Below are 57,671 nucleotides of genomic sequence, written 5' to 3'. Positions count from 1 at the left end.
CATTTCCACCAGCCTATCAGCATGGGCGAGCTGACCCGTATCGCTGGCATTTCCGTGGCCCAGCTGGAGCGCTACTGCAAGCGGGTGTTCCACCTCACGCCACGGCAGATGATCCACAAGGCACGCCTGGAGCACGCCCACCGTTTGCTGCATTCGGAACTGCCGATCACTGAAGTGGCGATGTGCTGCGGCTATACCGACCACAGTGCCTTCAGCCGCCAGTTCAAGCAACTGACCGGCTTCACTCCGCGCCAGTACCGCCAGGCAACCAGCGCTCAGTTGGCCTGAAACAGCGCCCGCGCCTCATCGAAGCACTGCTCGGCAATTGCCGAACGCGGTTCGCTGCGGCGCAGCAGCAGGCCGACCGGGCTGTGGATGGCGGCGTCGGCCACCGGCAGGATGCGCAGGTGCTCGCTCAGGTCTTCCAGCCCGCAGTCCAGTGGCATGACCGCACAGCACATGCCGGTGTTGATGGCCTGGATCAGCTGGAAGCTCGAGTCGCTTTCCAGTACCGCATTCGGCTCCAGGCCACGGCTGCGAAAACTCAGGTCCAGCGACTGGCGGTAGTGCATGCCCTTGCTCAGCAGGCCCAGCGGAATGTCGCCCAGCTCGTCCCAGCGCAGGGTGTCGCTGGCGAACTGGAAGTGCCGGGTATCGTGCAGCAGGCCCATGGTGGTGGTGCCAAGTTCGATCACTTCAAAGAAGCTGGTGTTGACCTGGTCCAGGTAGCAGATGCCCAGGTCGAGCTGGTTGCGGCTGAGCCCGTCGATCACCTGTTCCGAGCTTAGCGAGCTGATCTGGAAGTGCAGTTCGGGGTATTTTTCACGCAGCGGCAGCAGCAGGTGCATGGGGTTGAAGCTGGCCAGCGGCACCGTGCCCAGGCGCAGGCTGCCGACCACCTGGCCGCGGCAACTGGCGGCTTCGGCCTGCAAGCCATCGTGCGCGGCGAGCAGGGTACGGGCCCAGGCCAGGATTCGCTCGCCCGCTTCGGTGAAACCTTCGAAGCGCTGGCCGCGCTTGACCAGTACCAGGTCCAGCTCGTCCTCCAGGTTGCGCAGGCGCATGGACAGCGTCGGCTGGGTGATATGGCACAGCGCCGCCGCCTGGCCGAAGTGGCGGGTCTGGTCGAGGGCGATGAGGAATTTGAGCTGCTTGATGTCCATGGAGGTGCCTGGTATCGGGTTATGCAGACCTTAACCCACGTCTGCGATAGATGTCATTGATGAGTCGGTACGCCATATCGATTGGACGCCCCCGGGCCATGCCTCTAGCGTGGCGGCAATGCCACTCGAGGAGCCCCACCGTGCGCGTCCAACCCGATGCGGTCTTCGTACCGCTCAACATCGCCGTGCTGACAGTCAGCGATACCCGTACCTACGACAACGATACTTCCGGTGAGCTGCTGGCCAGCCGCTCGGTGGAGATCGGTCACCGCCTGGTGGCGCGGGCGTTGCTCAAGGACGACCTTTACAAGATCCGCGCCCAGGTCGCCACCTGGATTGCCGACGAACAGGTGCAGGTGGTGCTGATCACCGGCGGTACCGGTTTTACCGGGCGTGACAGCACGCCGGAAGCGGTCGAGTGCCTGCTGGACAAGCGCATCGATGGCTTTGGCGAACTGTTCCGGGCCCTGTCGATTCTCGATATCGGCACCTCGACCGTGCAGAGCCGGGCGCTGGCCGGGCTGTCCAACCGCACGTTGGTGTGCTGCCTGCCGGGCTCCACCGGGGCCTGCCGTACGGCGTGGGAGGGCATCCTGGCGGAGCAGCTGGATGCGCGGCACCGGCCGTGCAACTTCGTCAAGCACCTGAAACCGATCGAGGCCTGTGCAAGCCGGGGCTGAGTTTTCTCCTGTACCGGCCTCTTCGCGGGTAAACCCGCTCCCACAGGTATCGCGCAGGGTTCGAAACCTGTGGGGGCCCTGTAGGAGCGGGTTACCCGCGAAAGGGCCGGCACAGGCCACTGCATTCAGTCAGCTCAATACATGGTCCACCGGCAACAACACCGGCGGTAGCTGTTGTTCCCCCAACCCCGCCAGCACATCGCGCTCCACGGTCCGCACCATGGCATCGGTCGGCAGGTCGTTCTCATCGCGCCCGAACGGGTCTTCCAGTTCGTTGCCTATCGCATCCAGCCCGAAGAACGTGTACCCCACGATGGTGGTGAACAGCGGCGCCAGCCATCCCAGCGGCTCGGCCAGGGCAAACGGCAGCAGCAGGCAGAAGATGTAGATGGTGCGGTGCAGCAACAGCGTGTAGGGGAACGGCAACGGCGTGCCCTTGATCCGCTCGCAGGTAGCCTGCACTTCGGTCAGCCCCACCAGCCGCTGTTCCAGTAGGCTGTAGCGCCAGTCACTGATCTGCTGCTGTGTTGCCAGCCGCGAGCAGTGCCCGCCGATTTCGCGCAGGATGGCGTCGCACACGTTGTGCGGGCTGATCGCATCGGGCCGGGCCAGCCAGGGCCGGGCGGCGGCCAGTTCGTCCTCGCTGCGCAGCCGTGCATTCAGCGCATGGGCAAAGCCGCACAGGCTGCGCAACAGTTCGGCACGCAGGGTTTCGTCGGTGATCACCAGGCTTTCGCGCACGAACGAACGGGTCTCGATGATCAGCTTGCCCCAGGCCTTGCGCCCCTCCCACCAGCGGTCATAGCAGGCGTTGTTGCGAAAACTCATGAAAATCGACAGCGACAGGCCCAGCAAGGTGAACGGGGTGGCGCTGACCGGGTAGAAAAACGCCGGGAAATGCCGCTCGACCAACACGATCAGCGCGGCCAGCAGGGTGATCGTCAGGCAACGCAGGGCGATGCGCTTGACGATCGAACCCTTGAGGGTGAACAGCACACGCAGCACATCGGGGGTGGGGTGGACGATCATGGAAATCCAGAGACGGCTGCCTAGCCGCCGGTCATGTTCATGAAACGCAGGATCTGCACGTCGCCACCGACCTCGAAATGATGGCGGTAGGGCTTGAGGTGCAAGGAATCACGAATGGCCTTTTCCAGGCGTTCGGGGTTGCCGGGGTGGGCGCGCAGAACCTGCTTCAGGTCCACCGAGTGTTCATTGCCCAGGCACAGCAGCAGGCGGCCTTCGACGGTGAGGCGCACGCGGTTGCAGGTGGCGCAGAAGTTGTGGCTGTGTGGCGAAATGAAGCCGACCCGAGTATTGGCGGCTTCGGCCAGGCGCCAGTAGCGGGCGGGGCCCTGGGACGACTCGGTCGATTCGACCAATGTGAACTGCTCGGCCAGCAGCGCACGTACTTCGTCACTGGAGCAGAACGACTCGCCGCGTTCATGTTCGCTGATCACGCCCAAGGGCATTTCTTCGATGAAGGTGATGTCCAGTTCGCGGTCGATGGCAAAGCGCACTAGGTCGACCAGTTCGTGGTCGTTGCGGCCTTTGAGGACTACACAGTTGAGCTTGGTGCGCTTGAAACCGGCCTGGCGGGCGGCGTCGATGCCGGCGATCACCTGGTGCAAGTCGCCGGTGCGGGTCAGTTGCTTGAAGCGCTCGGCGTCCAGGCTGTCGAGGCTGATGTTCAGGCGCGTGACACCGGCGTCGAACAGCGGTTGGGCCAGGCGCCCGAGTTGCGAGCCGTTGCTGGTCAGGCACAACTCGCGCAGGCCGGGCAGGGCGGCGATGCGCCCGCACAGGTCGACGATGCCCTGGCGCACCAGCGGCTCGCCGCCGGTCAGGCGGATCTTGCGGGTACCAAGGGCGACGAAGCGCTCGGCCACCTGGAGCAGTTCCTCGAGGCTGAGGATTTGCTGGCGCGGCAGGAACTGCATGTCTTCGGCCATGCAGTACACGCAACGGAAGTCGCAGCGGTCGGTGACCGACATCCGCAGGTAGTCGATTTTCCGGTTGAAGCCGTCGATCAGGGCCCGGCTGTTCTGTTCCACGTTCGCGCTCGAATGGATTGGGACTCGATCCAAGCTATAACTTGGGCGCAGGGCCGTCAAATTGCTTTGTCCGACCGATTGATCGATGGCCTCTATCATGGCTGCAGGCCACGTATTTCAAAGTGTTGACCGCGTCGCCCAATTCGCGGGTAAACCCGCTCCCACAGGTAAAGCGCAGGGCTCGAAACCTGCGGGGGCCCTGTGGGAGCGGGTTCACCCGCGAAGGCCGTGGCGCGGTTCCAGCCCATGATCGAAACCGCCTATCACCCCGTAAGATCTTTCGATTGGACGGCTCTACCCCACGCTCCATAGGCTGAAAAAAAGCATCGAAGCGTGAGGATTCACCGCATGAGCCAGGACCAACATATCAGGGACTACAAGGGCGCCGCCGCTGGCTGGGGGGCGCTCAAGAGCGTGACCAAGAGCTGGCTGGGCAGCGACAATGCCTTCAAGAACCTGCGGGCCATGCTCAAGACCAACCAGAACGGCGGCTTCGACTGCCCCGGCTGCGCCTGGGGCGAGTCGCCGGAAAACGACATGGTCAAGTTCTGCGAGAACGGCGCCAAGGCGGTCAACTGGGAAGCCACCGGCCGCTCGGTGGACCCGGCATTCTTCGCCAGGTACAGCGTCAGTGCGCTGGCCGAGCAGACCGATTACTGGCTGGAGTACCAGGGCCGCCTGACCCACCCGATGCGCTACGACGCGGCCACCGACCACTATGTCGAAACCAGCTGGGAAGAAGCCTTTGCGCTGGTTGCGCAACACTTGCGCGCACTCGAATCGCCCGACCAGGCCGAGTTCTACACCTCGGGCCGGGCCAGCAACGAGGCGGCGTTCCTCTACCAGCTGTTCGTCCGCGCCTACGGCACCAACAACTTCCCCGACTGCTCGAACATGTGCCATGAAGCCAGCGGCGTGGGCATGTCGGAGACCCTCGGCGTTGGCAAGGGCACCGTGGTGTTCCACGATCTGGAACTGGCCGATGCCATCTTCGTCATCGGCCAGAACCCCGGCACCAACCACCCGCGCATGCTCGAACCGCTGCGTGAAGCGGTGAAGCGTGGTGCCCAGGTGGTCTGTTTCAACCCGCTCAAGGAGCGCGGCCTGGAGCGCTTCCAGCACCCGCAGCACCCGTTCGAGATGCTCAGCAATGGCTCCGAACCAACCAACACGGCCTACTTCCGCCCGGCCCTGGGCGGCGACATGGCAGTGATGCGCGGCATTGCCAAGTACCTGCTGCAGTGGGAACGCGAAGCCCAGGCCAATGGCGAACCGGCGGTGTTCGACCATGCCTTCATCGCCGAGCACACCAGTGGCATCGACGCATACCTGGAAACCGTGGATGCCACGCCTTGGGCGCACATCGTCGAGCAATCGGGCCTGACCCAGGCCGAGATCGAACTGGCAGCGCGCATGTACCGCAAGGCCGAACGAGTGATCATGTGCTGGGCCATGGGCGTCACCCAGCATCGCCACTCGGTGCCGACCGTTCAGGAAATCGTCAACCTGCAGCTGCTGCGCGGTAACGTCGGCAAGCCCGGTGCCGGCCTGTCACCGGTGCGCGGCCACAGCAACGTGCAGGGCGACCGCACCATGGGCATCGACGAGAAGCCCGGGGCGGCCCTGCTCGATGCCATCGAAAAACGCTTCCGGTTCCGCGTGCCGCGTGCCCACGGGCACAACGCCGTGCTGGCGATCAAGGCCATGGAAGAGGGGCGGGCCAAGGTGTTCATCGGCCTGGGTGGCAACTTTGCCCAAGCCACGCCGGATACGCCGCGCACCCATGCGGCCATGCGCAATTGCGCGCTGACCGTGCAGATTTCCACCAAGCTCAACCGCTCGCACCTGGTCACCGGCCGCGATGCGTTGATCCTGCCGTGCCTGGGCCGTACCGAAATCGACATGCAGGCCAGCGGGCCGCAAGGCGTGACCGTGGAGGACACCTTCAGCATGGTGCACATCTCCCACGGCCAGCTGCGCCCGCGCTCGCCGCACCTGCGCTCGGAGCCGTGGATCATCGCCGGCATGGCCCAGGCGACCCTGGGCAAGCAGCCGATCGACTGGGAGTACGCTGTTGCCGACTACGGCCGCATCCGCAGCATGATTGCCGATGTGATCCCCGGCTTTGCCGCTTTCAACGAGCGCCTGCAGCACCCGGGCGGCTTCCACCTGGGCAACAATGCCGCCGACCGTACCTGGCGCACGGCCACAGGCAAGGCGCGCTTCAGCCCGCACCGGCTGCCGGAGCAACTGGTGAATGCCAAGGTGCTGGCGCGCGGTGACAAGCCCGACCTGATCCTGCAGACCCTGCGCTCGCACGACCAGTACAACACCACTCTGTATGGCCTGGATGACCGTTATCGTGGGGTGTTCGGTCTGCGTGAAGTGGTGTTCGTCAACGAGGTGGACATCCGCCGGATGGGCTTCGAGCCGGGCGAGCATGTGGACTTGGTGTCGCTGTGGGAGGATGGCGTGGAGCGGCGCGTGTCGGGCTTCCGCCTGGTGGCGTATGACGTACCCGAGGGGCAGGCGGCGGCGTACTACCCTGAGACCAACCCGCTGGTGCCGCTGGAAAGCTATGGCGAGGGGACCTATACCCCGACCTCGAAGTTCGTGGCGATCAAGTTCGAGAAGGCCAAGGCCGGCAACCGGATTGCGGCGGTGCTTGCCGCGGATTGATCGGTTGCCTGTGCTGGCCTCTTCGCGGGCTTGCCCGCTCCCACAGGGAGCCCACAGTTTTCAGCACCTGTGGTACTCCTGTGGGAGCGGGCAAGCCCGCGAAGAATCCAGCACCGATCAGGAACGATGCACCGGGTAGGCCGTGGTGTACTTCATCTGCTCCATGGCAAAACTGGAAGTGATGTTCGACAGCCCATCAGTACTGGTGATCAGCTTTTTATAAAACCGGTCATACGCCGCAATATCCCCCACCACCACCCGCAGCATGTAATCCCAGTCCCCCGACATGCGGTAGAACTCCATCACTTCCTCGAACCCGGTCACGGTCGCGGCAAACTGCTCCAGCCAGGCGCTGTCGTGGCGCTGGGTCTTGAGCTGGACGAACACCGTCAGCCCCAGCCCCAGCCGTTCCGGGTCGAGCAAGGCGACACGGCCGACAATGTAGCCGTCTTCCTCCAGGCGTTTGACCCGCTTCCAGCACGGCGTGGTGGAGAGGTTGACTGCCTCGGCCAGGTCCTTGAGCGAGATCGAGGCGTCGCGCTGAAGCAGGGTGAGAATGTGCTGGTCGAAGCTGTCCATATCGCGCGTGGGCCGTGGAGAAAAATATTTCACAGATTACCCCAAGGCTAGAAGATTTGGGTTGTGCGATAGTGGCGACTTTCACTCTGCCAATGGGCCTGACCATGTCCGACAAGCCGCGCAATTTCGCCACCCGTACCATTCACGCCGGTGAGCAGTTCAGCGTCGCCGATAACGCTATTTTCCCGGCGATCGTCACCGCCAGCTCGTTCACCAAGCGCAGCCTTGACGACAAACCGGAATACTCCTACAGCCGCGTCGGCAACCCCACCCGGCATGCCTATGAAACCTGTGTCGCCGCCCTGGAAGAGGGCGTTGGCGCGGTCGCCTGCGCCTCGGGCGTGAACGCCACCGCCACCGTGCTGGAGCTGCTGCCCAAGGATGCCCACGTGGTGGTGATGAACGGCGTGTACGGCGGTACCTTCCGCATCATGGAAGACTACCGCAGCCGCACCTCGGGCCTGACCACCACCTACGTCGACCTCAACGACCTCGAGGCGGTGGCCGCCGCCATCAAGCCGGAAACCCAGCTGATCTGGATCGAATCGCCGACCAACCCGTTGCTGCACCTGGTCGACATCAAGGCGGTGTGCGACCTGGCCAAGGCACGGGGCATCCTCACTTGCATCGACAACACCTTCTGCTCGCCGTGGAACCAGCGCCCGATCTCCCTGGGCGTGGACCTGGTGATGCACTCGGCCAGCAAGTACATCGGCGGCCACTCCGACCTCACCGGTGGCGTGGTCGTAGCTGCCAATGATGCGCTGTTGGCGCGCCTGCGCCGCATCAGCATGGCGATTGGCGCAGTGCAGGGGCCGTTCGACTGCTACCTGGCCCTGCGCGGTCTGAAGACCCTGGATGTGCGCATGGAGCGCCAGTGTGCCAATGCCCTGCAGGTGGCGCGCTTCCTCGAAAGCCACGCGCAGATCGAGCAGGTGTATTACCCGGGGCTGGAGAGCCACCCGCAGCATGAGCTGTGCAAACGGCAGATGCGCAGTGGCGGGGCGGTGGTGGCGATGAAGGTCAAGGGCGACCGCGCCGCGCTCAACCGCCTGGTGGAGGCGCTGCAGATCTTCGTGCTGGCCGACTCGCTGGGCGGGGTGGAAAGCATGATCAACCACTCCTGGAGCATGTCGCACTGCTCGCTGAGCCCGGAGCAGAAGGGCGTGATGGGGATCAGCGAGAACCTGCTGCGGTTGTCGGTGGGGATCGAGGATTATCGCGACCTGGTCGACGACCTGGATGGGGCGTTGAAGGCTGCGGCTGGTATGTGAGGGCTGCTGGCCTCTTCGCGGGTGAACCCGCTCCCACAGGTATTGCGCTGCCTTCAGGTTTGGCGCTGTACTTGTGGGAGCGGGCAAGCCCGCGAAGAGGCCGGTGGATTCAATGAATTCCTGTCAGGATTTGGGCGGATGAATGATCCGTTCGATCTTGTCCTTGATCAGCAAGCGCTCCTTGCGCAGGCGGTTGACGGTTTCGTCGTTGGTGCCGTTGCCTTCGGCAGCGACCACCTCTTTGTCTTTTGCGTTGTATTCCTTGTGCAGTGAGTGCAGCGTCTGGTCCTTGTCCATGAGCGCCTGGAATGCATCAGCGGTAACGTGCAGGTCAGCGAGCAGATCATGCGGAACTGGCATTTCTTCACCTCTGTCGGGGGTTGGCGGATGGTTCTGACCTTTGAGGATAGTCGTCTTTGCGCAGGTAGGGGACTGGGGTAGGCTGTCGCATCTCCCCCGTGACCCGGAACCTGCGCCATGCCTCACCTGAACCTGGAATACAGCGACAACCTGCGTGAGCTGAATGTCGACGTCCTGCTGCTGCGCCTGAACCATGCCCTGGTCGGCAGTGGCCAGTTCGCCGACGAGGCCGATATCAAAAGCCGTGCCGAAGCCTTCAAGCACTATCGAGTGGGCACTGCGCCCGGCGAGCGTGCCTTTGCCCATGTGCGCCTGGCCATTCTCAGCGGGCGCTCGCCCGAGGTGAAGACGCAACTGTCCGCCAGCCTGCTGGATGTGCTGCGTGAGGCCATCCCCGAGCAACCGGGGCTGGATATCCAGCTATGCGTGGAAGTGCTGGACATCGACCGCGGGCCGTATGCCAAGGAACGCCTGCCAGGCTGAACAAGCGCTGAATGAACTTCTTTTAATGTAGAAAAGGCGCCTGCTCACGAATTTGTTGGCGTCTTTTTCACAAAATATTGATGGCACGCCTTCTAGAGTTCAGCCAAGTTTCCCCGGTGCCGCGCAGGCCCTCGGGCTGATAATCACTCTTGATTGCGAACACTGATGCTCAACTTCAAATCCCTGCGGACTGAATGGGTCACGCTGCTGGCCAGCCTTTACCTGCTGATCGGCTTCAATGTCTTCCTCTGGCAGCATCTTGAACAGGTCGTGCCGCCCGGTTTGCCGGGGCTTTGGCTGAGCCTGGCGTTTGCCGTGCTGATGCTGTTCGCGTTCAACCTGATCCTCACGTTGTTCGCCTTCCGTTATGTATTGAAGCCAATACTTGTCGTGTTGTTCATGAGTGGCGCGGGTGTGGCTTACTTCATGAACCAGTACGGCGTACTCATTGACGCGGGCATGTTCCGCAATATTGCGGAAACCAACGTGGCGGAAGTGCGTGACCTGCTTTCGTTGAAGTTTGCCTTGTATATCCTGGGCCTCGGTGTAGTGCCTTCGCTGCTGTTGTGGAAGGCGCCGATCGCCTATCGCGCCTGGCACCGTGAACTGCTCGGCAAGCTGGTGGTTGGCGGTGCCTGCGTGGTGGCCCTGGGCTCGGTGGCACTGGTCAACTACCAGGGCCTTTCGTCGCTGTTTCGCAACCACCACGAACTGCGCCTGATGCTCACCCCCAGCAATATCGTGGGTGCCTCCATCGGTTATGTCAGCGAGCGCGTCGGTACCGCATCACGGCCCTTCCAGCATTACGGCGAAGATGCCAAGCGTGACGCTGCCTGGCAAAAGCATGAACGCAAGTCGCTGACTGTGCTGGTGGTGGGTGAAAGTGCGCGGGCAGATCACTTCGGCGTGCTCGGCTACGACCGCGATACCACACCGAACCTTGCCAGGGAGCAGGGCCTGCTGGCGTTCTCCGATGTTCACTCCTGCGGCACGGAAACCGCCGTTTCGGTGCCGTGCATGTTCTCTGGCATGAAGCGCAAGGACTACGATGCCCGCGTGGCGAAGAACCGCGAAGGGTTGCTGGACATCCTCCAGCGGACCGGCCTGGCGGTGCAGTGGCGTGACAATCAATCGGGCTGCAAGGGTACCTGCGACCGCGTGCAGTTCATCGATGTCAGCAAACTCAAGGACCCGCAGTTGTGCGCTGATGGTGAATGCCATGACCAGATCCTGCTGCAGGGCCTGGGTGAGCTGATCGACAACCTCGACAAGGACACCGTGCTGGTGCTGCACCAGATGGGCAGCCACGGGCCTGAATACTTCAAGCGCTACCCCGGCGCCGACCAGCGCTTTGCCCCGGTGTGCCAGAGCAACGCGCTGGACCAGTGCAGCGAACAGGAAATCGTCAACGGTTACGACAACACCCTGGCCTATACCGACAAGGTGCTGGCCTCGCTGATCGATACACTGCGCAGCAAGCAGGACAAGGTCGACACGGCGATGATCTACCTGTCCGACCATGGCGAGTCGCTGGGTGAGTACAACCTGTTCCTGCACGGCACGCCTTACGCCATCGCCCCCGAGCAGCAGAAGCACGTGCCGTTGCTGACCTGGTTCTCCGACAGCTACAAGGAGGACTTCGGCGTCGACACCGATTGCCTGGCCAAGCTCAGCGATGCGCCGCTGTCGCAGGACAACCTGTTCCACTCGATGCTCGGCCTGTTGCAGGTGCGTACCGAGGTCTACCAGCAATCGCTGGACATGTTCGCCAGCTGCCGGCCGTGGCTGGCGGCCAAGCGCTGAGTCTGACTGCACCGTTTATCCATTCCAGGGATGGCGCAGGTTTCACCAGCAGTGCCCGCGCCGTATATACTGCGCGCCAATGTTAGTGGGAGAGCCTCGTGGCCATCGAAATACACTGGATCCGTGACGACCAGAGCCTGGCCGAACACTGCCGCGACTGGCATCAGCTGCCCTTTGTCGCCGTCGACACCGAATTCATGCGGGTCGACACCTTCTACCCGAAAGCCGGGCTTATCCAGATCGGCGACGGAAAGCGTGCCTTCCTGATCGACCCGTTGCTGATCGGCAACTGGCAACCCCTGGCCGAACTGCTGGATGACAGCGGCGTGGTCAAGGTGCTGCACGCCTGCAGCGAAGACCTCGAAGTGCTGCTGCGCCTGACCGGCAAGCTGCCACAGCCGCTGTTCGACACCCAACTGGCCGCCGGCTACCTGAACCTGGGCTTCTCCATGGGCTATTCGCGCCTGGTGCAGGAAGTGCTGGGGATCGACCTGCCCAAGGGCGAAACCCGCTCCGACTGGCTGCAGCGCCCGCTCTCGGAAACCCAGGTCAGCTATGCCGCCGAGGATGCCGTGCACCTGGCCGAGCTGTTCACCGTGTTGCGCCCGCGCCTGAGTGACGACAAGTACGCCTGGGTGCTGGAGGACGGCGCCGAGCTGGTGGCCGCATTGCGCCGCGAGGTCGAGCCCGAAAGCCTGTACCGCGACGTCAAGCTGGCCTGGAAGCTGGCCCCCCAGCAACTGGCAGTGCTGCGTGAGCTGTGTGCCTGGCGCGAGCGTGAAGCGCGCAACCGCGACGTACCGCGCAATCGCATCCTCAAGGAGCACTCGCTGTGGCCCATGGCCAAGAGCCAGCCGAGCAACCTGTCGGCGCTGGCCAAGATCGACGAGATGCATCCGCGCACCATTCGTCAGGACGGTGAGTTCCTCATCCAGCTGATCAAGCGTGCCGCCAGCCTGCCAGCCGAGCAATGGCCACAGGCCTTGCCCGAGCCTTTGCCGATCGAGGCCGCAGGTATCCTCAAGCAGCTGCGTGCCATCGGCCAGGCCGAAGGTGAGCGCCTGGGCATTGCCCCGGAGCTGATGCTGCGCAAGAAAGCCCTGGAAGCGCTGCTCAAGAGCGGCTACCCCAATGGCCCCTATCAATTGCCCGATTCGCTGCGCGGCTGGCGCCGTGAGCGTATGGGCCAGGCCCTGCTGGACAGCCTCGCAGGCGCCGGAGAGACCCGATGAAACGCATTTGCTCTATCTACAAGAGCCCCCGCAAGAACGAAATGTACCTGTACGTGCTCAAGGCCGACGGCCTGGAGCGCGTGCCCGAAGGCCTGCTGCCGTTCTTTGGCACCCCCGTGCACGCCTTCGACCTGGTGCTGACTCCCGAGCGCAAGCTGGCCCGCGAGGACATCGCCAAGGTGCTGGAAAACCTCGACAACCAGGGTTACCACCTGCAGATGCCGCCGCCGGAAGACGACTACATCGAGCACCTGCCCGAAGAGTTGCTGCGCCGTAACGACCCTGCCTGATCATGCGAGTACTGATTGCTGAGCATGATCATGCTCGATACGCCGAGATCTTGCGCGCAGCCGCGCCTGAGCTGGAAGTCCTGACCAGCGGCGACTCCGCCGAACTGGCACGCCAGGCGCCACAGTGCCCGGTGTGGCTGGGCCAGCCGGACCTGCTGGCGAGCCTGCTGCGCCAGGGCCACAAGCCGGGCTGGATGCAGTCCACCTGGGCCGGTATCACCCCGCTGCTGGCCGAGGGCCTGCCGCGCGACTATCGCCTGACCCGCGCCGTGGGCATCTTTGGCCAGGTGATGGCCGAGTACATGCTCACCTACATGCTCGGCCATGAGCGCGAGGTGCTGTCGCGGCTGGTCAGCCAGGTCGAGCGTCGTTGGGACGACCGCCCGGGGCGTACCCTGGAAGGGCGCAAGGTGCTGATCGTCGGCACTGGCGACATTGGCCAGCGGGTGGCCGAGTTCCTGCAGGCGTTTGGCGTGGTGCTGTATGGCGTTGCCAGCAGCGCCCGCGAGCAGGCGCCGTTCGTCGAGGTAGCGGCGCTGGCCGACCTGCCGCGCCTGGTGGGTCAGGTTGACTACGTACTCAACCTGCTGCCGGATACCCCGGCAACCCACGACCTGTATGACGCGGCACTGTTCAAGCGCTTCCAGCCCACGGCGCTGTTCATCAATGCCGGGCGCGGCGCTGCGGTGGTCGACGCTGACCTGGTCGAGGCACTGAAGGAAGGGCACTTGGCGGGGGCGGTGATCGATGTCTGCCGGCAGGAGCCGTTGCCCAGGCAACACCCGTTCTGGACGGCGTGGGGCTTGCTGCTGACCGGGCACAGCTCGGCACCCACCTCGCCGGCGGCGATGGTGCGGTTGTTTGTCGAGAATGTGCGGGCGTTCACGGCGGGGCAGGGCTTGCGAGGTGAAGTGGACTTCGCCCGGGGCTATTGATTTTGTAATGCCTGTGCTGGCCTCTTCGCAGCACAAGGCTGCTCCTACAGGTTTTTCACTGTGCTGTAGGAGCAGCCTTGCGCTGCGAAAAGGCCGGTACAGCCAATGCAAGGCTTACAGGCTGAAATCACCCTCGGCAGCCAGCTCGCTCAGTGGCTTGCGCGGGCTCGGAACTTCACGCGCCTGCAGCGCTTCGTTCAGGCTGGCCTTATCGCCCAGCTTGCCGATTGCCACCATGGCATGCAGCACGTAGCCTTCAGGAACCTTCAACTCCTGACGCGCCAGCTCCTGGTCGAAACCGGCCATGCCATGGGTATGCCAGCCGCTGATGCTGGCTTGCAGGGCCAGGTGCCCCCAGGCGGAGCCGGTGTCGAAGGTGTGCCAAAGCGCCGGCTTTTCTTCCGTGGCGCCCGGGGCGGCGTAGGTGGTCTTGGAAATCACCAGCACCAGCGCCGATGCCTGTTGCGCCCAGCTGCGGTTGGCCGGCACCAGCAGGTTCAGGTAGCGCTCCCAGTTCGGCGTGTCACGGCGGGCATAGAGGAAGCGCCAAGGTTGCGAGTTGTTCGCCGAGGGCGCCCAGCGTGCCGCTTCGAGGAAGCTCAGCAAGGTTTCCTCGCTGATCGGCTCGGCGGTGAAGGCACGTGGCGACCAGCGGTTGATGAACTGCTCGTTGATGGCGTAATCGGCAATGCGGGGGTTGGCGCTCATGGCGGCTCCTGCAAAAGGGCGGTAAACGCGCACGCTACTGCGTCGCGTCGCGACTGACAAGCGGTCTGGCTTTGCCGAAGGCCAGGCTCTAGACTGGCGCCGCCGCGCGCCGTGGCCCCAAGATGAATGCAGGAAACCCGTGTCATGATCGCTGAAAACGCGCCGTTCTGGCAGCGCAAGACCCTCGAGCAACTCAGCCCGCAAGAGTGGGAGTCGCTGTGTGACGGTTGCGGCCTGTGCTGCCTGCAAAAGCTCGAGGACGAGGACGACAACAGCGTCTATTACACGCGCATCGCCTGCAAACTGCTGGATCTGCACACCTGTCAGTGCAGCGATTACCCCAACCGCTTCGCCCAGGTACCTGACTGCATACAGCTCACCCCGGGCAAGGCCGACCAGTTCAAGTGGCTGCCGAGTACCTGCGGCTACCGCCTGGTCAGTGAGGGCAAGGACCTGCCGGCCTGGCACCACCTGGTCTGCGGCGATCGCCAGCAGGTCCATGAACAGCGTATTTCCCAGTCGGGGCGCATGCTCAGTGAACACGATGTGCACGAAGACGACTGGGAAGACCACCTGATCTTCCGCGCCAGCTGACCGGCGCGGCCCGCTGCCACGGGGAAACAAGGAGTTTCTGTATGCGTTGCCAGCTGTTGTTGCTGTTGGGCCTGATGGCCAGTTCGCCGGCCTGGGCGAAAAAGGTCGACCTCGACTATCAGGTGCGCCTGTTGCCAGCCAGCGGCCAGGCGGAGGTCCGCCTCACCTTGGCCGAAGGCAGTGCCGTGCGCAGTCTGGACTTCGACCTGGGCAAGGCCGGGGCCTACAGCGGCTTCCAGGCTGATGGCCAATGGCAACTGCAGGGCCAGCGCGGCGTGTGGCAACCGGCGGCCGGCAAGACCAGCCTCAGCTACCGCGTGCAGCTGGACCAGAAACGCGGCAGCGGCGCCTATTCATCGCGCATCACCCCGCATTGGGCGCTGTTCCTGGGCGACCAGCTGGTGCCGCCTGCGCGCCTCGACCAGCAGGATGGCACCGAACTGGTGGCGCGGCTGGCGTTCGACCTGCCGGAGGGCTGGAAGAGCATTGAGACCTCCTGGCCGCGCATCGGCAAGGACAAGTTCCGCATCGACAACGTTTCGCGCCTGTTCGACCGCCCCACAGGATGGATGCTCGCCGGCGACCTGGGCAGCCGCCGCGCCCGCCTGGGCGAAACCGAGGTCACCGTGGCCGCACCGGTGGGGCAGGGTATGCGGCGCATGGACAACCTGACCATGCTGACCTTTGTCTGGCCGCAATTGCAGGCGGTTTTCCCGCGCAACCCGCCGAAGCTGCTGTTGGTCGGCGCTCGCGACGGCATGTGGCGTGGGGCGACCGCCGCGCAGGGCTCGTTGTACCTGCACAGTGCCCGGCCGATGGTCAGCGAGAATGGCAGCAGCCCGTTGCTGCGCGAAGTGGTGCAACTGTTTGCGCAGATCCATGGGCGCGATGGCAGTGACTGGCTGGTGGAAAGCCTGAACGACTACTATGCCAGCGAGTTGCTGCGCCGCTCGGGCGGGGTGAGTGACGACCGTTACGAGGCTTGGCAGGCGCGCCTGAGCAAGCAGGGCGCCAAGGTCACCCGGCTCAAGGGCGAGCATGCCACCCCGGCGCAGGTGGCGCGCGGAGTGATGCTGTTGCAAGCGCTGGACAAGGAAATCCGCATCCACACCCAGGCCAAACGCTCGCTGGACGATGTGGCACGCGGGTTGATGCGCCTGCCCAGCGTCAGCACCGAAGACTTCGTGCAGATCAGCGAGAACGTGCTGGGGCGGCGCTCAGAGGTGTTGCAGAGCAAGGCGTTGCGCTAGCCATTTCTGTACCTGTGCCGGCCTCTTCGCGGGTAAACCCGCTCCCACAGGTACGGCGAAGAGGCCGAAGCCTTGGTGATCCTGTGGGAGCGGGTTTACCCGCGAAAGGGCCGGCACAGGCGGTGCAAAATCAACTGGCCAACGGATCCTTCCCGGTTATCGTCACCCCCCGCGTCGCCGCCTCGGCACTGGCCTTCAACGCCTCCAGTTCCGCAGCACTGCGCTCGATGTCCGAACGCAAGCGGTGATACTCCTGCCGGTGCCGCTGCCACCAGGCCTTGGTCGCACAATGCCCGCTGAAGCCCCGAGCCAGTGCCAAGCCGCCAACTGCGATCTGCAACAACCCGACCAGGCCGCCGTGGCGCAGCCCCTTGCTGACCATCAACGCGCCGCCAGCCAGCGAACTGGCGCGCTCCAGGCCGTGAACGTTCTTGTCTTGCGATGTCGCTGCCGAATGGATATCAAGCATGGCAAGGTCTCCGTCTGAAGTGTATGCAGGTGACCTGTCGGCCGCCGCCATCGTTCAGTCGGCTATTTGAACCTGGGCCCCGAACGGGTATTCAGCCCCTTGGCCATGCGGTCATACAGCACCACATTCACCGTCGCTGCGAGGTTCATGCAGCCCTCGGTCGGAATGTAGATGGTCTCTTCGCACCATGCCCGCACATCGGCACTGAGGCTGCCGTCTTCCGGCCCGAAGATGTAGATGGCCCGATCCGGGTGGGTGTATTCCGGCAATGGCCGCGCGCCTTCCACCAACTCCACGGCCACCGGCGTGCAGCCCAGCGGGATGATGCGCTGCAGGTCATCGATGCCGATCAGCGGGATGTCGTAGTGCACGCGCTTGGTGTCGGTGACGAAGTCACGCGCACGCTCGTAGCGTTTGCCGGTGTAGAACACCGAATTGACGCCATAGCAGCCCGCGGCGCGCATCACCGAGCCGACGTTTTCTGCCGACTTGGGGTTGAACAGGCCAATGCAGCTGTATCGTTTGTTTGCCACGTACCGGGGCCCTTCGCGAAAAAAAGCGCGATTATACGGGCTGCCCGGTAGCAGCGGGGCGGTGAATCGATGGTCAGTCTTTCTTCAGCATGCCCGCCAGCCCGGCGAACGGGTTGTGGGTGGCCTTGGCGATGCTCGGGGTGCTGGTGGAGCCTTCGCTGAAGTACTGCTGGTCGGTATAGCGCGAGTGCTCGTTGTCGTGGCAGTACAGGCACAGCAGCTCCCAGTTGGAGCCGTCCTGCGGGTTGTTGTCGTGGTTGTGGTCGCGGTGGTGCACGGTCAGCTCGCTCAGGCGCTTGCCGGAGAACTCGCGGGCGCAGCGGCCGCAGACGTGCGGGTACATTTTCAGGGCCTTGTCGCGGTAGCCCATTTCCTTGTCGCGCTTGGCATCGGCCAGGATGCGGTCCAGGCGCGCGGTGGCGGCGGCGGAAGAGGTGGAGCTCATGGTGTTTCCTTTGTTCTGATCAGGCAAATGACGATTATGCGCTGAGTCTAGCGCGCTTGCGTGGCAGGCGGACAGGCGAAAGCTTTGATTTAGGCGTAGCCTGTAGGAAGGTTCCCGACAGGAGGTTGCTGATGTTTCGCGCGATCCTCGTTGTGCTGTTGTTGGCCGGCCTGCCCATGGCCGAAGCTGCCAGCACGCCACCCCGGTTGAGCACGCCGGTGCCCGGTGCACCGGGTACGCCTACGCCTACGCCATATCCGCAGATTACCCCGAGTACGCCGCCCAAGGCCTATGACAGCCAGCCGGGGGCGCCACTGTTACCGCCGATGCCGGTGCCCGGGCCACCTAAAGACCAGCCATTGCCGGGGTTGCGCCAGGACCCGCCGAAGCAGCCGGTGCAGGATGATTGAATTCAGCCGGCTGCCCCGATTTTCTGTGGGAGCGGGTTTACCCGCGAAGCAGGCGCCGCGGTGGATGGCACGGGCTTCGCCCGTGTTCGCGGGTAAACCCGCTCCTACAGGGATCGCGCAGGATTCAGGACATGCGCAATACCTGTAGGAGCGGCCTTGTGTCGCGAAAGGGGCGCAAAGCGCCCCCAGCTTTCTCAAACGATACCTAGCTCACCAAACACGAACGCATATTCCAAGGCCACATCCTTGAGCCCCTGATACCGCCCGCTCATCCCGCCATGCCCAGCCCCCATCTCGGTCTTGAGCAGCAGCAGGTTATCGTCGGTCTTTCGCGTGCGCAGCCGCGCCACCCACTTGGCCGCTTCCCAGTACTGCACGCGGCTGTCGTTGTAGCCCGCCACCACCAGCATCGCCGGGTAGGCCTGTTCCTTCACGTTCTCGTACGGTGCATAGGCCTTGATCCGCTCATACACCTCCGGCTCCTCAGGGTTACCCCATTCGTCGTACTCGGTCACGGTCAGCGGCAGCTCGGGGTCGAGCATGGTGTTGAGCACGTCGACGAACGGCACTTCGGCAATCGCACAGCGGAACAGCTCGGGGCGCAGGTTTAGCACCGCGCCAATCAGCAGGCCACCGGCGCTGCCACCACTGATGGCCAGGCGGTCGGCAGCCGTGACACCCTCGGCGATCAGGTGCTCGGCACAGGCGATGAAGTCGCTGAAGGTGTTGTGCTTGTGCTCCTGCTTGCCGGCGCGGTACCAGGCTTCGCCCAGTTCGCCACCACCACGCACATGAGCGATGGCAAAGGCCACGCCGCGCTCCAGCAGGCTCAGGCGCGCGTGCGAGAACCACGGGTCGAGGCTTTCGCCATAGGCGCCGTAGCCATACAGGTACAGCGGCACGGTCTGGCCCAGGTCCTGGCGGCGGCGCACCAGACTGATCGGCACCCGGGTGCCGTCCGCTGCGGTAGCCCACAGGCGCTCGCTGACATAGTCGTCGGCATCGAACGGCCCCAGCACCGGGGTTTGCTTGAGCACCGCCTGGGCACCGCTGGCCAGCTCCAGCTGGCGTACCTGGGCCGGGCGGTTGAGGGCTTCATAGCGCAGGCGCAGGCGTGGGCTGGCGAATTCCAGGCTGTCCTGCACGTACAGGCTGTAGGCCGCGTCGGGCAGTTCGACGCGGTAGGGGGCCAGGCCCTGCGGGCGTACCTCGATGATCGGCAGGCCGCCTTCGCGCAGGCTCAGGGTCAGCGCGCCGGCATTCAGGCTGAGGCCTTCGAGCATGATCGCGTCGCGGTGCGCTACCAGCACCTGCCATTGCTCACGGCTGGGCACTGGTGCGACCGGGGCGTGGTACAGGGCGAAGTTGATGCCGTCCTGGTTGGTGCGGATGAACCAGCGCCACTGGCCGTCGAGCTGGCCGTGGTCGGGGAAGTACTCGTGGCCTTCGACCCGTGGCGCCAGGCAGGTGAACGGTGCCTGCGGGGTTTCCGCGTCCAGCACCCAGGCTTCGCTGGTGGTCTTGCTGTTGAGCAGCAGCACCAGCTGGCGTTCGGAACTGGTGCGGTAGCAGTGCAGGAAGAAGCGCCCATCGGGCTCCTCGAACACGGTCTGCGCGCCGTCGTTGCCCAGGGTGTGGCGACGCAGGCGCCACGGGCGGTGGGTGTCGTCCAGTTCGGCGAAGAACAGCGTCTGGCTATCGTTGGCCCAGGTCAGGCTGCCGTCGCAGTCGTCGAAGGGCAGGGTAGTGACGCTGCCACTGGCCAGGTCCTTCACGTACAGCGTGAAGATTTCGTCGCCGCTGGTGTCCAGGCTGTAGGCCAGCAGGCGGTGGTCAGGGCTGACGTTGAACGCGCCGAGGGACAGGAAACCGCCATTGGCCAGGGCGTTGGGGTCGAGCAGCAGTTGCTCCTGGCTTTCATCGACCGTGTTGGAGTCGTCGGCCGGGCGCGGGCAGCGGTAGTGACGTGGGTACTCGTCGCCTGCGGTGGTACGGGTGTAGTACAGGTAGGGGCCCCAGGGCGCCGGCAGCGACAGGTCGGTTTCCAGGATGCGGCCCTTGATCTCTTCGAACAGTTGTTCGCGCAGCGGCGCCTTGTCGGCCAGGCAGGCTTCCTGGTAGGCGTTTTCGGCCTGCAGGTAGGCAAGCACCTCGGGGGTGTCACGCTGTTGCAGCCAGGCGTACGGGTCGGTGGCCTGGGCCTGGTGGGCAATCGGGGGTTGGGGCTTGGTTGGCATTGAGGATCTCTTGATTGGGGTTGCCTGTGCCGGCCTCCTTGCGGGCAAGCCCGCGAAGAGGCCGGCACAGGCAAACACTGTCTGCGCCCGGAAAAGTGTTTATCATAGGCATCTCTTTGCCTGGCTTGCACGAACACCATGACCGAGAACGACTACACCCTCGCCTGGGGCCTTTACGCCGTTGCCGCCCTGGGCTGCCTGATGGTGGGCTTCAAGCTCACCGGCTGGATGTGGCGCTGGCTGCGCGAACCGCTGCGGGTGGTGCTGGCGGTGCTGCTGCTGACCCCGACCATCGTCGACCCGGTCAAGGACAGCTTCGCCCCGGCGATTGCCATCACCGCCCTCGACGTCGCCTTCAAGGTCGGCAACAACGCCTGGCGCGCGGTTTCCGACTTCGCCATGTACGGCATGGGCGCGTTTTCCCTGTATTTCCTCTTCGTGCTGCTGCGCTTTCCGCTGGAGAAACGCGCCCGCGAGCGCCGCGCGCAGGTCGAGGCCGCTGCCCAGCGCCAGGCTGCCGAAGATGACCAGCTTGGCGCCCAGGCCCCGCTGGCCGCAGAGCGCCGCGACCGTTACCGTGATGCGCCACCACCTGTCGCCCCAGCCGTCTCCCGCGGCAGCGGCCGGGTCGAGCCCCGTCTGTAAGCGGAGACACGCCTATGTGCGAACTGCTGGGCATGAGTGCCAACGTCCCCACCGATATCGTCTTCAGCTTCACCGGCCTGATGCAGCGCGGCGGTCGTACCGGCCCGCACCGTGACGGCTGGGGCATCGGCTTCTACGAAGGCCGTGGCCTGCGCCTTTTCCAGGACCCGGCTGCCAGCAGCGAGTCGGAAGTGGCCAACCTGGTGCAGCGTTACCCGATCAAGAGCGAAGTGGTCATTGGCCATATCCGCCAGGCCAACGTCGGCAAGGTATGCCTGTCCAACACCCACCCGTTCGTGCGGGAGATGTGGGGTCGCAACTGGTGCTTCGCGCACAATGGCCAGCTGGGCGACTTCAAGGGCCAGGCCAGTTTCTACCGGCCGGTGGGCGATACGGACAGCGAGGCGGCCTTCTGCGACCTGCTCAACCGCATCCGCAGCGCCTTCCCCGAGCCCGTTCCGGTGGAACAGCTGCTGCCGGTGCTGGTCGAAGCCTGTGCCGGCTACCGCGGCCAGGGCGTGTTCAACTGCATGCTCAGCGACGGCGACTGGCTGTTCTGCTTCTGTTCGACCAAGCTGGTGCACATTACCCGCCGGGCACCTTTTGGTGCGGCGCGGTTGAAGGACGTCGACCTGATCGTCGATTTTCACACCGAAACCACCCCAAACGACGTGGTCACGGTGATCGCCACCGAGGCCTTGACCGAGAACGAGACCTGGCAGCGTTACGAGCCGGGTCAGTGGGCCCTGTGGCGGCACGGCGAGTGCGTGGCGCACGGCCAGAGCTAAGGACGCGGCATGTTCAGAAGTTACCTGCGGTTGCTGTTGTTCACCTTCGGCCTGCTGGCCGGTATCCAGGTCCCGGGGCTGGTGAAGGACTACAGCCAGCGGGTCGAGGCGCACCTGTTCGAATCCCGCGAGGCGCTCGACGGCTTCCGGCAGACCGCTGAACGTTTCTTCAATGGCGACCTGCAGGCGCTGCTGCGGCATTATCGCAGCAGCGACGACCCAGTGTTCAACAGTGATGCCAACAGCATTGAAAGCCTGATGATCCGCAACGAACTGCTGGAAAACGAATGGCAGGCGCTGCAAGCGCCATGGGCGCAGCGTACCTGGCACGTACTGGTACAGGCCGACCCGCAGTTGCGCGAAGAAACCCTCAATGGCTACAGCTACCAGATCCTGCTGGTGCCCGAGGCGGTTGGCTGGGGGCTTGGTGCAGGGTTTGTGCTGGCATTCGTGATCGAGAGCCTGTTGATGGTAATTGGCTGGGTGATCCTGGGCGGGCGGCGTGGGGCGGTGAAAGAGAGCTGGCGCTGAGCTGATTCGATTTGCCCGAGCGACGCGGTCTTTGTAGGAGCGGCCTTGTGTCGCGAAATGGCCGCAAAGCGGCCACAAGGTTCTGCAGCGCTTCACAAATTGCTGGGGCTGCTCTGCAGCCCTTTCGCGACACAAGGCCGCTCCTACAGGGGCTGCGCCAGTCGTTCAAAAGTGAGTCAGCAGCTGAAAAGGTATTCAGTCAGACCAACACAATCCGCTGCCCACCCACATCCCGCGCATACCGCTCCAGCACCTGGCGGCAAACCCCGACCACTTCATCCACCAACGCCACCCCGGTCTGCCAGGCCACCACCAGCTCCAGGCTCGGCGGCGGTTGCAGCCCCTGCAGCAATACCAGCTCACCCCGGCTCAACTCGGCATCCACCAGCGCCGGCGGCAACGCACCAATGCCAAAACCGTCACGCAACAGCCGGGTAATCGCCGCCACCGAGTTCACGCAGTTCAGCCGCGGCGTTTCGGCCCCGGCACTCAGCAGCAGGCTCAGCACTTCCTGGTGCGGCCGCGAGTTCTTCGAGAAGGTGATGATCCGCTCACGCCCAAGCTCGGCCAGTGAGGCGTAGTCGCGGTGCTGGTGCGAGCCGGCGGCCACCACCCAACCCATCGGGTAGCGCGCCAGGTCCAGGCTGCGGATCGATTGCTCGCGCAGCAGGTCGGTCTGCAGGATCACGTCGAGAAAGCCCTTCTGCAATTGCTCGCGAAGGTTCAGCGCGGTGTCGGCCACCAGTTCGATCTCCACCTGCGGGTAACGCTCGGTCAGCTCCGCCACCAGTGCGCTCATCCAGGTGTGGATCACCGTGTCCATCACCCCGATACGGATGCGCCCGACCTTGGCCCGGTCGCTGTCCAGCGACTGCTTCATGGCCTTGGCGGTTTCCAGCATGCGCTCGGCATATTCCAGCACCTTGCCGCCTTCCGGGGTCAGGCTGACGCCACGTGAGTCGCGCAGCAGCAGCTTCACGCCCAGGTCGGCCTCCAACGCGGCGATGCGGCTGGAAACCGAGGCCTGGGTAGTGAACAGCTTTTCCGCGGTCAGGCGGAAGCTCTTGAGCCGGGCGACCCAGACGAAGGTTTCGAGGAAGCGAAGGTTCATGATCAGTTTTTCTTGTTCCAGACCGGCGGTTTTTCTCGTTGGACGCAGGTGGCGCGGCCTCTGAACAATGGCAGCCAGGCCGCGACTCATTGTCGCCCATAAAACAATACCAACAAGCCGAGGCAAGCATGAACCCCACCGGCGTGCAGCAGCAGGTCAGTTCCCCATCTTCGTCCGGGCCCTTCGCCTGGTATCGCGACATCGACTCACAGCAGCGCCGCACCTTCTGGAGCTGCAAGATCGGCTATGGCCTGGACGGCATGGACACGCAGATGCTCAGCTTCGTCATTCCGACGCTGATCATGCTGTGGGGCATCACCACCACCGAAGCCGGGTTGATCCACACCAGCACCTTGATCGCCTCGGCCGTGGGTGGCTGGGTGGCCGGCATTCTCTCCGACCGCATTGGCCGCGTGCGCACCCTGCAACTGACTGTGCTGTGGTTTGCCTTCTTCACCTTCCTCTGCGGCTTCGCCCAGAACTACGAACAACTGCTGATCGCCCGTACCCTGATGGGCTTCGGCTTTGGCGGTGAGTGGACCGCCGGCGCGGTGCTGATCGGCGAGGTGATCCGCGCCCAGGACCGTGGCAAGGCGGTGGGCATGGTGCAGTCCGGTTGGGCGCTTGGCTGGGGCCTCACCGCCATCCTCTACGCGCTGCTGTTCTCCTGGCTGCCAGCAGAGCAGGCCTGGCGCGCGCTGTTCCTGCTGGGCCTGGTACCGGCGATCTTCGTGATCTTCGTCCGCCGCCTGGTCAAGGACCCAGAGGTATATCGCGAGGCCAAGGCGGTGGAAAACGCCGAGGCACCTGCGCAGTTCTACGAAATCTTTGCCCCGGGGATGCTCTGGACCACCGTGCGGGCTTCCCTGCTGACCACCGGCGCACTGGGCGGCTACTACGCCATTACCTCGTGGCTGCCGACCTTCCTCAAGAACGAGCGCGGCCTGAGCGTGCTGGGTACCGGTGGCTATCTGGCCATGGTGATCGTCGGCTCCTACGTCGGCTATGTGGTCAGTGCGTACCTGTCCGACCTGCTGGGGCGCAAGAAGAACTTCATCCTGTTCGCCGTGGGCTCGTTCGTCATCGTGCTGCTGTACACGCAAATGCAGGTCAGTGATGGCGTGATGCTGTGGCTGGGCTTCCCGCTGGGCTTCTTCGCCTCGGGTATCTTCAGCGGCATGGGCGCGTTTCTCACCGAACTGTTCCCCACGCGTATCCGTGGTTCGGGGCAGGGCTTCTGCTACAACATCGGCAAGGTCATTGCGGCACTGTTCCCGCTGCTGATCGGCGTGCTTGGCCAGAAGGTACCGCTGGGCCTGGGTATCGGCGTGTTCTCCGCCGTGTCCTACGGGGTGGTGATCGTGGCGGCGCTGAGCCTGCCGGAAACCCGCGGCAAACAGCTGCAGGCGCGTTAAGGTAGGCATATGAACAACGACAACGGAGGCCGTGCAGTGGAACGCCTGCTACTCAATTGCGACATGGGCGAGAGTTTCGGCAGCTGGCGCATGGGCCTGGATGCCGAAGTCATGCCCTACATCGATTGCGCCAACATCGCCTGCGGCTACCACGCCGGCGACCCCACCATCATGCGCCGCACCGTGGCCCTGGCGCTGGAGCACGGCGTGACCATCGGCGCGCACCCGGCCTACCCGGACCTGGTCGGCTTCGGCCGCCGTTCCATGGCCTGCAGCCCGGAGGAAATCCGCGACCTGCTGCATTACCAGATCGGTGCGCTGGACGGTATCTGCAAAGTGTTGGGCGGCCGCGTGGCCTACGTGAAGCCCCATGGTGCGCTGTACAACGACATGATGGCCGACCCGCTCAAGCTGCGTACCGTACTGGAGGCTGTGGCGGCCTATGGTGGCGACCTGCCGCTGATGCTGATGGCCACCGCCGACAACCGCGCCGCCCAGGCCCTGGGTGATGAGATTGGCGTGCCGCTGTGGTTCGAAGCATTCGCCGATCGCGCCTACACCGCCAGCGGCCATCTGGTGTCGCGTCGCCTGCCCGGCGCGGTGCACCACGACCCGGCACTGGTGGTGGAGCAGGCCGTGCGCCTGGCCCGCGGCGATACGCTCGTCGCGGACGATGGCAGTGCACTGAGGCTTGCGGCCAGTACCCTGTGCGTACACGGTGACAACGACAGTTCGGTGGCGGCTGTGCGGCAGATTCGCCAGGCTCTCGATGCCCTGGAGTCGCGATGAAACCCCGTATTGAAGTCGTGGCCATCGACAGCCTGATGGTGCGCCTGTTCGACTCCATCGATGAGGGCAACATGCCGTGGATGCTTGCCGCCAGCCAGCGCTTGCACGCGACGTTCGGCAAGCACTTGCTGGACCTGGTGCAGTCCTACACCACGCTGATGGTGCAGTTCGACCTGCCGCCGGGGGAGGCGAGGGCGCTGATCATCCGAGCGCTGGAAGGCTTGCAGCCAGACACGGGCAGCGGTGGCCGCCGCCATGAGATCCCGGTGTGGTACGACGCCAGCGTTGGCCCGGAGCTGCCGGTGTTGGCGGCCCGCAGTGGCTTGAGTGAAGCAGAGGTGGTCCGCTTGCACAGCGAGCGCGAGTACCCGGTGTTCGCCCTGGGTTTCGCCCCCGGTTTCGGCTTCATGGGCCTGGTGGACGAACGCCTGGCCAGCCCGCGCCTTAGCACCCCGCGCAAGCGCGTGGCGGCCGGCAGCGTCGGCATTGCCGAGCGCCAGACGGCGGCCTATCCAGCGGTATCGCCGGGTGGCTGGAACCTGATCGGGCGTACCCCTGTGCGCCTGTTCGACCGTGAACGCGAGGGCTACAGCCTGTTGCAACCCGGTGACCGGGTGCGCTTCGTGCCGGTTTCGCGCAGCGAGTTCGTGGCGTTGGGCGGTGATGTGGAGGCACAAGCATGAAGCAGTTGAAGATCGAGGCCAGTACGCCGCTGTGCCAATTGCAGGATGCCGGGCGTTTTGGCGTACGCCATTTGGGCGTGACCCAGGGCGGGGCGCTGGACTGGGTGGCGATGCACTGGGCCAACTGGCTGCTGGGCAACCCGTTGGCGGCGCCGGTGGTCGAGGTGGCGCTAGGTGGTTTCTGTGTGGTCGCCGAGCAGGATTGTGTGCTGGCCCTGGCCGGTGCCGACCTGGATGCGCGGGTAGATGATCAGCCGCTGGCGCCCTGGCGCAGCTTTGCGTTGGTCAAGGGCCAGCGGTTGACCCTGAAGCAGCCGAAGCAGGGCGTGCGAGCGTATCTGGCGGCGCCTGGCGGGTTCCTCGGCGAGGATGTGCTGGGCAGTTGTGCCACCGTTGTGCGGGAAGAACTTGGCGGTATCGATGGTCAGGGTTCTGCGCTTGGCAAAGGCCACGTTCTGGCATTCTCAGGCACTTCGCCCACCCTGCGTGAGGTACCCGAAGCGCTGCGGCCACAGTACCCACAAAAGCCAGTGCTTGACCTGGTGATCGGCGCACAGATCGGTGACTTCAGCGGTACCAGCCTGTTCGAGGCGTTCAACCGCGAGTGGACGCTGGACAGCCGTGCCGACCGCATGGGCATCCGCCTGCTGGGGCCGCAACTGGTCTACCAGGGCGCGCCGATGATTTCCGAGGGGATTCCGCTGGGGGCGGTGCAGGTGCCGCCGGATGGGCAACCGATCGTGTTGCTCAATGACCGGCAGACCATTGGCGGTTATCCGCGGCTGGGGGCATTGACGCCTCTGGCGCTGGCGCAACTGGCGCAGTGCATGCCGGGGGCGGTGGTGCGGTTCAGGGCGGTGGTGCAGGATGAGGCGTGGCGGGAGCAGCAGGCTTACCTGGACCGCTGGTTGTAAGGCCGCTGGCCCTTTCGCGGGCTCGCCCGCTCCCACAGGTATCGCGCAAGCCTTGAGGCCTGTGGGAGCGGGCGAGCCCGCGAAGAGGCCGGTACCGGCAAAATCACTTGGACAGGTAACGCATCCCTTCCTCCAACCCCTGCACGGTCCGCGGTACGGGTTCATCTACATGACCTTCCTGGAATTTTCCATGCCTCGCCGCATTCACCCTTGTGGGGGCTTTTGAGGGCGCTGCAGGGGGAACTGATATTTTTGCCAGTATTAACTTTCTGCTTCAGGTGCTAATAATTCTGGGTATGGTCATTTCTTGAGGGGCTATGTGCATGCCTGGAGCCAAGTACTTCTATTTGAAGTCTCAATTAAGGCAAGTGCTTAGGGATAAGGCTTGTCAAGTTTGCTTTCGCATAGCTCAGCGTGTGTTTGCAGAGCTTTCTAAAGTGGAAGTTGCTACTCAGCAGGTTTTGATTTATCAAGACTCGGCTGGCTCGATAATTGGCAGATCTTACTCGAAAGCTACTGTGAGCCTTATGTATGCGCCTTATGGTTGTTCTGCGCGCGAGACGGCGCTCGAGGCGCTACTCCAGTATAATGGAGAGCGGTTGGACTCGTTGGTGAATGGCTACTTCCTAGGTAATGGGGAGCGGCTTTATAGCGTTGTAAGGCCTGGTTTTCTTTCATATGATAGCCCTGGTAGTCCTTTTGGTAATGGCGGTCTGAATGGCTATGCCTATTGTGGCGGGGACCCCATCAATCATAATGATCCGAGTGGTAAGACGCGAATGCGCACGGGTACTGCAAAACCACTCAAGCGTACATGGGCGGAAACAAGGCGTAAACTTAATCAGTCCAGTCCAGAGGCATTGGTTAACCTTATTGAAGAATCTCCGAAGTACCTGCCGCATATTAAGGGGGCTGAGGCGGCAAATGCTCTGAATCATGTCCTGGCTTTAAGCTATGATCCGCTTGCTCCAATACCTAAAGGTCTGTTTGCTTCCACCAGGGAAATGTTTATGGGTGTGCGTGAACGCCGACTGAAAGTTAATGCGAGAATCAGTGCGTTTTTACAGAGCCCGTCTCCTGCGGAAGCGAAGTGGATACATCGGCAGCTTTTGGGTATTAGGAATTTGATTAAATTTGAAAGGGACCGTGCACATGTGCGGCTACATTCAGTTACCAGGGAATTACTTTCCCCGGCTCTTGAAGATATTAAGTCCTGGCGTCAGCAGTAGGTACTTCAGCGTTTTGATATGCCGTCCCCCCCCCGGATTTATCACAGGGAAGAGTGCATAAGCGGCTACAGGCAAGTACGGGCTCCAATATCGCGTGCGTCATGGTAGCCCGTTGCCAACCTCACTTGGACAGATAACGCATCCCTTCCTCCAACCCCTGCAAGGTCAGCGGGTACATCTTGTCTTCGATCAAGTCCCGCACCAGATGGGTCGATGCGGTGTAGTCCCAGGCCTGCTTCGGATAGGGGTTGATCCAGATGATCTTCCTGAATTTTTCCATAAAACGCTGCATCCACACATAACCGGCTTCTTCGTTCCAGTGCTCCACGCTGCCACCCGGCTGGGTAATCTCGTAGGGCGCCATGGCCGCATCGCCAACGAACACAACCTTGTAGTCATCGCCGTACTTGTGCAGCAGGTCGAAGGTGGAATAGCGCTCCGAGGTGCGGCGCAGGTTGTTTTTCCACACCGACTCGTACACGAAGTTGTGGAAGTAGTAGTACTCCAGGTGTTTGAACTCGGTCTTGCACGCCGAGAACAGTTCTTCGCAGACCTTGACGTGGGCGTCCATCGAACCACCGATGTCGAACAGCAACAGCAGCTTCACCGTGTTGCGCCGCTCGGGGCGCATCTGGATGTTCAGCAGCCCGGCATCCCGCGCGGTGTGGTCGATGGTGCCGTCGATGTCCAGCTCTTCGGCGGCGCCTTCACGGGCGAACTTGCGCAGCCGGCGCAAGGCCAGCTTGATGTTGCGCGTGCCCAGCTCCACCTGGTCGTCCAGGTTCTTGTATTCGCGCTGGTCCCACACCTTCACCGCCTTGCCTTGGCGCTTGCCGGCCTCGCCCACGCGGATGCCCTCGGGGTTGAAGCCACCGGAGCCGAACGGGCTGGTGCCGCCGGTGCCGATCCACTTGTTGCCGCCGGCGTGACGCTCCTTCTGCTCCTCGAGGCGCTTCTTGAACTCCTCGATCAGCTTGTCCAGGCCACCCAGCGACTGGATCTGCGCGCGTTCCTCGTCGGTCAGCGAACGCTCGAATTCCTTGCGCAGCCAGTCTTCGGGGATCAACGCCTCGATGTGCCGGTCCAGGTTCTCCAGGCCTTTGAAGTAGGCGGCGAAGGCACGGTCGAACTTGTCGAAGTGGCGCTCGTCCTTCACCAGGATGGCGCGGGCAAGGTAGTAGAACTCGTCCATGTCGGCGAAAACCACGCGCTTTTGCAGGGCCTGGTGCAGGTCGAGCAGTTCGCGTACCGACACCGGCACCTTGGCCGCGCGCATTTCATTGAACAGGTTGAGCAGCATGGCCCGGCTCCTGTCAGCGGTTGCCGCGCCGGCTCATGAAGGCCAGGCGCTCGAGCAGTTGTACGTCCTGCTCGTTCTTCACCAGCGCGCCGGCCAGCGGTGGAATGGCCTTGGTCGGGTCGCGTTCGCGCAGCACCGCTTCACCGATGTTGTCGGCCATCAGCAGCTTGAGCCAATCGACCAGTTCGGAGGTGGACGGCTTTTTCTTCAGGCCTGGTACCTTGCGCACGTCGAAGAACACGTCCAGCGCCTCGCTGACCAGCGACTGGCTGATGTTCGGGTAGTGCACGTCGACAATCTGCTGCAGGGTGGTGCGGTCGGGGAAAGCGATGTAGTGGAAGAAGCAGCGGCGCAGGAAGGCGTCCGGCAGCTCCTTTTCGTTGTTGGAGGTGATGATGATGATCGGGCGCTGTTTGGCCTTGATGGTCTCGTCGATTTCGTAGACGTAGAACTCCATCTTGTCGAGCTCTTGCAACAGGTCGTTGGGGAACTCGATGTCAGCCTTGTCGATTTCGTCGATCAGCAGGATGACCCGCTCCTCTGCCTCGAAGGCCTCCCACAACTTGCCTTTTTTCAGGTAATTGCGCACATCGTGGACCTTGTCCACGCCCAGCTGCGAGTCCCGCAGGCGGCTGACCGCGTCGTACTCGTAGAGGCCCTGGTGGGCCTTGGTGGTGGACTTGATGTGCCAGGTGATCAGACGCGCACCGAACGAGGCCGCCAGCTGCTCGGCGAGCATGGTCTTGCCGGTGCCGGGTTCGCCCTTGACCAGCAAGGGGCGTTCGAGGGTGATGGCCGCGTTTACCGCCAGTTTCAGGTCGTCTGTGGCGACGTAGTCGCGGGTGCCTTCGAACTTCATGGGTCTGTCCTCTGCTGGAAGCCTGCACCGGCCCTTTCGCGGGTAAACCCGCTCCCACAGTTACCCCACCTTTTCTGAGGTTTGTGGAATACCTGTGGGAGCGGGTTTACCCGCGAAGAGGCCAGCACAGGCAGCACATATTTTGGATTTGTCACCGACTATAACGCGGGGTTCGCCGACTGGAAACGCAGACCAGGTATTCAGTCCCTGAATGCCCCGTCACTCGATCCTAGTCGGAATCCGGCGCATCACGCTCATACCGCGCATTGAACGCCTCGATGAACCCGTTGCGCAGTATCTGCAGAAACGCCTCGAAGGCGCTGATATCCTGTTTGTGCACGCTGCCGCTGAGCTCTACCCGGGTCGCGAACTGGTTCTTCGGCTGGTTCTTCAATACTGTCTCGGTTGCACCTACCAGCGCTTCCCAGACCGAGCGGAAGAAGCCTTTGTCCTTCTCCTGCACATCCTGCTGCCAGTCGAACACATCCACATCCCGCAACAGTGGCTTGATGTACCCGTTCAATCGCCCGTTGGTCGCCTCGGCCTCTATCACCACATCGCCGTGCCCGGCATTGAAATCGAACTTGCCGTAGGCGCTGGCGAAGTCATTGAGCTTGCGCAGCTCGATACCCGTGGCGCGCAGGCGGAACTCGAAGTCGTCGAAATCGCTGAACGGGTCGAAGGTGGCGCGACTTTCCACCTTGGCGTCGCCTACGATCAGCGCCGTGCCATCAAAGCTGGCATCACGTCGGCCCTTTTCGTCACGAATGTTGGTGAGGTTGCGAATACTGGCATCGAGCTGAGTGGCCTTGAGGTTGACTGGTGGTTTGGAGTTGAAGTTGCGGAAAGTCAGCACGCCGTTGTCGATGCGAACCTCGTTCAGGGTGATCGGCAGCAGTTTTTCCAGTTGCTGGCGCCAGTCGGTGCCCTGACCGGTCTGCGAGTTCTGTTTGTTGCCGCCATCGACGAAGTTGAGTTCCGGCCGGTCGAATATGACTTCGGCAACCACTGCGCGGTCGTACCAAAGGGCGTGCCAGCTCACCGACAGGTCGATCAGCGGTGCATCGAGAAACGGTACCGGCACCTTGCCGGTGGTCTTGACGATCTTCAGCCCGTTGATCTGGTATGCACCGCGCCACCAGGCCAGGTCCACATCGGCCACCTGGCCACGGTAGTCGCCCATGTCGGCCAGTTTGTCATTGAGGTAGTCGCGCACCAGATAGGGCAGGGCCAGGTGCAGCGCCAGCAACAGCACGATCAGGCTGGCCAGGCCGATCAACGGCCAGCGATAACGGGCTCTCATCGAAGTGTCTCCAACGCAGGATATGCGGTTGACCGCAACGAGTCCGCGTGAGTTCGAACAGGCTTTACGGGCCACCGGTGCGGGCTTACCCTTGAGGTCTTTCCCTGCTTTTTTTCATGCCAAGGACCCCTGCCATGAGCCGTATCTTTGCAGACAACGCCCACTCCATCGGTAACACGCCGCTGGTGCAGATCAACCGCATTGCCCCGCGCGGCGTGACCATCCTGGCCAAGATCGAAGGGCGTAACCCGGGCTATTCGGTCAAATGCCGCATCGGCGCGAACATGGTCTGGGACGCCGAAAGCAGCGGCAAGCTCAAGCCGGGCATGACCATCGTCGAACCGACCTCGGGCAACACCGGCATCGGCCTGGCCTTCGTCGCCGCAGCCCGTGGCTACAAACTGTTGCTGACCATGCCCGCATCCATGAGCCTGGAGCGCCGCAAGGTGCTGAAGGCTCTGGGCGCCGAGCTGGTGCTGACCGACCCGGCCAAGGGCATGAAGGGCGCCATCGAGAAGGCCAACGAAATCGTCGCCTCCGACCCGGCCCAGTACTTCCTGCCGGGCCAGTTCGAAAACCCGGCCAACCCGGCGATCCACGAAAAAACCACCGGCCCGGAAATCTGGAACGACACCGACGGCGCGGTCGACGTACTGGTGGCAGGGGTCGGCACCGGCGGCACCATCACCGGTGTTTCGCGCTACATCAAGCATACGCAGGGCAAGGCGATCCTGTCGGTGGCGGTGGAACCAGTGGCATCGCCGCTGATCAGCCAGACCCTGGCCGGCGAAGAGCTCAAGCCCAGCCCGCACAAGATCCAGGGCATCGGCGCCGGCTTCGTGCCGAAGAACCTCGACTTGTCGATCGTCGACCAGGTGGAAACGGTGACCGACGAAGAGTCCAAGGCCATGGCCATCCGCCTGATGCAGGAAGAGGGCATCCTCTGTGGCATTTCCTGTGGTGCGGCGATGGCAGCGGCCGTGCGCCTGGCTGAAAAGCCGGAAATGCAGGGTAAGACCATCGTCGTGATTTTGCCGGACTCCGGCGAACGCTACCTGTCGAGCATGCTGTTCAGCGACATGTTCAGCGAGCAGGAAAACCAGCAGTAATGGCCTTGCCGCTGATCCCGCGCAACGTTCGGCGGCTTGGTTTATTGCAAAATCTTCATGATTGAGTTGCTGCCCGGGCTGTTTTTACCCTGGCGGCATCAGTTTATGATGGCAGGATGATTTATCGGAGAGCAGGGCGCGCAGCCCTGTTTCTTCCTCAAGGAGTGAAAGCATGACCTTTTCCTTTGCAGCCAAGGCGGGTGTCTTGCTGGTGTTTTTTGGCAGCGTGCTGTTCGTGCACCTGCGCGGCAAGGCTCGCTTGCCGGTGTTGCGCCAGTTCGTCAACCATTCGGCGCTGTTCGCCCCTTATAACAGCCTGATGTACCTGTTTTCCGGCGTACCGTCCAAACCCTACCTGGACCGCCAGCGCTTCCCCGAACTGGACGTACTGAAGGACAACTGGCAGGAAATCCGCGAAGAGGCCATGCGCCTGTTCGACGAGGGTTACATCCGCGCCGCGGAGAAGGATAATGACGCCGGCTTCGGTTCGTTCTTCAAGAAAGGCTGGAAGCGCTTTTACCTGAAGTGGTACGACAAACCGTTGCCTTCTGCCGAAACCCTGTGCCCGCGCACCGTCGAGCTGGTCAGCAGCATCCCCAACGTCAAGGGTGCGATGTTCGCCCTGCTGCCCGGCGGCAGCCACCTGAACCCGCACCGCGACCCGTTCGCCGGCTCCCTGCGCTACCACCTGGGCCTGTCCACCCCCAACTCCGATGCTTGCCGCATCTACGTCGATGGCGAGGAATATGCCTGGCGTGACGGCGAGGACGTGATGTTCGATGAAACCTACGTGCACTGGGTAAAGAACGAGACCGACGTTACCCGGGTTATCCTGTTCTGCGACATCGAACGCCCGCTGAGCAGCCCGCTGATGACTCGCATCAACCGCAAGGTCAGCGCCTTCCTCGGCCGTGCCACCGCGCCGCAGAACACTGATGACGAGCGCGTTGGCGGGATCAACCAGGCCTACGCCTGGAGCAAGCGCTTCAGCAACCGGATCAGTAGCCAGGTCAAGCAGTTCAAGCGCGCCAACCCCAAGGCCTACCGCGTGCTGCGGCCGGTGCTGGCGGCGGTGGTGGTGTACCTGTTGTATCACTGGCTGTTCTGATTTCTGCCTGTTGGGGCTGCCTTGCAGCCCATCGCGACACAAGGCCGTTCCTACAGGTGATCGAGTACTCCTGTAGGAGCGGCCTTGTGTCGCGATAGGGGCGCAAAGCGCCCCCAGCGTCCTCTCAGAAAACCACTCAGGCAAGACCTTCCAGCAAACCGTCCGCTCGCACGATATCGACTATCACCTGTTCATCTACCGCGTACACCCCCCGCGATGCTTTCCACACCAGGTTCTTGTCCTGCAAGGCGATAAGCGCTTGCTGCACCCCCGGTACCTCGGCCTTCACTTCGCTCGCACCCACGCCAGCCTGTTCCATCGCTTTGGCGTACAGTGCCAGGGTCGGGGCCTCGAACGGCGCGTAGTCGTTCCCCTTTGCGCACATGACACGTAGAACCGCAGCCTGGATAGGCGTGAGGCTGTGGATCACCTTTTTCAGGTTTGCGTTCAAGTCATTGGCTTGTGCCTGGACAAGCTCTCTGAAGCGTGCCGGAATGGCCTCGGGTTCAATGCCGAAGTCGAAGCGGATTTCATCCGCGGCCGCACCCAATAGCTCCGGGCGATAGCCGCTTTCCTTGAAGAGCTGAAACACCTCCGTTGAATCGAGTGCGCATGGCAGGTCGATATTGGCGCACAGCCAGTCGATGAAGTCTTGGTCCAGGGTCGGGAACTGCACCATGGAGGCGCCGAAGAACGCCTGGTCCTTGCTGTTGCGCAGCATGGCCAGCTTGTCCCGGTTTGAACCGGTGCAGACGATTCGCAAGCCATGGTGCTTCGAACTGTTGAGTTCGTCTCTGGCTGCCTTGAGGGCGAACAGCGCCGCTATTCCTTGCTCGGTCGTGATTGCATGCTGTGCTTCGTCGATGATCAGTACGATGATCTTGCGGGATTCATCGGAGAGCGCCACCAGGGCGGTGGTCAGGTCGACATCTTGCCCCAGCCCGATCTTGTCCACGCTGAAATTCAGGCCGCCGAGAGTGACCTTCTCCATGCCAGATGACTTTGCCAGCCGCGTGATGAAGCCTTCGTTACGCCCGACCGCCTCACGCACCGCTTCTACGATGACTTGCCCGGGATCTTTGGTCAGGTCTTTCCACAGATCGGCATACAGCACAATGGCCCCGGCTGTTTCGAGGGCCGGGCGCAGGTCTTCGCGGGCAAAGGTGGATTTCCCGGTACGCCGTGGCGCAGCGAGAAACACACCAGAGCTTGCTGCGCTGCCCACGGCGACCTGCAGGATCAATTTCGACAGGCGGGACGCAAGCGCCGGGCGGTGATAGACAGTTTCAGGCATCTCGGCCCCTCCGTTTCAATTTATAGTCGATTATAGATTGATTATAGAGGAATTATAGATCTGACAGGGGCGGTGTTTATAGGGAATTATAGACAGACTATAGAGCGATTATAGACCCTGGTTGATGAGGGGGGGGGCGCAGCCCCCCTTTGCTGCCTCAAGCCGGCTCCAACGCCTCCACCACTTTCCCCCGGCTAAGGTGCACCACCTTGTCCGCCGTATCGAAATACCGGTCATCATGTGAAATCACGATGATGGTCTTGCCCAAACGCTTCAGGTCCGGCAGCAGCTCGGTGTAGAACACCCGGCGGAAGGTCGGGTCCTGGTCCGCCGCCCATTCGTCGAACACCAGCACCGGCCGCCCGTCCAGCCAGGCATTGACCAGTGCCAGGCGCTTGCGCTGGCCGGTCGACAGGTCGGTGGTGGTAAAGGCACCATCGCGCACGCTCACCTTGTGGGCGATCTCCAGCCGCTCCAGGTAGCGCGTGGCATCGCTGGGCAGGCTGTGTTCATGCTCGGGCAGGTCGTCGAACAGGTAGTAGTCGGCGAACACCGTGGTGAACAGCTGGCGATAGTCATCCAGCCCCTCCGGGCCGACGGCCTTGCCGTTCAGGCGCACTTCGCCGCGTTGCGGGGTGTACAGGCCGAGCAGCAGCTTGATCAGCGAAGTCTTGCCGCAGCCGTTCTCACCGACGATGAACAGGATCTCGCCCGGTTCGATGCTCAGGTTTACCGGCCCCACGCGGAACGGCTCGTTGCCGTCCACCGGCGGGTAGGCATACTCGACATTGTGCAGTTCCAGACGCGCGCTGGCCGGAGCAGGGCGCTTGACCGGCGGCTCCAGCAGCAGGTGCGGCTCGGGCGAGGAGAAGCGCTCGGACAGGTCGGCAATGCGGCGGAACGCCACCTGGGCGCGGCCAAGGATAGGCAGGTTGCCGATCAAGGTTTCCAGCGGGCCTTTCATGTACAGCAGCACCAGCACGAAGCCGCTCATCACCGCCGGGTCGTTGCTCGGCCATAGCGATTGCAGGGCCAGGGTCAGGCCGATGACCACGAAGAACAGCATCGACCCCAGGCTCTTGGCCGCGACGAAGATGTTGATGGCGCGGATATGGGTGTTGGCGATGAAGTCGGCGGTGCCCTGGATGTTGCGGGTCAGCATGGCGTGGCGGCGGCGGCGGTCGATGCGCAGCTCCTTGGCGCCCTCGGCGATGGCCGAGTAGTGCTTCTGCAGGTTGTCTTCGGCATCGCGGGCGGCGTTGAAGCCGGCCACGCCTTTCTGCCTGGCCACGTACTGAATGCCACTGCCAATGCCGATGGCCGCCAGGGTGATGAGGAAGATCGGCCACGACAGCCAGGCCAGGTAGGCCATGCAGCCAGTCACGGTGGTGAGCGAGATGGCCAGCGGGGCGAAGGCGAAGGCAAAGTCGCTGATGGTGTCGACGTCGCGGGTCAGCACCGGGATCAGGCGGTGGGTGCGGTAGCGCTCGATCTGCTCGATCGGCGCCGACAGCACCTTGGCGCCGAGGTCCTTGCGCAGCCTGGCGATGACTTTCTGCCCAACGTAGTTGGTGCCGCTGTCGGCCGCCACACTGCTGACCAGGGCCAGCACGCACAGGCCGGCGAAGGCCAGGATCACGCCCTGGCTCATGCCGCCAGCGGCATGCAGGCCCCGGTTGACGGTGGCCAGCAGGGCGGTCACGGCCAGGCCGCCGAGCATGCCCAGCAGCACCGAGACGATTACCGCCGGGCGGTAGGGTTTCAGCAGGCCCAGCAATTCGCGGATGGCCCCGGGGGAGGAGGTTTTCATGAAGCATGATCTCGCTGGTGAGGTGGGGGCGGGTCAGCTGCCGAGGGTCAGGGAGCCTTTCATCAAGGTGCTGTGGAACGGGAACGAGCAGTAGAAGCTGTACGCGGTACCTGCCTTCAGCGACCGGACGTCGAGGCTGATGCTGTCTGTTTCACCGCCGCCGATCAGGCGGGTATGGGCGAGCACCCGGGTGTCGCCGGGCTTCACGTAGTCCAGGGCCTCGCCGGCTTTCTGGCCGTCGTCGAGCACGCCTTGCATGTCGGCCTGGGTACTCAGCACCCAGTTGTGGCCCATCACGTTCTTCGGCATGTCGCCAGGGTGGGTGAGCGTGACGGTGAACACGGCGCAGGCCTTGGGCACGGTGATGGCGGCCTTGTCGAAGGTCATCTGGTCGGTGCCATGGATTTCCACGGCGCATGGCTCTGCCGACCACGCGGCAGGGGCCACGGCGAGCAGGGCGAGGAGCAGAAGCTGGCGAGTCATGTACGGTTCCTGGGCGATAGAAGGGTGCACATCGTTCAGACGAACCGGCGCGCGCCGGCTTTACCTGTGCGTGCGGCCCAGCTGAATTTCCCTGGCGCCCGCTCGTTCATTCAGTCAGGCGCCGACATGGCGCACATCCCGATTTCGCCGCCTATGCGGCCCTGGCCTGAGGTGACCGGACATGAGTGAACTGCTGAGCTTTGCGATCGAACCCCTGGACGCTGCACGCGGCAACCTGCCGCTGCTGGTGCGCGCGCCGGAGCCGGGTCTCGACCTGCTGGAAGCCTTTGCCGAGTTGCAGCCGCTGGTAGACCGGCACCTGCTGCAGGCTGGCGGTATTCTGTTTCGCGGCTTCGAGGTGGGTGGTGCCGAAGCTTTCCGCCAGTTCGCTGCTTCTTTCGGTCACCCGCTGCTCAACTACGAGTTTGGCTCCACCCCGCGCAGCAACGTGACCAAGGGCGTGTACACCTCCACCGAGTACCCGGCGCACCAGAGCATCCCCCTGCACAACGAGCAGGCCTATACCCTGGAATGGCCGATGAAGATCTGGTTCTACAGCGTGATCCCCGCCGAGACCGGTGGCGAGACGCCGATTGCCGACAGCCGCGAGGTGTACCGGCGCATGCCGGCGCGCATTCGTGAGCGGCTGGTGGAGAAGGGGCTGATGTACGTGCGCAACTACGGCAACGGCCTTGATGTGGAATGGTCGCAGGTGTTCAACACTGAAGACCCGCGCCAGGTCGAGGCCTATTGCCGGGCGCATGCCATCGAGTGCATCTGGAAGGATGACGGCGAATTGCGCACCCGCCAGCGCTGCCAGGTGGTGGCACGCCACCCGGTGACCGGGGAGGATGTGTGGTTCAACCAGGCGCACCTGTTCCATGTGTCGAACCTGCAGCCAGAAGTGCGCGAGTCGTTGATGGACATCGTCGAGGAAGAGGACCTGCCGCGTAACGTGTACTACGGCGACGGTACGACCATCGAGGATTCGCTGCTCGATGAAGTGCGCGGGGTGCTGGACGAATGCACCATCAGCTTTCCGTGGCAGGCAAACGATGTGCTGATGCTGGATAACATGCTTGCAGCGCATGCGCGGTCGCCGTTTACCGGCAAGCGCAAGGTGGTGGTGGCGATGGCGCAGGGGCATTCCGAGTTGTTGCGCTGACAGGTGTATGCCTTGGGTTTTCTAGCGCCTGTTAGATCGAGCGCCGCCCGCGCGGCGCTTCGCAGCACAAGGCTGCTCCTACATCTGTTTCGGGCCAGTAACGCCTGTACCAATGCGCGCGACCGCCTTGTTTGTCCGACACGATATCGAGGTGAACGCCAAGGGGCCGCGTGCTTGTATCGCAGGAATAACTGGCCCGAAACAGATGTAGGAGCAGCCTTGTGCTGCGAAGCGCCGCGCGGGCGGCGCTCGATCTAACAGGCGCTGAACCCGTCATGGCGAACACCTGTCAGCCCTGACGCATTCTCAAGACATGCCCCCAGCAACCTACAACAATCCCAGGCTCTTCCTAAGCATCGGGACTGGCTGGCCCTTTCGCGGCTAAAGCCGCTCCCACAGGGATGGTGCTGGGCCTTAGGTTGGCGCGACTAAATCACCCCCCCACACCTTCGTCTGACAGTTACCGCTCGACTGCCAGGACACCGCTCGACATGAATGCCGACCAAACGCTCAAGCTCGCCCGCCGCTTCATCGAACTCAGCCCCGACAAGCGCCGCCTGTTCCTCAAGGCGCTGCAGGGCGAGGGCATGGATTTTTCCGTGCTGCCGATTGCGCCCGGGGTGGAGGTGGCCGAGCGTGACCAGCTGTCGTACGCCCAGCGGCGCATGTGGTTCCTCTGGCAGCTCGACCCGCAAGGCGCGGCGTACAACCTGCCCATGGCCGTGCGCCTGAATGGCTCGCTGGACCTGGCCGCCCTGCAGCACGCCTTCGATGCCCTGGTGGCCCGCCACGAAACCCTGCGCACCCGCTTCGTCGCCGACGGCGATGACGTGCGCCAGCAGATCGAGGCCAGCGCCGCCCCGTTGCAGCTGCACCAGGATGCCTTGGCCGGCCTGGACGAGGGCGCCCGTCAGGCCGCCATCGAAACCATCGCCGAAGCCGAAGCCCTGGCCCCCTTCGACCTGGCCAGCGGCCCGCTGCTGCGGGTGCGCCTGCTGCAACTGGCCGCGCAGGAGCACATCCTGCTGCTCACCCTGCACCACATCGTCGCCGACGGCTGGTCGATGAACGTGCTGATCGACGAATTCCTGCACCTGTACGACGCCGCCGTGGCCGGCAGCGAAGCCCGCCTGGAACCGCTGCCGATCCAGTACCGCGACTACGCCCTGTGGCAGCGCAGCTGGCTCCAGGCCGGTGAGCAGGAGCGCCAGCTGGCCTACTGGCAGGCCCGCCTGGGCGACGACCATTCGCCGCTGGAATTGCCACTGGACCGAAGCCGCCAGGGCCGCCCCAGCTATCGCGGCGCGCGTCACGAGTTCCCCATCGCAGCAGATGTCGCCGAGCGGCTGCGCGGCCTGGCACGCAAGCATAACGTCACCCTGTTCATGGTCCTGCTGGCCGCCTTCAAGCTGCTACAGCAGCGCTACAGCGGCCAGTCGGCGATCCGTGTCGGCGTGCCCATCGCCAACCGCAACCGTGCCGAAAGCCAAGGGCTCATCGGCTGCTTTATCAATACCCAGGTACTGCACACCGAAATCGACCCACTGCTGGATATCACCGGCCTGCTCAAGCGCGTGCGCGAAACCGCCGTAGGCGCGCAAAGCCACCAGGACCTGCCGTTCGAGCAACTGGTCGAAGCCCTGGACCTGCCGCGCAGCAGCGAGAGCCCGCTGTTCCGCGTGCTGTTCAACCACCAGGCGCAGGTGGCGGATGTGCAAGCCATCGAGACCCGCTCCGGTTTGCACTTGGCGCCGGTCAACCTGGCAAAGCACAGCGCCCGCTTCGACCTGGCGCTGGACACCCATGAGCGAGCGGGGCAACTGCATGCAGCGTTCACCTATGCGACCGACGTGTTCGATACGGCCACTGTCGAAGCCCTTGGCGAGCAGTGGCTAGCCCTGGTGCAGGCATTGGCCGACGAAGCGGCTGGCGCAGTTGGCGAGTTGCCACTGCCAGGCCTGGCCCCTGCCGTTGGCGCGCCTGCGCAGGCTGACGCAACGCTGCTGGTTCACCAGCGCTTTGCCGCCGCCGCCAGCCGCCACCCCGAGCGCACAGCGGTGATGGCTGCGGACGAGCAGGCGAGCTTCGCCGAACTCGATGCCCGCGCCGAAGCCATTGCAGGCCGGCTGGTGGAAGCCGGAGCAGGGCCGGACACACTGGTCGGCGTGCTGGCCGACCGCAGTGTCGGCATGCTCGCCAGTATCCTCGGCGTGCTCAAGGCCGGTGGCGCCTACCTGCCACTGGAGCCCGAGCAGCCGGCCGAACGCTTGGCCTACATGCTCGCCGACAGCGGTACGCGCCTGGTACTGGCGCCCGGTAACTGGCAGGCCGAACTGCCCGAGGGCGTGCAGCGCCTGGACTGGGCGCAAACCGGCAATGGCAGCGCCGCGTGCATCGCCCCGGCGCCGGCCAACCTGGCCTACGTGATCTACACCTCCGGCACCACCGGCCAGCCCAAGGGCGTGGCGATCAGCCACGGCGCCCTGGCCAACTACGTCGAAGGCATCGCCGCGCGCCTGCCGCTCGAGCGTATCCGCAGCATGGCCCAGGTCTCGACCCCTGCTGCCGACCTCGGCCACACCATGCTGTTCGGCGCCTTGTGCGGCGGCCACACCCTGCATTTGCTGCTACGCGAGCAGGTACTAGATGCCGAAGGCTTTGCGGCCTACCTGGCCGAGCACCAGGTAGACGCGCTGAAGATCGTACCGTCGCACCTGGAGGCCATGTTGGTGGCTGGCCGCTCGGCGCTGCCGGCCCAGTGCCTGGTGCTCGGCGGCGAGGCCATCAGCCCGAGCCTGCTGGGCAAGGTCCGCAACCTGGCCCCGGCGCTCAAGGTGTTCAACCACTACGGCCCGACCGAAACCACCGTCGGTGTGCTGGTCGCCGAACTGAACGGGCAGGCCAGCCTCGGCCAGCCACTGGCCAACACCCGCGTCGCGGTGCTCGACCGCTGCCTGCAACCCCTGCCGGCCAAAGCCAAGGGCGAGCTGTACATCGGTGGCGCCGGCCTGGCCCGCGGCTACCTGAACCGCCCGGCACTCACCGCCGAGCGCTTCGTTCCCGACCCGAACGGCCACGGCCAGCGCCTGTACCGCAGCGGTGACTGGGTTCGCCAAGGCAGCGACCTGCAGTTCGCCGGGCGCATGGATGGCCAGGTCAAGGTCCGTGGCTATCGCGTGGAACTGGCCGAAATCGAAAACCAGCTGCGTGCCCTGGGCGGTGTCGCCAATGCCCTGGTGCGTGTGCATGGCCAGGGGCCGCAACTGCAACTGGCTGCCTGGCTGGTGCCCGTTCAGATGCTGGCCGATAGCCTGGCCTGGCAGGAATCGATCCGCGCCAGCCTCAAGCGTCTGCTGCCCGAACACATGGTGCCGACACACCTGATGGTGCTGGAGCACCTGCCGGTCACGGTCAACGGCAAGGTCGACGTCAAGGCGCTGCCGGAACCTGCCGCCACGCAGGTGGCCTATCAGGCGCCGCAGACCCCGCTGCAAACGCAATTGGCACAGATCTGGGCGCAAGTCCTGCAAGTACCGCAGGTAGGCCTGGGCGACAACTTCTTTGCCCTGGGCGGCCATTCACTGCTGGCCACCCAGGCGGTATCGCGGATACGCAAGCAATTGGGCGTGGATATTCCGCTGCGCAGCCTGTTCGACACCGTCGACCTGCAGGCCTTCGCCCAGGCCGTGGCCGAAGGCGAGCAGGGCGCAGGCCTGGACATCGAAATCCTCGATCGCCAGCAACCGCTGCCAGTGTCCCCCTCGCAGAACCGCCAGTGGCTGTTCTGGAAGCTCAACCCCGAAAGCCTGGCCTACAACACGCCGATGGCCGTGCGCATGCAGGGCCACCTCGACCACTGCGCCGTGCAGGCTGCGCTGGATGCCTTGGTAACCCGCCACGAATCGTTGCGCACTGTTTTCGTCGAGGCCGACGGCCTGCCTTGGCAGCGCATCCTGCCGGCTGCCACGGTACCAATCGGTTTCGAAGACCTCACTGGCCAGGACCACGCCGCGCAGATGCGCAAGCTGGAAGCCGAAGCCTTCGTCCCGTTCGACCTGGAGCACGGCCCGCTGCTGCGCGCACGCTTGTTCAGGGTGCATGCGCAGGAGCACCTGCTGTCGCTGACCTTGCACCATATCGTCTCCGATGGCTGGTCGATGAGCCTGCTGGTACGCGAGTTCGCCGCCGCCTACAACGCCGCCGCCACGGGCCAGGCGCAAGCCGTCGAGCCGCTGCCGGTGCAGTACGCCGACTTCGCCGCCTGGCAGCGCAAGTGGCTGGCCGAGGGGCAGATGCAGGCGCAGATCGACTACTGGAAGGCCCGCCTGGAAGACGACTTCGAAGTGCTGGAACTGCCTGCCGACCGCATTCGTCCGCAGGTCAAAAGCTATCAGGGCAGCCGCTTCGACGTGCGCCTGCCACAGGCCCTCACCGAGCGCCTGCGAGCACTGGCGGTGGCATCCAACGCCACATTGTTCCATGTGTTCCTGGCGGCCTATGCCATCGTGCTGTCGCGCTACAGCCGCAAGGGCACGCTCAACATCGGTGTGCCGGTCACCAACCGCAACCGCCTGGAGCTTGAAGGGCTGATCGGCTTCTTCATCAACGTGGTCGTGGCTCGTATCCGTGTCGATGGCAGCCAGCCGTTCTCGCAGCTGCTGGCGGCGATCAAGGAGACCACCCTGCAGGCCCAGGCCAACAAGGATGTGCCGTTCCTCGAAGTAGCCGAGGCGCTGTATCCGGAGCGTGACCAGGGTGTGAACCCGATCTTCCAGGTGCTGTACAACCACCTGCGCGACCTTGGCGAGCAGGTATCCAGCGATGCCCTGCACGGCCTGCAGGTCAAGGAAGTGGACCTGCAGGAGCCGGGCGCGCAGTACGACATATCGCTCAACACCCTGGAGCGCTCCGATGGCGTGACGGCCTCGTTCAACTATTGCACCGACCTGTTCGATGCCGCGCGTATCGAGCGCATGGCCGGGCATTGGCAAGCACTGCTGGAAGCCATCTGCGCCGAACCACAATGCTGCATTGCCGAGCTGGACTTCCTTGGCAGTAGCGAACGCCAGCAACTGACCCACGGCTGGAACCCGGCGCCCCAGGCTGGCAGCGGCTTGTGTGCGCACCAGCTGCTGGCGCGACAGGCCCACGAGCGGCCGGATGCGCTGGCGCTGATCTTCGACGACCAGCAGATGACCTACGCCGAACTGGACCGCAGCAGCAACCAGTTGGCCCACCGCCTGCGGGCACTGGGCGTGGGGCCGGACTGCCTGGTTGGCGTGGCTGTCGAGCGCGGCCTGGGCATGGCCCTGGCGCTGATCGCCATTCACAAGGCGGGTGGCGCCTATGTGCCGCTGGACCCGGACTACCCGCAAGAACGTCTGGCCTACATGGTCGAGGACAGCAATATCGGCCTGCTGCTGGCCGATGCGCCCTCGCGTGAGCGCCTGCAATTGGGCAAGCAACTGCCCTGCGTGGTACTGGAGCCGGGCACCGAGTGGCTGCAAGCCTGGCCCGTCGAACCGCTGGCCAACCTGGCGGCACCGCACAACCTCGCCTACGTCATCTACACCTCCGGCTCCACCGGCATGCCCAAGGGCGTGGCCATCGACCACCACGCGCTGTCGCTGTTCTGCCAGGTGGCCGGCGACTATTCGCGCCTCACCCCGAGCGATCGCGTGCTGCAGTTCGCCACCATCAGCTTCGATGGCTTCATCGAGCAGTTCTTCCCGCCGCTGGCCCAGGGCGCCTGTGTGGTGCTGCGCGACCTGCGGCTGTGGGACACCGCCACCCTGCTGGACGAGATCAACCGCCACGGCGTGACCGTGGCCGACCTGCCAGCGGCCTACTGGCGCCTGCTGGCGCTGGAACGCCGGGCCCCCGAGGCCTATGGCCGGCTGAAGCAGATTCACGTGGGGGGAGAGGCGGTGCCGGAAGATGCCCTGCGCGCCTGGCTGGCCGACGGCCCGCCAGCGGTGCGCCTGCTGAACACCTACGGCCCGACCGAAGCCACCGTGGTCGCCACCACCTACGATTGTTCGCAGATGACCGTGGAGCAGATCAGCCTGGGCGGCGTACCGATCGGCCGTGCCTTGCCGGGGCGTACCCTGCATGCTCTGGACGATGGCCTGGCGCCGACACCGGTGGGCGTGCCCGGCGAGCTGTTCATCGGCGGGGCAGGGTGCCTGGCGCGCGGTTATCACCAGCGGCCGTCACTCACCGCCGAGCGTTTCATCCCCGACCCGTTCGACCCGGTTGGCGGTGGCCGCCTGTACCGCACCGGCGACCTCGGCTGCTACGACGAAAACGGCCAGCTGGCCTATCGCGGCCGGGTCGACCACCAGGTGAAGGTGCGCGGCTTCCGTATCGAGCTGGGCGAGATCGAGCAGTACCTGCGGGCGCACCCGGACGTTCGCGAAGCCACCGTGCTGGCCATCGACCTGCCCGGTGGCAAGCAGCTATGCGCCTATGCGGTGCCGGCCGAAGGCTACCGCGGCGATCTGCGCCAGGCACTGAAGCAGTACCTCAAGGCCAGCCTGCCGGACTACATGATCCCGGCCTACCTGGTGACCCTGCCGAGCATGCCGCTGACCCCCAGCGGCAAACTCGACCGCAAGGCGCTGCCGCTGCCCGACCCGAACCAGCCACAGCATGACTACCAGGCGCCGCAGACCGAGCGGCAGCAGCAGCTCGCGAACATCTGGGCGCAGTTGCTTAACGTTGCCCGGGTCGGCCTGAGCGACAACTTCTTCGAGCTGGGCGGCCACTCCTTGCTGGCGGCCCAGGCAGTGTCGCGGATCAACGTCGAGCTGGGGCTGGACATACCCCTGCGGCTGATCTTCAGCCACCCCGAACTACGCGCGTTCGCCCAGGCACTGGACGAGCAGGGCCTGTCGCTCTCCGACGATGGCCTAAGCGATATCGAACACATGATGAATGCATTCACAGAGGCCTGACATGGAACTCACTGCCGCACAACGTATCGCCCAACGTTTCGTTGGCCTCCCTGTGGAGCAACGCCAGCAGATCCTGGAAAAGATGCAGGCTACCGGCCAGAGCTTCCGCCTGCTGCCCATCGTGCCCGCGCGCCAGGGCCTGGCGCGTATTCCGCTGTCGTACGCCCAGCAACGCCTGCTGTTTCTCTGGCAGCTGGAGCCCGACAGCCCGGCCTACAACGTGCCGATGGCGGTACGCCTGAAGGGCGCGCTGGACCAGGCGGTGCTGCAGCAGGCGCTGGATGCGCTGGTGCAACGCCACGAATCGCTGCGCACGCGCTTTGCCTCGGAGGAGGGCGAGTTCTACCAGGAAATCCTCGAGCACTGCCCGCTGGCGCTGGAATTGCTGATGCTCGACGGTGCCGCCGATGAGACAGCGCTGAGCGTGGCCGTGGACGCCGCCCTCAAGCAGCCCTTCGACCTGCTGAGCGGCCCGCTGCTGAGGGTGACCCTGCTGCGCGTGGCCGCCGATCACCACGTGCTGGCAGTGAGCATGCACCACATCATCTCGGACGGCTGGTCCAGCGATGTGCTGGTGCAGGAATTCATCCAGCTGTACAGCGCCCTGGCCGAAGGCCGGCAGGCCGAGTTGCCGGCCTTGCCGATCCAGTACGCCGACTACGCCATCTGGCAGCGCGCCTGGCTCGAGGCCGGTGAAGCGCAGCGCCAGCTGGCCTACTGGCAGGCCCAGCTGGGCGACGAGCAGCCGGTGCTGAGCCTGCCGCTGGACTTCGAGCGCCCGGCCACGCCCAGCCAGCGTGGCGCGGTGGTGCGCGTGGACATCGGCGCCGAACAGGCCGAGGCCCTGCGCAGCCAGGCGCGCAAGGGTGGCCACACGTTGTTCGTGCTGGTACTGGCAGCCATGGCGGTGGTGCTGTCGCGCTACAGCGGCCAGGCCGACATCCGCATCGGCGCCCCGAACGCCGGGCGCAACCGCAAGGAGCTGGAAGGCCTGATCGGCTTCTTCATCAACACCCAGGTGCTGCGCGTGCAGGTGGACGAGCGCGCCACCTTCGCCGCACTGCTGGAGCAGGTAAAAGACGTGATCGGCGGCGCCCAGTCGCATCAGGAGCTGCCGTTCGAGCACCTGGTCGATGCCTTGCTGCCCGAGCGCAACCTGGCCCACAACCCGCTGTTCCAGTTCAAGATCAACCAGCACGTGGCCGCCAGCGATGCAGGGCGCAAGCGCCTGGGCGCGCTGGAGGTGGAAGGCTTTGCCCGTGACGGCGGCGATGCCCGCTTCGACCTGGCGTTCGACTTCTCCGACAAGGCCGACGGCATCGAAGGCTACTTCACCTACGCCACCGACCTGTTCGAGCAGGCCACCATCGAACGCATGGCCGCTTCGCTGCGCCAGGTGCTGGATGCGCTGATCCGTGACCCGCAGCAGGCGATCGTCGACAGCCCGCAAGTGGCGACGCTGCTGCCGGCGGCCACGCAGGCCTACCCGCACGGCGACTTCCTCGCCTTGTGGCGCCAGGCAATGGCGCAAGGCCAGGTCCACGGCGGTGTGCGTGCCGGTGACCGGTTCATGACCCAGGCCGGGCTGGAGGCGGCGTCCAACCGCCTGGCCGACTACCTGCGCCAGCACGGCGTCGGTGCTGGCAGCATCGTTGCCCTGTGCCTGCCGCGCTCAATCGAGTGGGTCGGCGCCTTGCTCGCGGTGCTCAAGACCGGCGCCGCCTACCTGCCGCTGGACACCCAGCAGCCGCAGGAGCGCCTGCAACAACTGATTGCCGACAGTGGCGCCGCCATACTCCTGCATGAGCCGGGCGACCAGCGCCTCGCCGGCCTGGACGGCGTGCAGCGGATTGCCTGCGATCACACCGCCTGGGCAACCTGCAGTGACAGCCCGGTCGAGGTGGCTATCGCCGCCGAACAACCGGCCTATCTGATCTACACCTCGGGCTCGACCGGCCAGCCGAAAGGCGTGGTGGTCAGCCACGGGGCGCTGGCCAGCTACACCCAGGCGGTGCTGGAGCGCCTGCAACTGCCGGCCGCGGCGAGCATGGCGATGGTGTCCACCACCGCGGCCGACCTGGGCCACACCGTGCTGTTCGGTGCCTTGGCTTCGGGCCGCCTGCTGCACCTGCTGCCACAGGAACTGGCGTTCGACCCGGATGGCTTCGCCAGCTACATGGCGCAGCACCAGGTCGGCGTGCTCAAGCTGGTGCCGAGCCACCTGCAAGGCTTGCTGCAAGCGGCCCGCGCCGCCGATGTGCTGCCCGCCGAGGCACTGATCCTGGGGGGTGAGGCATGCAGCTGGGGCCTGTTGGAAAAAATCCGCGAACTGCGCCCGGCCTGCCGGGTCATCAATCACTACGGCCCGACCGAAACCACTGTCGGCGTGCTCACCTTCGAGCCGGGGCTGCCGCTGCCAGGTTGCCGCACGGTGCCGGTCGGGCGCCCGCTGGGCAATGGCTGCGCCCAGGTGCTGGACGGCTATCTCAACCCGTTGGCGGCGCAGGTGCCCGGTGAGCTTTACCTGGGCGGGCAGGGTGTCGCCCAGGGCTACCTGGGCCAGCCCGCATTGACCGCCGAACGCTTCGTGCCGACCGAGGGTGGTGCCCGCCTGTACCGCACCGGCGACCGCGCGCGGCTGACTGCCGATGGCCTGGTCGAGTTCATCGGCCGTGCCGACGACCAGGTGAAGATCCGCGGCTATCGCGTGGAGCCAGGTGAAGTCGGCCGGGTGCTGGCCGGCCTGCCTGGTGTCAACGAGGCCGTGGTACTGGCCTTGCCACTGGAGGGCGATGCCGAGCGCTTGCAGCTGGTGGCCTACGGGGTGGCCGACGCAGGCGTGACCGTGCAGCAACTGCAGGCGCAATTGCAGGCACGCCTGCCGGACTACATGGTGCCGGCGCAGATACTGCTGCTGGAGCGCCTGCCACTGACCGCCAACGGCAAGCTCGACAAGCGCGCCTTGCCGGCACCGGGCGCGGTCAGCCGTGGCTATGTGACGCCGCAAGGCGATATCGAGGAGAAACTGGCCGCAGTGTGGGCCGATGTGCTCAAGCTGGAGCAGGTCGGCAGCACCGACAACTTCTTCGAACTGGGCGGCGACTCGATCCTCAGCCTGCAGATCATCGCTCGGGCCAAACGCCAGGGCATCAGGATCACCCCCAAGCAGTTGTTCGAACAACAAACCATCGCCCAGCTGGCCCAGGTAGCCAAGCGCATCGAGGCCAAGCAAGCGGTTGCGGCCGCAGCCGTGGACACTGCCACCAGCGGCGAGGTGGCATTGCTGCCGGCCCAGGCGCGTTTCTTCGAGATGGAGGTCGCGCAGCCGGCGCATTGGAACCAGTCGGTGCTGCTCAAGCCGGCCGGCCCGGTGCAGGTGCAACACCTGGAGGCAGCCCTGCGCGCCGTGGTCGAGCAGCACGATGCCCTGCGCCTGCGCTTCAGCCGTGGCGAAAGCCAGTGGCAGGCGCGCTTCCAGCCGCTGGACAATGCACCACTGCTGCACCAGCGCAACCTGGCCGCACTGAGTGAGCTGGACGCCGCCGGCAACCAGGTGCAGGCCAGCCTGAACCTGGAGCACGGGCCGCTGCTGCGTGCCGAACTGTTCGACTTCGCCGATGGCCAGCAGCGCCTGCTGCTGGTGGTCCATCACCTGGTGGTCGACGGTGTGTCGTGGCGGTTGTTGCTGGAAGACCTGCAAGCGGCCTACCGGCAATTGCTGAACGGCCAGGCCGTGAGCCTGCCCGCCAAGACCACCTCGGTGAAGACCTGGGCCGAGCGCCTGGCCAGCCATGCCGGCAGCCCCGCATTGCAAGCACAGCGCGACTACTGGCTGCAGGCGCTGGCCGGCGACCACGCCGAACTGCCGCGTGACAACCCGCAGGGCAGCCTGGCCAACACCCATGCCCGTACCGCCGCCACACGGCTGGATGCCGAGCGCACCGCCAAGCTGCTGAAACAGGCCCCGGCGGCCTACCGCACGCAGATCAACGACCTGCTGCTGACCGCGCTGGCGCGCACCCTGTGCCAGTGGAGCTCACAGGACAACGTGCAGGTACTGCTGGAGGGCCATGGCCGCGAAGACCTGTTCGACGAACTCGACCTCAGCCGCACCGTAGGCTGGTTCACCAGCCTGTTCCCGGTGCGCCTCACACCCGGCCAGGACCTTGGCCAGTCGATCAAGGCGATCAAAGAGCAACTGCGCGGCGTGCCGGACAAAGGCCTCGGCTACGGCCTGCTGCGCTACTTCGGCGATGCTGAAGTGCGTGAACAGCTCGAGCGTGCCGCCCAGGCCCGTGTCACCTTCAACTACCTGGGCCAGTTCGATGCCAGCTTCGATGCCGAGGCCGGCGCCCTGTTCACCCCGAGCGGGGAAAGCGCAGGCCGTACCCAATGTGCCGGCGCGCAGCTGGGCAACTGGCTGAGCATCACCGGCCAGGTGTACGGCGGCGAGCTGTTCCTGGAGTGGACCTACAGCGCTGACGTTCATCACCCGGCCACCATCGAGAAGCTGGCCCAGGCCTACGGGCAGGCCTTGGCAGAGCTGGTCGAGCACTGCTGCGATGCGCGGCACCAGGGCGTGACGCCGTCGGACTTCCCGCTGGCCGCGCTGACCCAGGCGCAACTGGACAGCCTGCCGCTGGAGGCCGGGCAGATCGCCGATGTGTACCCGCTGTCACCCATGCAGCAGGGCATGTTGTTCCACACCCTTTACGACCAGCAGGCCGACAACTACATCAACCAGCTGCGCGTGGATGTGGAGGGGCTGGATGTGCAGCGGTTCCGCCAGGCGTGGCAGGCCACGCTCGATGCCCACGACATCCTGCGCAGCGGTTTCGTCTTGCAAGGCGAACTGGAGCAGGCCGTACAGGTGGTACGCAAGGCCGTCGAATTGCCGTGCAGCGAGCATGACTGGCGTGGCCAGCCGGCGTTGGAGCAGGCATTGCAGGCCCTGGCCGAGGGTGAACGCCAGCGCGGTTTCGACCTTGCTGCCGCGCCATTGCTGCGCCTGGTGCTGGTACGCACGGGCGATGCTCGCCACCACCTGATGTACACCAACCACCACATCCTGATGGACGGCTGGAGCACTTCGCGCCTGTTGGGCGAAGTGCTGCAGCGCTATGCCGGCCTGGCGCCGCAGGCCCAGGCCACGCACTATCGTGACTACATCGCCTGGCTGCAGGGCCAGGACGCGGCCGTTGCCGAAGCCTTCTGGAAAGCCCAGCTTGCCGCCCTGGACGAGCCAACCCGCCTGGCCCAGGCCATCGCCGGCAGTGCAGGCACAAGCGGTAGCGGCCATGGCGACCACCGTCTGGCCTTCGACCCTGAGCAGACCGCACGCATCGAAGCCTTCGCCCGGGCCAACCGGGTCACGGTCAACACCCTGGTGCAATCGGCCTGGCTGCTGCTGTTGCAGCGCTGCACCGGCCAGGCCAGCGTGTGCTTCGGCGCCACTGTCGCCGGCCGCCCGGCAGACCTGCCGGGGGTGGAAGAACAGATCGGCCTGTTCATCAACACCTTGCCGGTGATCGGTGCCCCGCGTGCCGAGCAGACCGTGGCCGAGTGGATCGGCCAGGTGCAGGCCGGCAACCTGGCCGTGCGCGAGTTCGAGCACACCCCGCTGTACGACGTGCAGCGCTGGGCGGGGCAGGGCGGTGACGCCTTGTTCGACAGCATCCTGGTGTTCGAGAACTACCCGGTGGCCGAGGCGCTGCAACAGGGCGCGCCCGGTGGCCTGCGCTTCGGCGATGTGGCCGTGCAGGAGCAGACCAACTACCCGCTGACCCTGGTGGTGGAACTGGGCACCACGCTGTCGATGCAGTACAGCCATGACCGTGCGCTTTGGAGCGACGAGAGCATTGGCCGCCTGGCTGGTTACTTTGCCAACCTGCTGCAGGCGCTGACGGAGAATACTGACGCGGTGATTGGCGAGCTGCCAATGCTGGGCCTGCCAGAACAGCGACAGATGGTAGAGGGCTGGAACGAAACCCAGGCGACCTACCCGGACGAGCGCAGCATTCACCAGCTGATCGAGGCGCAGGTCTTCGCCACCCCGGATGCCCCGGCGCTGGTCTTTGGCGAGCAGACCCTGAGCTATGCCGAGCTCAACCGCCGTAGCAACCAGCTGGCGCACAAGCTGCGCGAGCAGGGCGTTGGCCCGGACATGCTGGTGGGCATCGCCATGGAGCGCAGTCTGGAGATGGTCGTCGGCCTGCTGGGCATCGTGAAGGCCGGCGGCGCTTATGTGCCGCTGGACCCGGAATACCCCCAGGATCGCCTGAGCTACATGTTCGAGGACATCGGCATCGCCTTGCTGCTGACCCAGTCGCACCTGCATGAAGCCCTGCCGATCCCGGCCGGCCTGCGCAGCCTGGACCTGGACACCGAGAACTTCGACGGCTACAGCGATGCCAACCCGAATGTCGACGTGGCCCCTCTGAACCTCGCCTACGTGATTTACACCTCCGGCTCCACCGGTCGCCCGAAGGGCGCTGGCAACAGCCATCAGGCGCTGGTCAACCGCCTGTGGTGGATGCAGAAGGCCTACGGCCTGGACGCCAGCGACAGCGTGCTGCAGAAAACCCCGTTCAGCTTCGACGTGTCGGTGTGGGAGTTCTTCTGGCCGCTGATGACCGGCGCGCGCCTGGTCATGGCCCAGCCCGGCGCGCACCGCGACCCGCAGCTGCTGGTCGAAACCATCAACCACCACGGCATCAGCACGCTGCACTTCGTGCCGTCGATGCTGCAGGCGTTCATGACCCACGAAGCGGTCGAAAGCTGCGCCAGCCTCAAGCGCGTGGTGTGCAGCGGTGAAGCGTTGCCGGCCGAACTGGCCCGCCAAACCCTGCAACGCCTGCCGGCGGCGGGCCTGTACAACCTGTACGGCCCGACCGAAGCGGCGATCGACGTGACCCACTGGACCTGCCAGCCGGACGAAAGCATCAGCGTGCCGATCGGCCAGCCGATCGACAACCTCAAGACCCATATCCTCGAAGGCAGCCTGCAACCGGCTGTGCGCGGCAGTGCCGGCGAGCTGTACCTCGGTGGTGTCGGCCTGGCCCGTGGTTACCACCAACGCCCGGCGCTGACCGCCGAACGCTTCGTGCCGGACCCGTTCAGCGACAACGGCGGGCGCCTGTACCGCACCGGCGACCTGGCGCGCTACCGCGCCGATGGCGTGATCGACTACGCCGGGCGCATCGACCACCAGGTGAAGATCCGCGGCCTGCGTATCGAACTGGGTGAGATCGAGGCGCGTCTATTGGAACTGCCGAGTGTGCAGGAAGCCGTGGTGCTGGCCCAGGACGGGCCAAGCGGCAAGCAGCTGGTGGGCTATGTGGTGCCTGCCGACAGCACGCAAGACGAAGGCGCATTGCGCGACAGCCTGCGCGAGGCGCTCAAGGCCGGTTTGCCGGATTACATGGTGCCCGCGCACCTGCTGCTGCTCGGCAAGCTGCCGGTGACGCCGAACGGCAAGCTGGACCGCAAGGCCCTGCCGCAGCCGGATGCCAGCCAGTCGCAGGGCGAGTACATCGCGCCGCAGAGTGATCTGGAGCAGCAGATCGCGGCGATCTGGGCGGATGTGCTGAAGCTGGAGAAGGTCGGCCTGACCGATAACTTCTTCGAACTGGGCGGCGATTCGATCATCTCGTTGCAGGTGGTCAGCCGTGCGCGCCAGGTGGATATCCAGTTCACGCCCAAGGACCTGTTCGAGGCCCAGACGGTGCAGGCACTGGCCCGGCTCGCCAACCGCGGCGGCAGTGTATCGATCGATCAGGGTGCGGTAACGGGCGTGACGCCGCTCACGCCGATCCAGCACTGGTTCTTCGAGCAGCCCGTTGTCGTGCGCCATCACTGGAACCAGTCGGTGCTGCTCACGCCGGGTGAAACGCTGGACCCGGCGACGCTCGATGCGGCATTGCAGGCATTGCTCGAACATCACGATGCCCTGCGTTTGCGCGTGTTCGGCCATGGGGTGGGCTGGCAGGCTGAATTTGCCGATGCGGGCTACTCCCAGTTGCTGTGGCATCGCGATTTCGCCAGCGTCGAGCAGTTGCAGCAAGCCGCCACTGAAGCCCAGCGCAGCCTTGACCTCGAGCACGGGCCGTTGATGCGTGCCATGCTCGCTGCGCTGCCTGACGGTAGCCAGCGACTGCTTTTGGTCATCCATCACCTGGCGGTAGACGGTGTGTCGTGGCGTGTGCTGCTGGAAGACCTGCAGCAGGCCTACCAGACCCTGGCTGCCGGGCAGCCACTGCAGCTTCCGGCCAAGACCACTTCGTACAAAGCTTGGGCCGAGCGTTTGCAAACCTATGCCGCCGCGCCCGCATTGCAACAGCAACTGGGCTACTGGCAGGGGCAGTTGCAAGGGGCCAGCGAAATGTTGCCCTGCGACAACCCGCAAGGCAGCCGGCAACTGAAGCATGCGGCTTCGGTCAGCACGCGCCTCGACGTGGCAAGCACCCGACGGCTGTTGCAGGATTGCTCGGTGGCTTATCGCACGCAGATCATGGACCTGCTGCTGACGGCCCTGGCGCAAGCAGTTGGCCGCTGGAGCGGCCAGCCCGAAGTGCTGGTGCGCCTGGAAGGGCATGGCCGTGAAGACCTGTTCGCGGGTATCGACCTGACGCGTACGGTGGGCTGGTTCACCAGCCTGTACCCGGTAAAGCTGAGCCCGCAGGCAGACCTGGCAAGTTCGATCAAGACCATCAAGGAACAGCTGCGCGCCGTGCCTGACAAAGGCCTGGGCTATGGCGTGCTGCGCTACCTCGGTGATGCCGCGAGCCGCGAGGCCCTTGCAGCATTGCCTGAAGGCCAGATCGTCTTCAACTACCTCGGGCAGTTCGACGGCAGCTTCGATGGCGAAGCAGGCCTGTTCACCCCCGCCAAGGAGAACGATGGCGCCAGGCAGGATGCCGAAGCACCGTTGGCCAGCCTGTTGACCGTCAACGGTCAGGTATATGGCGGCGAGCTACGCCTGGAGTGGACCTTCAGCCAGGACATTCATTGCCGCGAAACCATCGAGCTGCTGGCGCAGGCTTACCAGCAGGCCTTGGCTGAAATAATCGAGCATTGCTGTGAGGGTGGACATCGCGGCCTGACCCCGTCCGACTTCCCGTTGGCCGACCTGACCCAGGCGCAGCTCGACCAGCTGCCGGTTGCCGTGTCGCAGATCGCCGACGTCTACCCGCTGTCGCCGATGCAGCAGGGCATGCTGTTCCACAGCATCTACGAGCAAGGCAGCGGCAACTACATCAATCAGATGCGCGTGGATGTGGATGGCCTGGATGTACAAGCCTTCCGGCAGGCCTGGGATGCTGCCTTGCAGGCCCACGACATCCTGCGCAGCAGCTTCATCTGGCAGGGGGACCTGGGCCAGGCGGTGCAGGTCGTGCGCAAGCAGGTGACACTGCCGTTCAGCGAATATGACTGGCGTGCCGAGAATGAGCTGGCGCGGGCGCTGGACACCCTGGCGGATGCCGACCGGCAGCGTGGCTTCGACCTGGTCGAGGCACCCTTGTTGCGCCTGGTGCTGGTGCGTACGGCGCAGGCACGTCACCACCTGATCTTCACCTGCCATCACATCCTGATGGATGGCTGGAGCACCTCGCAGTTGCTGGGTGAGGTGTTGCAGCGTCATGCCGGTAAACCTGTGGTGGCAGCGGCGGGCAGCTACCGTGACTACATCGCCTGGTTGCAGCGCCAGGATGGGGTGGCGGCAGAGCGGTTCTGGCAGGGCCAGATGGCCAGCTTCAACGAGCCGACGCGCCTGGCCCAGGCCGTGCGCAATGGTGAGCCTGATGGCCATGGCCATCACGTTCATCACCAGGCATTCGATGCAGGGCGTACCGAGCGGGTTGAAGCCTTTGCCCGTGCCCAGCGTGTCACCGTCAACACCTTGGTACAGGCTACCTGGCTGTTGCTGTTGCAGCGCTATACCGGGCAGTCGTCGGTCTGCTTCGGGGCCACGGTCGCCGGCCGGCCAGCGGAGCTGGCGGGCGTGGAAGCGCAGATTGGCTTGTTCATCAACACCCTGCCGGTGGTTGGTACACCACAAGGCGAACAGAGCGTCGCGCAATGGATCGGGCAGGTGCAGGCCAGCAACCTGGCCATGCGTGAATACGAACATACGCCGCTGTACGATGTGCAGCGCTGGGCCGGACTTGGCGGTGAAGCCCTGTTCGACAGCCTGGTGGTGTTCGAAAGTTACCCGGTGTCCGAGGCCCTTCGGCAGGGTGCACCGAGTGGCTTGCAGTTTGGCCCAGTGCAGGTGCGCGAGCAGACCAACTATCCGCTGACCGTGCTGGTGAGCCTTGGCGACAGCCTGGCTATCCAGTACCGGCATGACCGTGCGCACTGGAGCAGCGAGGCGATCGAGCAGCTGGCCCATCACTTCGGTACGCTGCTTGACGCGCTGGTGAGTGACCCGTGTGCTGCACTCGGCGACCTGCCGCTGCTCGATACCGCGCAGCATCAGCGTATCGTGCAGGACTGGAACCGCACGGCGGCCAGTTACCCGGCCGACCGCTGTATCCATCAGCTGTTCGAGGCGCAGGTGGTTGCTGCGCCAGGTGCAGTGGCACTTATCCACGGCGAGCAGACGCTCACGTATGCCGCGCTCAATGTACGGGCCAACCAGCTGGCCCACAAACTGCGCGAGGCTGGCGTGGGCCCGGAGGTGCTGGTAGGTGTCGCCATGGAGCGTGGCCTGGACATGGTGGTCGCGCTGATGGCCATTCTCAAGGCGGGCGGCGCCTACGTGCCGCTCGATCCTGGCTACCCGCAGGACCGCCTGGTGTACATGCTCGAAGACAGCCAGTCGATCCTGCTGCTGTCGCAGTCGCACCTGCTGGAGCGTGTGCCGGCCAGCTTCCAGGCGCGCACGCTGCTGGTGGACCAATTGCTGCTCGACGGCTACGAAGCGGCCGACCCGGTGTGCGTGAGCACGCCGGACAACCTGGCGTACTGCATCTACACCTCAGGCTCCACCGGCAAACCCAAGGGCGTCCAGATCGAGCATCGCAATGCCGTGGCAATGATCGGCTGGGCGCAGTCGGTGTACAGCCAGCAGGACCTGTGCGGCGTGTTGGCGTCCACATCGATCTGTTTCGACCTGTCGGTCTGGGAGCTGTTCGTGACCCTGGGCTCGGGTGGTTATGCGGTACTGGCGGCCAATGCCCTGGAGCTGCCGCACCTGCCGGCCAAAGACCAGGTACGCCTGGTCAACACGGTGCCATCGGCCATCAAGGTGCTGCATGAAACCGGCCAGCTGCCGTCCGGTGTACGCATCATCAACCTGGCGGGGGAAGCCCTCAAGCAGGGGCTGGTCGACGCGCTGTACGGCACTGGCCATGTGCTCAAGGTGTACGACCTGTACGGGCCTTCGGAGGACACCACCTACTCGACCTTCACCCTGCGCACCCAAGGTGGCCAGGCCAATATCGGCCGGCCGCTTTCCAACAGTGCCGTGTACCTGTTGAGCGAGGACGGAACGCCGCTGCCGGTAGGGGTGGTGGGGGAGCTGTACATGGCGGGTGCGGGCCTGGCGCGTGGTTACCTGGCGCGCCCTGGGCTTACCGCCGAACGCTTCATCCCCGACCCGTTCGGTGGGCAGGGTGGCCGGCTGTATCGCACCGGCGACCTGGCGCGCTATGACGCCGACGGGGTCATCGAATATGCCGGGCGTATCGACCATCAGGTGAAGATTCGCGGCTTCCGTATCGAACTCGGTGAGATCGAGGCGCGCCTGCAACAACAGGACGCAGTCCGCGAAGCCGTGGTACTGGCACTGGATGCGCCGGGCGGCAAGCAACTGCTGGGCTACGTGGTGCCAGCCGATGCAGCGTCGGTTGCCAGCGAGGAAGCCCGGGCGGCGTTGCTTGACACCCTGCGCGCCAGACTGAAGGCCAGCCTGCCGGACTACATGGTGCCCGCGCACCTGTTGCTGTTGGAACGCCTGCCACTGACACCGAACGGCAAGCTGGACCGCAAGGCCCTGCCA

General features: G+C 64.4%; 42 protein-coding genes (2 of these 42 running past the window's edge). 25 read left to right on the top strand and 17 right to left on the bottom strand.

Annotated features, from left to right (window positions below):
- Positions 1-288: the 3' end of an AraC family transcriptional regulator gene (locus M1D87_RS19945; RefSeq protein WP_123083800.1), read on the top strand. The gene continues 495 nt to the left of window position 1, outside the view; only the last 288 of its 783 coding nucleotides appear in the window; its start codon lies beyond the left edge, outside the window; the stop codon is at positions 286-288.
- Here M1D87_RS19945 and M1D87_RS19940 read toward each other — a convergent pair.
- Positions 276-1,163 carry a LysR family transcriptional regulator gene (locus M1D87_RS19940; RefSeq protein WP_015271363.1) on the bottom strand — a complete coding sequence of 296 codons (888 nt, stop codon included), beginning with the start codon at positions 1,161-1,163 and terminating at the stop codon, positions 276-278. The genes M1D87_RS19945 and M1D87_RS19940 overlap by 13 nt on opposite strands.
- A gap of 140 nt (positions 1,164-1,303) precedes the next feature.
- On the opposite strand from M1D87_RS19940, the gene moaB reads away from it, so the two are divergent.
- The gene (moaB, locus tag M1D87_RS19935) at positions 1,304-1,843 is read left to right on the top strand and encodes a molybdenum cofactor biosynthesis protein B (protein WP_003259533.1); all 540 of its coding nucleotides are present in this window, start codon (positions 1,304-1,306) and stop codon (positions 1,841-1,843) included.
- Between the two features lie 129 nt (positions 1,844-1,972).
- Here the strand turns inward: moaB and M1D87_RS19930 are convergent, their stop codons facing one another.
- Positions 1,973-2,872: a bestrophin family protein gene (locus M1D87_RS19930; protein WP_015271362.1), complete on the bottom strand. Its 900-nt coding sequence runs from the start codon at positions 2,870-2,872 to the stop codon at positions 1,973-1,975.
- Between the two features lie 20 nt (positions 2,873-2,892).
- A complete protein-coding gene (moaA, locus tag M1D87_RS19925; RefSeq protein WP_039613983.1) occupies positions 2,893-3,897 on the bottom strand; it encodes a GTP 3',8-cyclase MoaA in 1,005 nt (334 codons plus the stop codon).
- Between the two features lie 348 nt (positions 3,898-4,245).
- Here moaA and M1D87_RS19920 point away from each other — a divergent pair, with 348 nt between their 5' ends.
- Positions 4,246-6,576: an FdhF/YdeP family oxidoreductase gene (locus tag M1D87_RS19920; RefSeq protein WP_421091771.1), complete on the top strand. Its 2,331-nt coding sequence runs from the start codon at positions 4,246-4,248 to the stop codon at positions 6,574-6,576.
- 117 nt (positions 6,577-6,693) lie between these two features.
- On the opposite strand, the gene M1D87_RS19915 is transcribed toward M1D87_RS19920, so the two are convergent.
- Complete coding sequence (locus tag M1D87_RS19915; RefSeq protein WP_039613985.1) at positions 6,694-7,155, bottom strand: Lrp/AsnC family transcriptional regulator; 462 nt, start codon at positions 7,153-7,155, stop codon at positions 6,694-6,696.
- A gap of 92 nt (positions 7,156-7,247) precedes the next feature.
- On the opposite strand from M1D87_RS19915, the gene M1D87_RS19910 reads away from it, so the two are divergent.
- Positions 7,248-8,429, top strand: a complete 1,182-nt coding sequence (locus M1D87_RS19910) for a trans-sulfuration enzyme family protein (RefSeq protein ID WP_232881415.1) — start codon at positions 7,248-7,250, stop codon at positions 8,427-8,429.
- Between the two features lie 123 nt (positions 8,430-8,552).
- Here the strand turns inward: M1D87_RS19910 and M1D87_RS19905 are convergent, their stop codons facing one another.
- Positions 8,553-8,789, bottom strand: a complete 237-nt coding sequence (locus M1D87_RS19905) for a YdcH family protein (RefSeq protein ID WP_003259536.1) — start codon at positions 8,787-8,789, stop codon at positions 8,553-8,555.
- A gap of 117 nt (positions 8,790-8,906) precedes the next feature.
- On the opposite strand from M1D87_RS19905, the gene M1D87_RS19900 reads away from it, so the two are divergent.
- From M1D87_RS19900 to M1D87_RS19880, 5 genes are all read left to right on the top strand, one after another.
- A complete protein-coding gene (locus tag M1D87_RS19900; RefSeq protein ID WP_123083797.1) occupies positions 8,907-9,272 on the top strand; it encodes a 5-carboxymethyl-2-hydroxymuconate Delta-isomerase in 366 nt (121 codons plus the stop codon).
- 165 nt (positions 9,273-9,437) lie between these two features.
- On the top strand, positions 9,438-11,075 hold the full coding sequence (locus tag M1D87_RS19895) for a phosphoethanolamine transferase (protein WP_232881401.1): 1,638 nt from the start codon (positions 9,438-9,440) through the stop codon (positions 11,073-11,075).
- Between the two features lie 98 nt (positions 11,076-11,173).
- Positions 11,174-12,307, top strand: a complete 1,134-nt coding sequence (gene rnd / locus M1D87_RS19890) for a ribonuclease D (RefSeq protein ID WP_039613989.1) — start codon at positions 11,174-11,176, stop codon at positions 12,305-12,307.
- On the top strand, positions 12,304-12,597 hold the full coding sequence (locus M1D87_RS19885; protein WP_015271354.1) for a YcgL domain-containing protein: 294 nt from the start codon (positions 12,304-12,306) through the stop codon (positions 12,595-12,597). Before rnd ends, M1D87_RS19885 begins: the two co-directional genes overlap by 4 nt.
- A 2-nt stretch (positions 12,598-12,599) precedes the next feature.
- Positions 12,600-13,532 (top strand): D-2-hydroxyacid dehydrogenase, encoded by a 933-nt coding sequence (locus tag M1D87_RS19880; RefSeq protein WP_123083795.1) that lies wholly within the window; start codon positions 12,600-12,602, stop codon positions 13,530-13,532.
- A gap of 114 nt (positions 13,533-13,646) precedes the next feature.
- Here the strand turns inward: M1D87_RS19880 and M1D87_RS19875 are convergent, their stop codons facing one another.
- Positions 13,647-14,240 carry a nitroreductase family protein gene (locus M1D87_RS19875; RefSeq protein WP_013973765.1) on the bottom strand — a complete coding sequence of 198 codons (594 nt, stop codon included), beginning with the start codon at positions 14,238-14,240 and terminating at the stop codon, positions 13,647-13,649.
- A gap of 144 nt (positions 14,241-14,384) precedes the next feature.
- Between M1D87_RS19875 and M1D87_RS19870 the strand changes: the two genes are divergently transcribed.
- Positions 14,385-14,834 (top strand): YcgN family cysteine cluster protein, encoded by a 450-nt coding sequence (locus M1D87_RS19870; RefSeq protein WP_015271351.1) that lies wholly within the window; start codon positions 14,385-14,387, stop codon positions 14,832-14,834.
- A gap of 41 nt (positions 14,835-14,875) precedes the next feature.
- Positions 14,876-16,084, top strand: a complete 1,209-nt coding sequence (locus M1D87_RS19865; RefSeq protein WP_061552667.1) for a hypothetical protein — start codon at positions 14,876-14,878, stop codon at positions 16,082-16,084.
- 130 nt (positions 16,085-16,214) lie between these two features.
- Here the strand turns inward: M1D87_RS19865 and M1D87_RS19860 are convergent, their stop codons facing one another.
- From M1D87_RS19860 to M1D87_RS19850, 3 genes are all read right to left on the bottom strand, one after another.
- Complete coding sequence (locus M1D87_RS19860) at positions 16,215-16,553, bottom strand: YgaP family membrane protein (RefSeq protein ID WP_054573763.1); 339 nt, start codon at positions 16,551-16,553, stop codon at positions 16,215-16,217.
- Positions 16,554-16,615: 62 nt separating this feature from the next.
- Positions 16,616-17,086: an RNA methyltransferase gene (locus tag M1D87_RS19855; RefSeq protein WP_015271348.1), complete on the bottom strand. Its 471-nt coding sequence runs from the start codon at positions 17,084-17,086 to the stop codon at positions 16,616-16,618.
- 73 nt (positions 17,087-17,159) lie between these two features.
- Positions 17,160-17,531, bottom strand: coding sequence for a YajD family HNH nuclease (locus M1D87_RS19850; RefSeq protein WP_003259546.1), 372 nt, complete (start codon positions 17,529-17,531; stop codon positions 17,160-17,162).
- Between the two features lie 131 nt (positions 17,532-17,662).
- On the opposite strand from M1D87_RS19850, the gene M1D87_RS19845 reads away from it, so the two are divergent.
- Positions 17,663-17,941 (top strand): hypothetical protein, encoded by a 279-nt coding sequence (locus tag M1D87_RS19845; RefSeq protein WP_013973759.1) that lies wholly within the window; start codon positions 17,663-17,665, stop codon positions 17,939-17,941.
- Between the two features lie 194 nt (positions 17,942-18,135).
- On the opposite strand, the gene M1D87_RS19840 is transcribed toward M1D87_RS19845, so the two are convergent.
- Entirely contained in the window at positions 18,136-20,178 is a 2,043-nt protein-coding gene (locus M1D87_RS19840) for a S9 family peptidase (RefSeq protein WP_123083794.1), read from the bottom strand.
- 138 nt (positions 20,179-20,316) lie between these two features.
- Here M1D87_RS19840 and M1D87_RS19835 point away from each other — a divergent pair, with 138 nt between their 5' ends.
- Genes M1D87_RS19835 through M1D87_RS19825 form a run of 3 tightly spaced genes read left to right on the top strand, consistent with a single transcriptional unit; the run spans position 20,317 to position 22,142 of the window.
- On the top strand, positions 20,317-20,823 hold the full coding sequence (locus tag M1D87_RS19835) for a hypothetical protein (protein WP_013973757.1): 507 nt from the start codon (positions 20,317-20,319) through the stop codon (positions 20,821-20,823).
- Positions 20,824-20,837: 14 nt separating this feature from the next.
- Positions 20,838-21,611 (top strand): class II glutamine amidotransferase, encoded by a 774-nt coding sequence (locus tag M1D87_RS19830; RefSeq protein WP_013973756.1) that lies wholly within the window; start codon positions 20,838-20,840, stop codon positions 21,609-21,611.
- A gap of 9 nt (positions 21,612-21,620) precedes the next feature.
- Positions 21,621-22,142 (top strand): DUF2937 family protein, encoded by a 522-nt coding sequence (locus M1D87_RS19825; protein WP_061552663.1) that lies wholly within the window; start codon positions 21,621-21,623, stop codon positions 22,140-22,142.
- Positions 22,143-22,341: 199 nt separating this feature from the next.
- On the opposite strand, the gene M1D87_RS19820 is transcribed toward M1D87_RS19825, so the two are convergent.
- A complete protein-coding gene (locus tag M1D87_RS19820; RefSeq protein WP_015271343.1) occupies positions 22,342-23,253 on the bottom strand; it encodes a LysR family transcriptional regulator in 912 nt (303 codons plus the stop codon).
- Between the two features lie 128 nt (positions 23,254-23,381).
- Between M1D87_RS19820 and M1D87_RS19815 the strand changes: the two genes are divergently transcribed.
- From M1D87_RS19815 to M1D87_RS19795, 5 genes are all read left to right on the top strand, one after another.
- Positions 23,382-24,668 carry an MFS transporter gene (locus tag M1D87_RS19815; protein WP_013973753.1) on the top strand — a complete coding sequence of 429 codons (1,287 nt, stop codon included), beginning with the start codon at positions 23,382-23,384 and terminating at the stop codon, positions 24,666-24,668.
- Positions 24,669-24,677: 9 nt separating this feature from the next.
- Positions 24,678-25,457 carry a 5-oxoprolinase subunit PxpA gene (locus tag M1D87_RS19810; RefSeq protein WP_039613995.1) on the top strand — a complete coding sequence of 260 codons (780 nt, stop codon included), beginning with the start codon at positions 24,678-24,680 and terminating at the stop codon, positions 25,455-25,457.
- Positions 25,454-26,140 carry a 5-oxoprolinase subunit PxpB gene (gene pxpB, locus M1D87_RS19805; protein WP_421091772.1) on the top strand — a complete coding sequence of 229 codons (687 nt, stop codon included), beginning with the start codon at positions 25,454-25,456 and terminating at the stop codon, positions 26,138-26,140. Before M1D87_RS19810 ends, pxpB begins: the two co-directional genes overlap by 4 nt.
- Positions 26,137-27,054 (top strand): 5-oxoprolinase subunit C family protein, encoded by a 918-nt coding sequence (locus M1D87_RS19800; protein WP_123083792.1) that lies wholly within the window; start codon positions 26,137-26,139, stop codon positions 27,052-27,054. The genes pxpB and M1D87_RS19800 overlap by 4 nt, the downstream gene beginning before the upstream one ends.
- Positions 27,055-27,377: 323 nt before the next feature.
- Positions 27,378-28,283, top strand: a complete 906-nt coding sequence (locus M1D87_RS19795; RefSeq protein ID WP_183596503.1) for an RHS repeat-associated core domain-containing protein — start codon at positions 27,378-27,380, stop codon at positions 28,281-28,283.
- 121 nt (positions 28,284-28,404) lie between these two features.
- On the opposite strand, the gene M1D87_RS19790 is transcribed toward M1D87_RS19795, so the two are convergent.
- The 3 genes from M1D87_RS19790 to M1D87_RS19780 all read right to left on the bottom strand — a co-directional run bounded on the left by M1D87_RS19790 (position 28,405) and on the right by M1D87_RS19780 (position 31,745).
- Positions 28,405-29,583 (bottom strand): vWA domain-containing protein, encoded by a 1,179-nt coding sequence (locus tag M1D87_RS19790; protein ID WP_013973749.1) that lies wholly within the window; start codon positions 29,581-29,583, stop codon positions 28,405-28,407.
- Positions 29,584-29,596: 13 nt separating this feature from the next.
- Entirely contained in the window at positions 29,597-30,442 is an 846-nt protein-coding gene (locus tag M1D87_RS19785) for an AAA family ATPase (RefSeq protein WP_012273667.1), read from the bottom strand.
- Positions 30,443-30,671: 229 nt separating this feature from the next.
- On the bottom strand, positions 30,672-31,745 hold the full coding sequence (locus M1D87_RS19780; protein WP_013973747.1) for a DUF748 domain-containing protein: 1,074 nt from the start codon (positions 31,743-31,745) through the stop codon (positions 30,672-30,674).
- 134 nt (positions 31,746-31,879) lie between these two features.
- Between M1D87_RS19780 and cysK the strand changes: the two genes are divergently transcribed.
- Both cysK and M1D87_RS19770 read left to right on the top strand, forming a co-directional pair.
- Positions 31,880-32,854 carry a cysteine synthase A gene (cysK, locus tag M1D87_RS19775; RefSeq protein ID WP_123083790.1) on the top strand — a complete coding sequence of 325 codons (975 nt, stop codon included), beginning with the start codon at positions 31,880-31,882 and terminating at the stop codon, positions 32,852-32,854.
- 172 nt (positions 32,855-33,026) lie between these two features.
- Entirely contained in the window at positions 33,027-33,962 is a 936-nt protein-coding gene (locus M1D87_RS19770; protein WP_013973745.1) for an aspartyl/asparaginyl beta-hydroxylase domain-containing protein, read from the top strand.
- 136 nt (positions 33,963-34,098) lie between these two features.
- Here the strand turns inward: M1D87_RS19770 and M1D87_RS19765 are convergent, their stop codons facing one another.
- From M1D87_RS19765 to azu, 3 genes are all read right to left on the bottom strand, one after another.
- Positions 34,099-35,256, bottom strand: coding sequence for an ATP-binding protein (locus M1D87_RS19765; protein ID WP_123083789.1), 1,158 nt, complete (start codon positions 35,254-35,256; stop codon positions 34,099-34,101).
- A gap of 157 nt (positions 35,257-35,413) precedes the next feature.
- Positions 35,414-37,066, bottom strand: coding sequence for a cyclic peptide export ABC transporter (locus M1D87_RS19760; protein ID WP_123083788.1), 1,653 nt, complete (start codon positions 37,064-37,066; stop codon positions 35,414-35,416).
- Between the two features lie 33 nt (positions 37,067-37,099).
- Positions 37,100-37,549, bottom strand: a complete 450-nt coding sequence (gene azu / locus M1D87_RS19755) for an azurin (protein WP_123083787.1) — start codon at positions 37,547-37,549, stop codon at positions 37,100-37,102.
- A 181-nt stretch (positions 37,550-37,730) separates the two neighbouring features.
- Here azu and M1D87_RS19750 point away from each other — a divergent pair, with 181 nt between their 5' ends.
- The 3 genes from M1D87_RS19750 to M1D87_RS19740 all read left to right on the top strand — a co-directional run.
- A complete protein-coding gene (locus M1D87_RS19750; protein ID WP_123083786.1) occupies positions 37,731-38,714 on the top strand; it encodes a TauD/TfdA family dioxygenase in 984 nt (327 codons plus the stop codon).
- Positions 38,715-39,205: 491 nt separating this feature from the next.
- Positions 39,206-45,670, top strand: coding sequence for an amino acid adenylation domain-containing protein (locus M1D87_RS19745; RefSeq protein ID WP_421091773.1), 6,465 nt, complete (start codon positions 39,206-39,208; stop codon positions 45,668-45,670).
- A gap of 1 nt (position 45,671) precedes the next feature.
- A protein-coding gene (locus M1D87_RS19740) for a non-ribosomal peptide synthetase (protein ID WP_461241461.1) crosses the window boundary here: on the top strand, positions 45,672-57,671 show its 5' portion. Its footprint extends 327 nt past the window's final position; only the first 12,000 of its 12,327 coding nucleotides appear in the window; the start codon lies at positions 45,672-45,674; its stop codon lies beyond the right edge, outside the window.

The organism is Pseudomonas sp. SA233 (assembly GCF_054792385.1).
The sequence above is the reverse complement of the archived record's forward strand: the minus strand, read 5'-3'. Positions and strand labels throughout refer to the sequence as shown.

What these genes read in the sequence shown, in the direction of transcription:
- M1D87_RS19940 (WP_015271363.1), bottom strand. Translation starts at nt 1,163, where the DNA reads ATGGACATCAAGCAGCTCAAATTCCTCATCGCCCTCGACCAGACCCGC.
- M1D87_RS19930 (WP_015271362.1), bottom strand. Translation starts at nt 2,872, where the DNA reads ATGATCGTCCACCCCACCCCCGATGTGCTGCGTGTGCTGTTCACCCTC.
- M1D87_RS19920 (WP_421091771.1), top strand. Translation starts at nt 4,246, where the DNA reads ATGAGCCAGGACCAACATATCAGGGACTACAAGGGCGCCGCCGCTGGC.
- M1D87_RS19915 (WP_039613985.1), bottom strand. Translation starts at nt 7,155, where the DNA reads ATGGACAGCTTCGACCAGCACATTCTCACCCTGCTTCAGCGCGACGCC.
- M1D87_RS19910 (WP_232881415.1), top strand. Translation starts at nt 7,248, where the DNA reads ATGGGCCTGACCATGTCCGACAAGCCGCGCAATTTCGCCACCCGTACC.
- M1D87_RS19905 (WP_003259536.1), bottom strand. Translation starts at nt 8,789, where the DNA reads ATGCCAGTTCCGCATGATCTGCTCGCTGACCTGCACGTTACCGCTGAT.
- M1D87_RS19900 (WP_123083797.1), top strand. Translation starts at nt 8,907, where the DNA reads ATGCCTCACCTGAACCTGGAATACAGCGACAACCTGCGTGAGCTGAAT.
- M1D87_RS19895 (WP_232881401.1), top strand. Translation starts at nt 9,438, where the DNA reads ATGCTCAACTTCAAATCCCTGCGGACTGAATGGGTCACGCTGCTGGCC.
- M1D87_RS19885 (WP_015271354.1), top strand. Translation starts at nt 12,304, where the DNA reads ATGAAACGCATTTGCTCTATCTACAAGAGCCCCCGCAAGAACGAAATG.
- M1D87_RS19880 (WP_123083795.1), top strand. Translation starts at nt 12,600, where the DNA reads ATGCGAGTACTGATTGCTGAGCATGATCATGCTCGATACGCCGAGATC.
- M1D87_RS19875 (WP_013973765.1), bottom strand. Translation starts at nt 14,240, where the DNA reads ATGAGCGCCAACCCCCGCATTGCCGATTACGCCATCAACGAGCAGTTC.
- M1D87_RS19870 (WP_015271351.1), top strand. Translation starts at nt 14,385, where the DNA reads ATGATCGCTGAAAACGCGCCGTTCTGGCAGCGCAAGACCCTCGAGCAA.
- M1D87_RS19865 (WP_061552667.1), top strand. Translation starts at nt 14,876, where the DNA reads ATGCGTTGCCAGCTGTTGTTGCTGTTGGGCCTGATGGCCAGTTCGCCG.
- M1D87_RS19860 (WP_054573763.1), bottom strand. Translation starts at nt 16,553, where the DNA reads ATGCTTGATATCCATTCGGCAGCGACATCGCAAGACAAGAACGTTCAC.
- M1D87_RS19850 (WP_003259546.1), bottom strand. Translation starts at nt 17,531, where the DNA reads ATGAGCTCCACCTCTTCCGCCGCCGCCACCGCGCGCCTGGACCGCATC.
- M1D87_RS19845 (WP_013973759.1), top strand. Translation starts at nt 17,663, where the DNA reads ATGTTTCGCGCGATCCTCGTTGTGCTGTTGTTGGCCGGCCTGCCCATG.
- M1D87_RS19840 (WP_123083794.1), bottom strand. Translation starts at nt 20,178, where the DNA reads ATGCCAACCAAGCCCCAACCCCCGATTGCCCACCAGGCCCAGGCCACC.
- M1D87_RS19835 (WP_013973757.1), top strand. Translation starts at nt 20,317, where the DNA reads ATGACCGAGAACGACTACACCCTCGCCTGGGGCCTTTACGCCGTTGCC.
- M1D87_RS19830 (WP_013973756.1), top strand. Translation starts at nt 20,838, where the DNA reads ATGTGCGAACTGCTGGGCATGAGTGCCAACGTCCCCACCGATATCGTC.
- M1D87_RS19825 (WP_061552663.1), top strand. Translation starts at nt 21,621, where the DNA reads ATGTTCAGAAGTTACCTGCGGTTGCTGTTGTTCACCTTCGGCCTGCTG.
- M1D87_RS19820 (WP_015271343.1), bottom strand. Translation starts at nt 23,253, where the DNA reads ATGAACCTTCGCTTCCTCGAAACCTTCGTCTGGGTCGCCCGGCTCAAG.
- M1D87_RS19815 (WP_013973753.1), top strand. Translation starts at nt 23,382, where the DNA reads ATGAACCCCACCGGCGTGCAGCAGCAGGTCAGTTCCCCATCTTCGTCC.
- M1D87_RS19810 (WP_039613995.1), top strand. Translation starts at nt 24,678, where the DNA reads ATGAACAACGACAACGGAGGCCGTGCAGTGGAACGCCTGCTACTCAAT.
- pxpB (WP_421091772.1), top strand. Translation starts at nt 25,454, where the DNA reads ATGAAACCCCGTATTGAAGTCGTGGCCATCGACAGCCTGATGGTGCGC.
- M1D87_RS19800 (WP_123083792.1), top strand. Translation starts at nt 26,137, where the DNA reads ATGAAGCAGTTGAAGATCGAGGCCAGTACGCCGCTGTGCCAATTGCAG.
- M1D87_RS19795 (WP_183596503.1), top strand. Translation starts at nt 27,378, where the DNA reads ATGCCTGGAGCCAAGTACTTCTATTTGAAGTCTCAATTAAGGCAAGTG.
- M1D87_RS19790 (WP_013973749.1), bottom strand. Translation starts at nt 29,583, where the DNA reads ATGCTGCTCAACCTGTTCAATGAAATGCGCGCGGCCAAGGTGCCGGTG.
- M1D87_RS19785 (WP_012273667.1), bottom strand. Translation starts at nt 30,442, where the DNA reads ATGAAGTTCGAAGGCACCCGCGACTACGTCGCCACAGACGACCTGAAA.
- M1D87_RS19780 (WP_013973747.1), bottom strand. Translation starts at nt 31,745, where the DNA reads ATGAGAGCCCGTTATCGCTGGCCGTTGATCGGCCTGGCCAGCCTGATC.
- cysK (WP_123083790.1), top strand. Translation starts at nt 31,880, where the DNA reads ATGAGCCGTATCTTTGCAGACAACGCCCACTCCATCGGTAACACGCCG.
- M1D87_RS19770 (WP_013973745.1), top strand. Translation starts at nt 33,027, where the DNA reads ATGACCTTTTCCTTTGCAGCCAAGGCGGGTGTCTTGCTGGTGTTTTTT.
- M1D87_RS19765 (WP_123083789.1), bottom strand. Translation starts at nt 35,256, where the DNA reads ATGCCTGAAACTGTCTATCACCGCCCGGCGCTTGCGTCCCGCCTGTCG.
- M1D87_RS19760 (WP_123083788.1), bottom strand. Translation starts at nt 37,066, where the DNA reads ATGAAAACCTCCTCCCCCGGGGCCATCCGCGAATTGCTGGGCCTGCTG.
- azu (WP_123083787.1), bottom strand. Translation starts at nt 37,549, where the DNA reads ATGACTCGCCAGCTTCTGCTCCTCGCCCTGCTCGCCGTGGCCCCTGCC.
- M1D87_RS19750 (WP_123083786.1), top strand. Translation starts at nt 37,731, where the DNA reads ATGAGTGAACTGCTGAGCTTTGCGATCGAACCCCTGGACGCTGCACGC.
- M1D87_RS19745 (WP_421091773.1), top strand. Translation starts at nt 39,206, where the DNA reads ATGAATGCCGACCAAACGCTCAAGCTCGCCCGCCGCTTCATCGAACTC.